This is a genomic window from Microbacterium tenebrionis, from assembly GCF_020682665.1.
Classification (GTDB): Bacteria; Actinomycetota; Actinomycetes; order Actinomycetales; family Microbacteriaceae; genus Microbacterium; species Microbacterium tenebrionis.
In genome coordinates this window covers 901,341-957,553 of sequence record NZ_JAGTTM010000001.1, presented here as the reverse complement: position 1 = coordinate 957,553, position 56,213 = coordinate 901,341, and the positions used below count along the sequence as shown (strand labels likewise).

The 56,213-nt window shown below is 67.1% G+C and carries 55 protein-coding genes and 2 tRNA genes (2 of these 57 cut by a window edge); 23 read left to right on the top strand and 34 right to left on the bottom strand.

Annotated elements, in window-relative coordinates:
- From KEC56_RS04800 to KEC56_RS04740, 13 genes are all read left to right on the top strand, one after another.
- Positions 1-361, top strand: the end of a protein-coding gene (locus KEC56_RS04800; RefSeq protein ID WP_227530039.1) for a hypothetical protein. The gene continues 374 nt to the left of window position 1, outside the view; 361 of the gene's 735 nt are visible here — the last part of the coding sequence; its start codon lies off the left edge, out of view; its stop codon occupies positions 359-361.
- A complete protein-coding gene (locus KEC56_RS04795) occupies positions 361-981 on the top strand; it encodes a M23 family metallopeptidase (RefSeq protein WP_227530038.1) in 621 nt (206 codons plus the stop codon). The genes KEC56_RS04800 and KEC56_RS04795 overlap by 1 nt, the downstream gene beginning before the upstream one ends.
- Positions 982-1,006: 25 nt before the next feature.
- Positions 1,007-1,288: a hypothetical protein gene (locus KEC56_RS04790; protein WP_227530037.1), complete on the top strand. Its 282-nt coding sequence runs from the start codon at positions 1,007-1,009 to the stop codon at positions 1,286-1,288.
- Between the two features lie 257 nt (positions 1,289-1,545).
- Positions 1,546-2,745 (top strand): hypothetical protein, encoded by a 1,200-nt coding sequence (locus KEC56_RS04785; RefSeq protein WP_227530036.1) that lies wholly within the window; start codon positions 1,546-1,548, stop codon positions 2,743-2,745.
- On the top strand, positions 2,742-4,235 hold the full coding sequence (locus KEC56_RS04780) for an SCO6880 family protein (protein WP_227530035.1): 1,494 nt from the start codon (positions 2,742-2,744) through the stop codon (positions 4,233-4,235). Before KEC56_RS04785 ends, KEC56_RS04780 begins: the two co-directional genes overlap by 4 nt.
- Positions 4,235-5,860: a putative type IV secretion/conjugal transfer ATPase gene (locus KEC56_RS04775; RefSeq protein WP_227530034.1), complete on the top strand. Its 1,626-nt coding sequence runs from the start codon at positions 4,235-4,237 to the stop codon at positions 5,858-5,860. The genes KEC56_RS04780 and KEC56_RS04775 overlap by 1 nt, the downstream gene beginning before the upstream one ends.
- A complete protein-coding gene (locus KEC56_RS04770) occupies positions 5,857-7,161 on the top strand; it encodes a MinD/ParA family ATP-binding protein (protein WP_227530033.1) in 1,305 nt (434 codons plus the stop codon). The genes KEC56_RS04775 and KEC56_RS04770 overlap by 4 nt, the downstream gene beginning before the upstream one ends.
- A 12-nt stretch (positions 7,162-7,173) precedes the next feature.
- On the top strand, positions 7,174-9,024 hold the full coding sequence (locus KEC56_RS04765) for a type IV secretory system conjugative DNA transfer family protein (RefSeq protein WP_227530032.1): 1,851 nt from the start codon (positions 7,174-7,176) through the stop codon (positions 9,022-9,024).
- Positions 9,021-9,410, top strand: a complete 390-nt coding sequence (locus KEC56_RS04760; protein ID WP_227530031.1) for an HNH endonuclease signature motif containing protein — start codon at positions 9,021-9,023, stop codon at positions 9,408-9,410. The genes KEC56_RS04765 and KEC56_RS04760 overlap by 4 nt, the downstream gene beginning before the upstream one ends.
- On the top strand, positions 9,407-9,886 hold the full coding sequence (locus KEC56_RS04755) for a hypothetical protein (RefSeq protein WP_227530030.1): 480 nt from the start codon (positions 9,407-9,409) through the stop codon (positions 9,884-9,886). The genes KEC56_RS04760 and KEC56_RS04755 overlap by 4 nt, the downstream gene beginning before the upstream one ends.
- A 38-nt stretch (positions 9,887-9,924) precedes the next feature.
- The gene (locus KEC56_RS04750; protein ID WP_227530029.1) at positions 9,925-10,371 is read left to right on the top strand and encodes a single-stranded DNA-binding protein; all 447 of its coding nucleotides are present in this window, start codon (positions 9,925-9,927) and stop codon (positions 10,369-10,371) included.
- 143 nt (positions 10,372-10,514) lie between these two features.
- Entirely contained in the window at positions 10,515-11,621 is a 1,107-nt protein-coding gene (locus tag KEC56_RS04745) for an ATP-binding protein (protein WP_227530028.1), read from the top strand.
- 19 nt (positions 11,622-11,640) lie between these two features.
- Complete coding sequence (locus KEC56_RS04740) at positions 11,641-11,901, top strand: hypothetical protein (RefSeq protein WP_227530027.1); 261 nt, start codon at positions 11,641-11,643, stop codon at positions 11,899-11,901.
- Between the two features lie 198 nt (positions 11,902-12,099).
- On the opposite strand, the gene KEC56_RS04735 is transcribed toward KEC56_RS04740, so the two are convergent.
- The 8 genes from KEC56_RS04735 to KEC56_RS04700 form a co-directional block, all read right to left on the bottom strand.
- Positions 12,100-13,305, bottom strand: coding sequence for a hypothetical protein (locus KEC56_RS04735; RefSeq protein WP_227530026.1), 1,206 nt, complete (start codon positions 13,303-13,305; stop codon positions 12,100-12,102).
- A gap of 6 nt (positions 13,306-13,311) precedes the next feature.
- Positions 13,312-13,572 carry a hypothetical protein gene (locus KEC56_RS04730; RefSeq protein ID WP_227530025.1) on the bottom strand — a complete coding sequence of 87 codons (261 nt, stop codon included), beginning with the start codon at positions 13,570-13,572 and terminating at the stop codon, positions 13,312-13,314.
- The gene (locus KEC56_RS04725; RefSeq protein ID WP_227530024.1) at positions 13,572-16,646 is read right to left on the bottom strand and encodes an AAA family ATPase; all 3,075 of its coding nucleotides are present in this window, start codon (positions 16,644-16,646) and stop codon (positions 13,572-13,574) included. Before KEC56_RS04725 ends, KEC56_RS04730 begins: the two co-directional genes overlap by 1 nt.
- 273 nt (positions 16,647-16,919) lie before the next feature.
- The gene (locus KEC56_RS14095; RefSeq protein ID WP_227530023.1) at positions 16,920-17,957 is read right to left on the bottom strand and encodes a ComEC/Rec2 family competence protein; all 1,038 of its coding nucleotides are present in this window, start codon (positions 17,955-17,957) and stop codon (positions 16,920-16,922) included.
- Positions 17,939-18,598 carry a hypothetical protein gene (locus KEC56_RS04715; protein ID WP_227530022.1) on the bottom strand — a complete coding sequence of 220 codons (660 nt, stop codon included), beginning with the start codon at positions 18,596-18,598 and terminating at the stop codon, positions 17,939-17,941. The genes KEC56_RS14095 and KEC56_RS04715 overlap by 19 nt, the downstream gene beginning before the upstream one ends.
- Positions 18,582-20,663, bottom strand: coding sequence for a sensor histidine kinase (locus KEC56_RS04710; RefSeq protein WP_227530021.1), 2,082 nt, complete (start codon positions 20,661-20,663; stop codon positions 18,582-18,584). Before KEC56_RS04710 ends, KEC56_RS04715 begins: the two co-directional genes overlap by 17 nt.
- Positions 20,651-21,808 (bottom strand): DNA methyltransferase family protein, encoded by a 1,158-nt coding sequence (locus KEC56_RS04705; protein ID WP_227530020.1) that lies wholly within the window; start codon positions 21,806-21,808, stop codon positions 20,651-20,653. The genes KEC56_RS04710 and KEC56_RS04705 overlap by 13 nt, the downstream gene beginning before the upstream one ends.
- Before the next feature lie 269 nt (positions 21,809-22,077).
- Positions 22,078-23,097, bottom strand: a complete 1,020-nt coding sequence (locus tag KEC56_RS04700; RefSeq protein WP_227530019.1) for a DUF5677 domain-containing protein — start codon at positions 23,095-23,097, stop codon at positions 22,078-22,080.
- A 64-nt stretch (positions 23,098-23,161) separates the two neighbouring features.
- On the opposite strand from KEC56_RS04700, the gene KEC56_RS04695 reads away from it, so the two are divergent.
- A complete protein-coding gene (locus tag KEC56_RS04695; RefSeq protein ID WP_227530018.1) occupies positions 23,162-23,494 on the top strand; it encodes a hypothetical protein in 333 nt (110 codons plus the stop codon).
- Positions 23,495-23,610: 116 nt separating this feature from the next.
- Here KEC56_RS04695 and KEC56_RS04690 read toward each other — a convergent pair whose 3' ends face one another.
- The 4 genes from KEC56_RS04690 to KEC56_RS04675 all read right to left on the bottom strand — a co-directional run bounded on the left by KEC56_RS04690 (position 23,611) and on the right by KEC56_RS04675 (position 28,734).
- Positions 23,611-25,128, bottom strand: a complete 1,518-nt coding sequence (locus KEC56_RS04690) for a hypothetical protein (protein ID WP_227530017.1) — start codon at positions 25,126-25,128, stop codon at positions 23,611-23,613.
- The gene (locus tag KEC56_RS04685; RefSeq protein ID WP_227530016.1) at positions 25,125-27,938 is read right to left on the bottom strand and encodes a DNA methyltransferase; all 2,814 of its coding nucleotides are present in this window, start codon (positions 27,936-27,938) and stop codon (positions 25,125-25,127) included. Before KEC56_RS04685 ends, KEC56_RS04690 begins: the two co-directional genes overlap by 4 nt.
- 205 nt (positions 27,939-28,143) lie before the next feature.
- Positions 28,144-28,401 (bottom strand): hypothetical protein, encoded by a 258-nt coding sequence (locus tag KEC56_RS04680; protein WP_227530015.1) that lies wholly within the window; start codon positions 28,399-28,401, stop codon positions 28,144-28,146.
- Positions 28,402-28,410: 9 nt separating this feature from the next.
- Entirely contained in the window at positions 28,411-28,734 is a 324-nt protein-coding gene (locus tag KEC56_RS04675; protein ID WP_227530014.1) for a hypothetical protein, read from the bottom strand.
- A 112-nt stretch (positions 28,735-28,846) separates the two neighbouring features.
- Between KEC56_RS04675 and KEC56_RS04670 the strand changes: the two genes are divergently transcribed.
- Both KEC56_RS04670 and KEC56_RS04665 read left to right on the top strand, forming a co-directional pair.
- On the top strand, positions 28,847-29,083 hold the full coding sequence (locus tag KEC56_RS04670) for a hypothetical protein (RefSeq protein WP_227530013.1): 237 nt from the start codon (positions 28,847-28,849) through the stop codon (positions 29,081-29,083).
- Entirely contained in the window at positions 29,076-30,074 is a 999-nt protein-coding gene (locus KEC56_RS04665; protein WP_308012998.1) for a zeta toxin family protein, read from the top strand. Before KEC56_RS04670 ends, KEC56_RS04665 begins: the two co-directional genes overlap by 8 nt.
- A gap of 195 nt (positions 30,075-30,269) precedes the next feature.
- Here the strand turns inward: KEC56_RS04665 and KEC56_RS04660 are convergent, their stop codons facing one another.
- Both KEC56_RS04660 and KEC56_RS04655 read right to left on the bottom strand, forming a co-directional pair.
- Positions 30,270-30,524, bottom strand: a complete 255-nt coding sequence (locus KEC56_RS04660; protein WP_227530011.1) for a glutaredoxin family protein — start codon at positions 30,522-30,524, stop codon at positions 30,270-30,272.
- 482 nt (positions 30,525-31,006) lie between these two features.
- Positions 31,007-31,753, bottom strand: a complete 747-nt coding sequence (locus KEC56_RS04655) for an AAA family ATPase (protein ID WP_227530010.1) — start codon at positions 31,751-31,753, stop codon at positions 31,007-31,009.
- 36 nt (positions 31,754-31,789) lie between these two features.
- On the opposite strand from KEC56_RS04655, the gene KEC56_RS04650 reads away from it, so the two are divergent.
- From KEC56_RS04650 to KEC56_RS04640, 3 genes are read left to right on the top strand one after another with little or no spacing between them, the layout of a single operon-like run.
- The gene (locus KEC56_RS04650) at positions 31,790-32,380 is read left to right on the top strand and encodes a hypothetical protein (RefSeq protein ID WP_227530009.1); all 591 of its coding nucleotides are present in this window, start codon (positions 31,790-31,792) and stop codon (positions 32,378-32,380) included.
- Positions 32,373-32,597: a helix-turn-helix transcriptional regulator gene (locus tag KEC56_RS04645; protein WP_227530008.1), complete on the top strand. Its 225-nt coding sequence runs from the start codon at positions 32,373-32,375 to the stop codon at positions 32,595-32,597. The genes KEC56_RS04650 and KEC56_RS04645 overlap by 8 nt, the downstream gene beginning before the upstream one ends.
- Positions 32,594-33,751, top strand: coding sequence for a tyrosine-type recombinase/integrase (locus KEC56_RS04640; RefSeq protein WP_227530007.1), 1,158 nt, complete (start codon positions 32,594-32,596; stop codon positions 33,749-33,751). Before KEC56_RS04645 ends, KEC56_RS04640 begins: the two co-directional genes overlap by 4 nt.
- 11 nt (positions 33,752-33,762) lie before the next feature.
- Here KEC56_RS04640 and KEC56_RS04635 read toward each other — a convergent pair.
- The 5 genes from KEC56_RS04635 to serS all read right to left on the bottom strand — a co-directional run bounded on the left by KEC56_RS04635 (position 33,763) and on the right by serS (position 37,433).
- Positions 33,763-33,854, bottom strand: a tRNA-Ser gene (locus KEC56_RS04635).
- A 71-nt stretch (positions 33,855-33,925) separates the two neighbouring features.
- A complete protein-coding gene (locus KEC56_RS04630) occupies positions 33,926-35,185 on the bottom strand; it encodes an LCP family protein (RefSeq protein ID WP_227530006.1) in 1,260 nt (419 codons plus the stop codon).
- 19 nt (positions 35,186-35,204) lie between these two features.
- Positions 35,205-35,289: transfer RNA gene (locus tag KEC56_RS04625), tRNA-Ser, on the bottom strand.
- A gap of 81 nt (positions 35,290-35,370) precedes the next feature.
- On the bottom strand, positions 35,371-36,165 hold the full coding sequence (locus KEC56_RS04620; RefSeq protein WP_227530005.1) for an HAD family hydrolase: 795 nt from the start codon (positions 36,163-36,165) through the stop codon (positions 35,371-35,373).
- On the bottom strand, positions 36,162-37,433 hold the full coding sequence (gene serS / locus KEC56_RS04615) for a serine--tRNA ligase (protein WP_227530004.1): 1,272 nt from the start codon (positions 37,431-37,433) through the stop codon (positions 36,162-36,164). Before serS ends, KEC56_RS04620 begins: the two co-directional genes overlap by 4 nt.
- Positions 37,434-37,481: 48 nt before the next feature.
- On the opposite strand from serS, the gene KEC56_RS04610 reads away from it, so the two are divergent.
- Positions 37,482-38,480 carry a diacylglycerol/lipid kinase family protein gene (locus KEC56_RS04610; protein WP_227530003.1) on the top strand — a complete coding sequence of 333 codons (999 nt, stop codon included), beginning with the start codon at positions 37,482-37,484 and terminating at the stop codon, positions 38,478-38,480.
- 3 nt (positions 38,481-38,483) lie between these two features.
- Here the strand turns inward: KEC56_RS04610 and KEC56_RS04605 are convergent, their stop codons facing one another.
- From KEC56_RS04605 to KEC56_RS04595, 3 genes are all read right to left on the bottom strand, one after another.
- Positions 38,484-39,227, bottom strand: a complete 744-nt coding sequence (locus tag KEC56_RS04605) for a hypothetical protein (RefSeq protein ID WP_227530002.1) — start codon at positions 39,225-39,227, stop codon at positions 38,484-38,486.
- Between the two features lie 225 nt (positions 39,228-39,452).
- The gene (gene cls / locus KEC56_RS04600) at positions 39,453-40,907 is read right to left on the bottom strand and encodes a cardiolipin synthase (RefSeq protein ID WP_227530001.1); all 1,455 of its coding nucleotides are present in this window, start codon (positions 40,905-40,907) and stop codon (positions 39,453-39,455) included.
- A gap of 75 nt (positions 40,908-40,982) precedes the next feature.
- Positions 40,983-41,156, bottom strand: a complete 174-nt coding sequence (locus KEC56_RS04595; protein WP_227530000.1) for a hypothetical protein — start codon at positions 41,154-41,156, stop codon at positions 40,983-40,985.
- Positions 41,157-41,287: 131 nt separating this feature from the next.
- Between KEC56_RS04595 and KEC56_RS04590 the strand changes: the two genes are divergently transcribed.
- On the top strand, positions 41,288-42,415 hold the full coding sequence (locus KEC56_RS04590; protein ID WP_227529999.1) for a DUF4192 family protein: 1,128 nt from the start codon (positions 41,288-41,290) through the stop codon (positions 42,413-42,415).
- On the opposite strand, the gene lysS is transcribed toward KEC56_RS04590, so the two are convergent.
- Entirely contained in the window at positions 42,408-43,931 is a 1,524-nt protein-coding gene (gene lysS, locus KEC56_RS04585) for a lysine--tRNA ligase (protein ID WP_227529998.1), read from the bottom strand. The genes KEC56_RS04590 and lysS overlap by 8 nt on opposite strands.
- Positions 43,932-44,018: 87 nt before the next feature.
- Between lysS and KEC56_RS04580 the strand changes: the two genes are divergently transcribed.
- Positions 44,019-45,812 (top strand): DUF2207 domain-containing protein, encoded by a 1,794-nt coding sequence (locus KEC56_RS04580; RefSeq protein ID WP_227529997.1) that lies wholly within the window; start codon positions 44,019-44,021, stop codon positions 45,810-45,812.
- A gap of 89 nt (positions 45,813-45,901) precedes the next feature.
- Here the strand turns inward: KEC56_RS04580 and KEC56_RS04575 are convergent, their stop codons facing one another.
- The 10 genes from KEC56_RS04575 to hpt form a co-directional block, all read right to left on the bottom strand.
- On the bottom strand, positions 45,902-46,591 hold the full coding sequence (locus KEC56_RS04575; protein WP_227529996.1) for a Rossmann-like and DUF2520 domain-containing protein: 690 nt from the start codon (positions 46,589-46,591) through the stop codon (positions 45,902-45,904).
- Positions 46,581-48,446, bottom strand: coding sequence for a PH domain-containing protein (locus tag KEC56_RS04570; RefSeq protein ID WP_227529995.1), 1,866 nt, complete (start codon positions 48,444-48,446; stop codon positions 46,581-46,583). The genes KEC56_RS04575 and KEC56_RS04570 overlap by 11 nt, the downstream gene beginning before the upstream one ends.
- Positions 48,443-49,030, bottom strand: a complete 588-nt coding sequence (locus KEC56_RS04565; protein ID WP_372456231.1) for a PH domain-containing protein — start codon at positions 49,028-49,030, stop codon at positions 48,443-48,445. The genes KEC56_RS04570 and KEC56_RS04565 overlap by 4 nt, the downstream gene beginning before the upstream one ends.
- A complete protein-coding gene (locus KEC56_RS04560) occupies positions 48,987-49,469 on the bottom strand; it encodes a DUF3180 family protein (RefSeq protein ID WP_227529994.1) in 483 nt (160 codons plus the stop codon). The genes KEC56_RS04565 and KEC56_RS04560 overlap by 44 nt, the downstream gene beginning before the upstream one ends.
- Positions 49,466-50,002 carry a 2-amino-4-hydroxy-6-hydroxymethyldihydropteridine diphosphokinase gene (gene folK, locus KEC56_RS04555; protein WP_227529993.1) on the bottom strand — a complete coding sequence of 179 codons (537 nt, stop codon included), beginning with the start codon at positions 50,000-50,002 and terminating at the stop codon, positions 49,466-49,468. Before folK ends, KEC56_RS04560 begins: the two co-directional genes overlap by 4 nt.
- A gap of 8 nt (positions 50,003-50,010) precedes the next feature.
- Positions 50,011-50,379: a dihydroneopterin aldolase gene (gene folB, locus KEC56_RS04550; RefSeq protein ID WP_227529992.1), complete on the bottom strand. Its 369-nt coding sequence runs from the start codon at positions 50,377-50,379 to the stop codon at positions 50,011-50,013.
- The gene (gene folP / locus KEC56_RS04545; RefSeq protein WP_227529991.1) at positions 50,380-51,213 is read right to left on the bottom strand and encodes a dihydropteroate synthase; all 834 of its coding nucleotides are present in this window, start codon (positions 51,211-51,213) and stop codon (positions 50,380-50,382) included. It abuts the gene before it with no gap.
- Positions 51,210-51,797 (bottom strand): GTP cyclohydrolase I, encoded by a 588-nt coding sequence (gene folE / locus KEC56_RS04540; RefSeq protein WP_227529990.1) that lies wholly within the window; start codon positions 51,795-51,797, stop codon positions 51,210-51,212. The genes folP and folE overlap by 4 nt, the downstream gene beginning before the upstream one ends.
- Before the next feature lie 2 nt (positions 51,798-51,799).
- The gene (ftsH, locus tag KEC56_RS04535) at positions 51,800-53,815 is read right to left on the bottom strand and encodes an ATP-dependent zinc metalloprotease FtsH (protein WP_227529989.1); all 2,016 of its coding nucleotides are present in this window, start codon (positions 53,813-53,815) and stop codon (positions 51,800-51,802) included.
- A gap of 64 nt (positions 53,816-53,879) precedes the next feature.
- On the bottom strand, positions 53,880-54,431 hold the full coding sequence (gene hpt, locus KEC56_RS04530; protein ID WP_175986853.1) for a hypoxanthine phosphoribosyltransferase: 552 nt from the start codon (positions 54,429-54,431) through the stop codon (positions 53,880-53,882).
- 103 nt (positions 54,432-54,534) lie between these two features.
- Between hpt and KEC56_RS04525 the strand changes: the two genes are divergently transcribed.
- The gene (locus tag KEC56_RS04525) at positions 54,535-55,110 is read left to right on the top strand and encodes a DUF937 domain-containing protein (protein WP_227529988.1); all 576 of its coding nucleotides are present in this window, start codon (positions 54,535-54,537) and stop codon (positions 55,108-55,110) included.
- 119 nt (positions 55,111-55,229) lie between these two features.
- Here KEC56_RS04525 and tilS read toward each other — a convergent pair whose 3' ends face one another.
- Positions 55,230-56,213, bottom strand: partial view of a tRNA lysidine(34) synthetase TilS gene (gene tilS, locus KEC56_RS04520; protein ID WP_227529987.1) — the 3' portion only. It continues 6 nt past the right edge of the window; the window shows 984 of its 990 coding nt (coding positions 7-990); the start codon falls outside the window, past its right edge; it ends in the stop codon at positions 55,230-55,232.

Genomic DNA, 56,213 nt, shown 5'->3' with positions numbered 1-56,213 from the left:
CGATCAACTCGAGGAAATGAAATCGGCGCAGCTTGAGCTGCGCCAGTCGCTCGTCCTTCCGGAGCCCGAGTGGGACTCGCTCGCTCAGGAGGATGGCCGGGTGACGGCGTCCGTCACCGGTGATATCGACTACGTCGATGTGCCCGAGGACCCGAGCGGCGACATGCGGATTGGCACGGCGGATGTGACGCTGGCCTTCACCCGAACATCGGGCGACGGCGCGGAGACCAGTTACGAGGAGACGGTCCGCGTCAGCGTGCAGGTGTTGTGCGGTGCAGGTTCCGTCCCCACCCCTGATTCGTCGCAGCAGCCTGGCGACTGCAAGATCGTCCGCTACTTCCCGGAGCCCATGGAGCCCTGATGGGTGTCCCCGCCTTCGTCGTCACGGCCCTCGCCCGCTCGAGGACCGCACGTCGGATAGTGACCATGCTCCTCGCCGGCGTGACGATCCTCATCCTCGTCGCTCTCGCCCCACTCGCGATCATCCCCATGGCCCTCGCCGGAACCTCCCTGACAGCTCCCGCGGCGGCCGTAGGCACCGGCCCGGTTCCCGCCGTGAGCGGCGACTGGGGGTACCCGGTCGCCGGCGACTACTTCAAGGGCCGCGGCTTCGGATACAACCCCGTAGGCGGATGCTCATACTGCTCCACCGACCACCAGGGATACGACATGTCCCAAGGCTGCGGAAGCAGCATCTACGCCGCCGGCACTGGAACGGTCATCACGGCCGGCGCATTCTCCGGCTGGGGAAACACTGTCCGCATCGACCACGGGGGCGGCCTCGTGACGCTCTACGGGCACATGCAGTGGGGGTCGCTGCGCGTCTCCGTCGGCGATGCCGTCATTGCTGGGACCGCGGTCGGCGCTGAGGGGAATACGGGCAGATCCTTCGGCTGCCACCTGCACTACGAAATCCAGCGCGCCGGGATCGCCATCGACCCGGAGCCGTTCATGGCCGCACTCGGCCTGCCTTTGAAGTGAGATCGAAAGAGAGATCATCGTGAACATGCCATTCGACGTCGACGTCCCCGATATCAACCCGGATTTCTCGGCCCCGTTCTTCCAGGGCCTCCAAGTCATCGCCTCCTATGTCCTCGCCGGCGCGATGATCGTGGTCTTCATCATGCTGGTCGTCGCCGGCGCCGCACTCAGCTTCCGTGGCCTGGCATCGGATCGAGTGCGCACGTGGGCGGGCGAGAACATCCTGTGGATATTCATCGCCGCCGCCGTCCTGGGAGCAGCCAACGGTCTGTTCGCCTGGTTCGTCAACTTCGACTTCGGATTCTGATGTTCGGATCGCGCACGGCCGTCACCGGAGCCCTCGTCGGACTCCTTGTTGCCCTGTGCGTGTCCATCCCCGCTCACGCATCCACCCCGGAACAGACGAGCGCGGCCGCGGCGGCCAACCCATTGATGCCTATCTCCGGACAGCCGTGGTCATCGCCCGCCTACCCCGTGCTCTGCAACCACACTTCGGGCCAAGTCTCATGCACCCCGACGAAGGGGAGCGACGTCAAGCCTCAGCAGTGTCTCCGAGGAGTGCTGATGGACGGTGCCCGGGTCACCGTGTGCACCACGTACGAAGCGCACGTTCCCGCAATCGAGGCAATGGGCGGCAAGGCACTCGTCGTCGAGTATGGCTGCAGCGTCGGCGACGTCGTGTGCGTGACGTTCGAGAACGCCGGACGCGGCATGGCGATCGCGACCACCGCGGCGATGCTGCTGGTGGCCGCGAACATGCGGTTCGATACCTCCACAGTGCTGTGGACGGCTGCGGTCGGCGAATGGTCGTTCTGGCAGTGGGCCGTCCTGGCCGTCCTGTTCGGTGCGATGGTGTGGGCGATCGCCGCCGCCATCGTGTCCGGCAACCGGGATGAGCTGGTCGGGGCGATCGTGCGCACGTTCATCGCCGTCCCCGCCGTCCCCCTCACCCTGTGGGGCACCGGTCACCTTCTCAACGCGATCGACGACCTCACCTGGTACGTGATGAATCGCGACGGCCCGGTCACGTTGTTCCAGGACCTGCAGAAGGTGATGTGGGCGGGCGGGCAGGCGAACTACTTCTTCGCGTTCCTCATCCACGGGCTCCTGCTGCTGTCGTTGCTGCTGCTCATGCTGGTCTTCGCATTCCGCAACATCGCCCTCGCCGCATTGATCGCCGTCGGCCCGGTGGCATGGATGCTGTTCCCGGTGCGCGGCGTCGGCCCGCAGTGGGTCGTCCGTTACATCTCCGCCGTCGTCGCGCTCCTGCTCGCCGGGCCATTGACGAACGGGTTCGTCGCGTTGATTGTCAACGGGCTCGCGGATGTCGACAGCATCTGGGATCCGCAGTCCTGGCCGCTGCTGGTGGGTCTGGTGCTCGCCGCGTTCGCCCCGCTGGCGGTGTTCAGCCTGTTCACCTTCGTCGGCTCGTCCGCCACGGACAGCATCGGATCCGGCATCGGCCACACCGCAGGCCGGATGGCCAGCAGCGCGGCACGATCCGTCGGGCGGATGCCCTCCCGCCTGGCCGGGATGCCGGCCGGCATCCCCGCCTCCGGAGCCTCCCGAGGCGTCGCGTCAGCTGCGGCGGCGAAGCCGGGCGGGCGCAGCACGCACGGCCCGGCCGGTGCCGCGGCTCCCGCCCGAGGCCGGAACACCAGCCCTGCCGCGAAGCCGACGTCGAGTGCGACCTCCCAGACGCCGTCGCGTCCGGCGTCGCCCGCACCGCCTGCACCTGTTGCTCCTGGAAGGAAGTCGTCATGACCGCCGCGTCGAGTGATGAGCGTCCGGTTCGGCTTCCGGGCCGGTCCCGGCAGGGGATCGTGCTCGGAATGGATGGGTGGCAGCTCGGTTGCATCGCCGCCGCCGCGATCATCGTGCTGATCTTCACCAACCGGTTCGGTCCCGTCGGACTCCTCTACGCAGCGCCCCTCTATCTCGCCCTCGGCGTCACCGCCGCGATCACCATCCACGGGCTGTCGGCGCCGAAGATGGCAGGTCTCTGGGCGATGAAGCAGACCCGGCATGCGGCCGGTGCGACGAAGCAAGTGTTCCGGCCCGAGCACGTCCAGGTCGTGGGCACCCTCAACCTTCCCGGGGTGCGGGCATCGGTGCAGCTGTGGGATGTCGACCGGATCGCGTGCGTGTACGACCCGCGGAACCGCACCGTGTCCGTCACCGCGGAACTCGAAGTCCAGGGGTTCCTGATGCACGACGCCCCCGAACGGCTCGATCTGGCCCAGCAGTGGTCCCGCGTGCTGGCGTCCTTCACGCAGCGTCCCGGGGTGAAGAGGATCACGTTGCAGGAGCGGACTTTGCCGACGACGATCCGCGCCGCCCGGGAGCACTACGACGCCATCACCGAGCATCGGGAGCTCGACCGCACGTCCCCGATCGCCGCGAACTACGAGCACGTCATGAACGGGTCCGAGCGGTTCGCGGTAGCGCACCGCAACTACCTCACCTTCACACTCGACCTCCTCGCCCTCGCCGCCCAGGTCAAAGCGCTCGGCGGCGGCCGGGTCGGGGCGCAGGCGCTGGCGCTGATCGAGACCCGCACCCTCGCCGACGCCCTCTCGAACGCGAAGATCCACGTCCGCGCCTGGCTGTCCCCGCGTGAGATCGCCGCTCTCGCCCGGGTCACGTTCGACCCGGAATTCGCCGCCAACATCCAGAACCGCACCGACGATCACACCGGGGTCGACCCCCTCGCGATCGGCCCAATGTATCTGGAGGAGCCGCGCGGGTCGAACCGGGTCGTCCGCACCGACTCCGGGGTGCATACGACGATGTGGATCCACGAATGGCCGCGCTCGGACGCGCACGTCGGGTTCATCGCACCCTTGGTGTTCGCCCGGCACCCGCACACCGGCGACGCCGTCACCCACATCTTCTCGCTGGTGCTGACGCCGGTGCCGTTGAAGCAGGCACTCAAGCGGGTGCGGGATGAGAAGAAGGTGTGGCGAGGCAACGAGAAGCTCCGAGCCAAGCGCGGCACGGACGGCAACGCCGCCGACGACGCAGACTGGCTCGCCCTCGAAAAGGAGGAGCAGGAGCTCGTCGCCGGACACGGCGAGTTCCGGTACGGCGGATATCTCACCGTCACCGCGCCCGATGAGGGCCAGCTCGACCAGGCCCTCGCCGGGATGCGGAACGCCCTCGCCCAGGCGGAGATGGAAGCGCAGATCCTCTACTGCCAGCAGGCCGAAGCGCTCATGGTCAACGCGATCCCGATCGGACTGGGGATGAAGTGATGACCCGACGCGCTCTGGTCTTCGAACCCGACGGACTCTCCCGACAGGAGCGGCGACGCCATCGTCGCGAGCAGCACCGGAACGACCGCGCCCAGGTCGCCCCGCCGGCTGCGCGACGCGAGCGCGGACTACCGGAGGCGGCCGCGCCCGGCCCGTTCGGCCCCGGGCTCACCGACGGCGGGTACTGGAACCTCGCGCCCGTGCATGTGCCGCCGCATCAGGCGACCTCGCAACACATCGCCGGGATCTACCCATTCGTCGCCGACGCCGGCCTCGGACACCGCGGCCCCATCGTCGGTGTCGATCTCAACGCCGACGCCCTATGGCACTTCTCCCCCTGGGAGACCTACGCGGACAGCACCGACCGCGGCTCGTTCTCCACCAACGTCCTCGTCCTCGGCGCATACCGAGCCGGCAAGAGTGCGGTCATCAAGACCCTCGTCACCCGCTCCATGGCGTTCGGGCATCAGGCCGTCGTCCCCTCCGACCCGAAAGGCGAATGGGTCGCGGTCGCCGAAGCCATCCCCGGCGGGAACGTCATCCGCCTCGGCGGCGCATACGACACCCGGTTGAATCCACTGGACCGGGGCCCCAGGCGCACCGGCGTAACGAATGAGCAGCACGAGCAGATGGTCAAGCAGCGCCGGATCACCGTCCTCACCTCTCTCGTCGGGGCTGCCCTCCCCGGCTCCCACCTCACCGCCGTCGAACACGCCGCGCTCCTCGAAGCCCTCGAGCGCTGCATCCGCACCACCGACGATCACCCCACCCTGCGCGGCGTCTACACCGAACTGACCGGCCTGACCCGCGAGGCCGACCGGGACCGGCACCTCGCCCAGGGCGCCATCCAGCCTAGCTTCGTCCTCCGCCGGTTCGTGAACGGCGACCTGTCCGACCTGTTCGAAGACGAATCGACCGTGCAGTTCGACGACGCCGCCCCCATCGTCGTCGTCGACACCTCCGAGCTGTTCGCACGTGGGGACCTGGTGGCGCAGCTGTCGCAGATCTGCACCACCGCATGGAATCAGGCCGTGATCTCCGACCGTGCCGCGCACCGCACCCGGTACGTGATCCGTGAAGAAGGCTGGCGCGACATGACCTCGCTCGCGTCGCTGCAGATGTATCAGCAATGGTTGAAACTGTCGCGCCACTACGGGATCAGCAACATCGTCATCCTGCACAAGATGGGTGACCTGGATGCCGTCGGCGAAGCCGACTCGCAGGAGCGAAACCTCGCCTACTCGATCGCCGGAGACATCGAGAACAAGTTCATCTTCCGCATCAACCAGCAAGAAGGTGCGAGCATCCATCAGCGTCTCGCGATCCCACCCGCCCACGTCGCCATGGCCCGGCAGCTGCGGAAAGGCGAGTTCCTCGCCTACGTCGGCCAGTTCTCCTACCTGGTCGACGCGTTCGCCACCTCCACCCCGTGGGAATACGACCTGTTCAAGACCGACGACGCCATGGAACTCGACAGCCGGTACGACGACGAGTTCCGCACCCTCGACGACCCCGTTCTCGAATCGCTCTGGCCGGGAGATTCACGATACGGCGACACACCCGCCGGTCCATCAGCCGGCGACGCATCCGTTGATGGATGGCTGACCCAGAAGGAACTGCAATGACCACCGACACGATCCCCCGCGCATACGCGACCGTCACCGGCCCCCATGCAACATTCGTCGGCCCGGACGGGCAGCCCGAGCCGATCAGCGCGACCGGCGACGAGGATATCCGCCGTGTTGTGGTGCGGCGAGCGACCGACCATGCCCGCCGCGCAGGAACCGCGCTCGAGCTCGTCACCTCCGGGGACCGCGGTGAACACCGGCTCCTGATCAGCGCGGCCGGCGAGATCACCGCCGCGCCGGCAGACGTGCCCGAGCCGCGCAATGCGCCCACGCCCGGCGTGAACGTGGCACCTCCCCCGGAACCAGACCCTCCCGATCACACCATCACCGGCGACAGCGATGCGGATGCCGATGCCGATCTCGACGCCGGGAGCGATGGGACTATCGCACGCCGGTCGTTCATCACCTCCGGCGAGACGCAGGCGACCGGGACCGGATGGCGTCACCTCGCCGCCCGGGCCGGCATTCGCATCCCCGAGACGAAGACGCAGCGCGCGCGTCGAGAGGCGATCGCGAGCGTGTCGCGACACTGGGCCGGCTACCGGAACATCGCCGTCGCGAACGGTAAAGGCGGGGTGGGGAAGACGATGACCTCGTCGATGCTCGCCGCCGTGTTCGCGCGCCACGGCGGAGGGAACGTCCTTGCCTGGGACAACAACGACACCCGCGGCACCCTGGGATGGCGGACCGAGCAGGGCCTGTACGACACCACCATCCGTGACCTCCTCCCCGCCGCCCCCGACCTGCTGTCGGCGACGGCATCGGTGTCGGACATCTCCCGGTTCGTGCACCACCAGTCCGCCGACCGGTACGACGTACTCCGCTCCAACCCCGAACTCCTCGCCGCCCATCAGCGCATCGAGCACGCCGACTTCGACCTGCTCATGCAGGTCGCGATGCACTACTACCGGCTCATCGTGTTCGACTCCGGCAACGACGAGTCCGCCGACCGGTGGCTGCGGATGATCGATTCCGCCCACCAGCTCGTCATCCCCACCCTCCCCTCCCCCGAATCCGCCGAATCCGCCTCCCTCCTCCTCGAGGCGCTCCGGCAACGCGACCGGCACTCCGCGAACCTTGCCGCGAACGCGGTCGTCATCGTCACTCAGCCCGAGGCCGGGTCCCGCCGTGACATCGATGCGATCGCCGCCGGGTTCACCGACCAGGTGCGGGTCGTGGAGACGGTGCCGTTCGATCCGGCGCTCAAGTCCGGCCCGTTGCGGTTCGATGCCCTCCGCCGCACTAGCCAGGATGCGTGGATCCGCGTCGCCGCAGCCATCGCCACCGGGCTCAGCTGAGGGGGCCGGGTCATGAACAACAGTTGGTTCGGTAAGGCTCTCGCCGTCCTCGTCGCGGCGGCGTTTCTGCTGAGCCTCGCATTCACGTTCATCGCCGAGTCGGTCACCGCGGCGCTGTGCGGCGCCAGACCGACAGCCTCCAGTCTGTTCTCCGGGCTCATCCTCGCCATCACCGGCGACCCCACCCAGTACCAGGTCGACGGGACATGCGCGCTGCCCGTGTGGCAGATCCGCATCGCCGACCTCGTCGCCGTGCTGCTCCTGGTCGCACTCGCTGTCGCGGTGTTTGCCCTCTACCGCCGGTATCGGGAATCGGATCGTGCGTTCATCACCGACCTGCGCACCCGGCCGGGGTTCGCGGCGGCGTCCGAGATCCGTCAGCATCTGTCCGCCAAGGCGGTGCTGCGTCGCGCCAAGCAGCTGCGCCCCGACCTGCAGCATCCAAAGCCCACCGACGTGGGGTGGCGGATCGGGCGTTCCCGCGGCCGAGATGTGTATGTGTCGATCGAGGACTCCGTGGCGCTGGAAGGCCCGCCCCGGTCCGGTAAGGGGTATCGGGTGCTGATCTCCGCGATCCTCGACTGGTCAGGTCCCCTGATCACGACGTCGACGACGAACGACAACCTCACCGCGACCATGCACATGCGCCAGCACCGCGGCCACACCCACGTCTTCGACCCGCAAGGACTCTCCGGCGTCCGCAACCCCCTCCGTGTCAGCCCCCTCGCCGGCTGCGAAGACCCTCTCATCGCAATGCAACGCGGCACCGCGATCATCACCGGCACCGCGCTGGGGGCGTCGACCGCGAACGGGGAGTGGGCGCAAGCATCTGGTGTCGTCCTCGGGCGGCTCCTCCACGCCGCGGCCGTGGGAGATCGCACCATCGAGGACATCTACGATTGGGGCTCCAGCCCGGCCCTGGCCCGTACCGCGGTCGATGTGCTCCGCTCCGACGGGGCACCCGGATGGGGCGACAACCTCGAGGCGACGATCAGCGGGGACGAGAAGATCGTCTCCTCGATCTGGTTCGGCGTCCAAGGCGCCGTCGCACCGCTCGCCGTCCCGCAGATCCGCTCCGCCCTCATGCCCGGCCGGGGCGACCCGCTGTTCGATCCGAACGAGTTCCTCGACGCCGCCAATACCCTGTACCTGATCGGCTCCTCGTCCGGGGCATCCGCGATGGGCGGGTTCCTCGGCGCTCTGCTCGACGACATCGTCGAGGTCGCCCGCAACCGCGCTCTCGCCTCCCCCGGCTCCCGCCTCGCGCACCCGCTCGGGCTGATCCTCGACGAGATCGCGAACATGTTCCGCTGGGGTGCCCTCCCCCGCGTCATGGCCGACGGCGGCGGGCGCGGCATCTGCACCTTCGTCGTCCTCCAAGCCCTCTCCCAAGCAGAAACCAACTGGTCCCGCGCTGAAGCCGACACCATCTGGGCCGCCGCGACCGCCAAAGTCCTCCTCGGCGGGGCATCCCATGTCGCGCACCTCCGCGACGTCGAAGCACTCCTCGGCACCCGCGACGCCCGGCGCACTGAGCGCTCCTGGAACAGCACCGAAGCCGGCCACCACACCAGCGAACGCCAAGACCGGCTGCCGCTGATGTCGGTCGACGAGATCCGGCGGATGCCGCAAACCCTGGGGCTGCTCGCCTACCGCAACCGGCGCGGCGTGCTCCTCGACCTCGCCGGGTGGGACGAACGTCGCGACGCCCGTCAGATCCAGCACGGCAAACGCAGCACCGAGCAAGAACAACGAGCCGTATTCGGCGCCGCCACGACCACGCCCCTCACACCGGAACCCGCCGCACCGGAGGCAGTCGATCCCGAGCCGGCCGAGTCCGCGGAGGCGGTGAGTGAGGAATGAGCAACCGGCGCCGCACCGGGCTGAAAAACCTGTACCGAGATGAGTTCCTCCGCTCTCGGGCCTGGTTCGCACGACGGGAACGCTGGTTCCGCGCCCACACCCGAACAGGCGATGTGCCCTGCGCCGCCTGCGGTGCCCCCGGCACCCGAGCGGATCTTGAGCTTCATCACCTGGACTACCGGGGTGTGCGGATCATCCGCGGGCAATGGCAGGCCTGGGAAGACGACGGTGACCTCATCGCCCTGCACCCTTACTGCCACGACCTACTGCACCGCCTCATCGACCGCGACATCATCCTCGCCACCCACCGCACCCGCCGGCAAGCATCCGCCCACGCCCTCCAGGTGCTGCAGGTGAAGCTGCGCCCCGTGAAGGACGCGTCATGAGCGAACTCGACCCGAACGATGTCGACGCGCTCCTTGCCCGGGAGCTCTCCGGATTCGACCCCGGCACCCGGTACGGCAACTCGTCCCCGATCGGCGGACTCGTCACCAACTGGCGCGAACTCTCCGGCACGGAAGCCACCGAACGGTGGAACGCTCTGCGGGACTGGGTGGAGTGGTGGACGACCCGCTACAACATCCCGGTCAGTGTCATGCCGAACTGCTGGTGGCAGCACGGGAACATCGTCGAAGAACTCTCCGCCCTCCACACCGCGCACGTCGCCGCGTTCGACGCCAGCGACGCCGGATTCGGGCCCATCGGCTGGCACGAACGTCTCGCCATCGCCGTACCCCGCCTCTCGCGAGCGTACGGCGGGGGATGCAACAACGGGCACAAACCTCCGAAACCACGCTCCTGGGCAGGAGTAACAGACGAGCAGGAATGGACGGCGTGGACCAGCCAGGCCCACGCACAGTGAAGGATGCACCGGCGTCCTCGAAGGAAAGGAAGAAGAGTATGACTACCAAGATCCCGGTCACGCTGGAGGGCAACCTCACAGCCGACCCGGAACACGGCACCGGCGAATCGGGCAACGAGTACGCCCGATTCTCGCTCGCGGTCAACGACCGCCGCCTCAACGAAGACACCGGACGCTGGGAGGACGCCGGCACGGTCTTTCACCGCGTCGTCGTGTTCAGTCAGCAGGCCCGCCACGTGACCGACTCGCTCCACAAGGGCGACGCCGCGATCGTCGTCGGAGACCTCCGCTTCGGCACCTACACCGACAAGGACACCGGCCAGACCCGCGAGACCCGCGACGTCATCGCCGACAACGTCGGCGCCTCCCTCAAGTTCACCGGCGCGGCCATCAACCGCGCCCCAAAAGCTAGCGGCCCCGCAGCAGACGCTTCGGGGCCGGTAGCGGAACCGGCCTCGTACGCCGGAACCGGAGTCACCCGCTGAACAATCACGCCGAGCGGACGGGAGTCATCGTACTCCCGTCCGCTCCCGACTGACATCCCCACTTGTCCCGGCAATCACGGACACCCGTTCACACCACGTACATCGAAGTACACTGAGTACACAAGAGTTCACAAGGAGCGTGGATGTCTCCACACCAGACGCAGAACCCATTCCGTCCCACAGCCGGTGCCGAGCCGCCCCAGCTGATCGGTCGGGCGGGCGTCCTGGACGAGTTCGTGTACGGGCTCCGCATCCGCTCCGGCGCACCCGGGTTGCTGACCATTTTCACGGGCGCGAGGGGCATCGGCAAGACTGTCATGCTCGGCGAGGCCGAGGACGCCGCACGCGCTCAAGGGTGGGTGGTCATCTCGGAGACCGCAACACGGGGGTTCATGGGACGGATCGGCGAATCGATGCGCACGACCGCCGAAGAGCTCGGCGAAGGTCCCGCAGGTAGACGAGTCACGGGGATCGCCGCTGCCGGTTTTTCGATCACCACCGAACTTCCCCCGCGTGAACAGGCCAGCTGGCGACACTTGGGAGACAACCTCCTTCGGCTCCTGGACGACCAGCAGACCGGGCTGGCCATAACGCTGGATGAGATTCACGGTGCCGACCGCGACGAACTGGCCCAGCTCGCTGCAGCTGTGCAGCACTTCATCCGCGACCGGCTCCCGATCGCGCTCGTCTTCGCCGGTCTGCCCGCTGCCGTATCGGACCTGCTCAACGAAGGCGTCGCCACGTTCTTGCGCCGTGCCGACCGCATCGACCTCCATGCCGCGGCGATCGAGGAGGTCGAGACGTCGTACCGGGAGACCTTCGCCGGCCTCGCCCACCCGTTGGACCCTTCGCTCATCCGGATCGCTGCGGCATCGACCGGCGGATACCCCTTTCTCATCCAACTGGTCGGCTATCACCTGTGGCAGCTGGCCGAGGTCACCGACGCCCCGCTGACAGTTGCCGACGTCGAGGTCGCTCTCGCCGCCGCGCATCGCCGCAATACTCGGGTCGTCATCGACGCCGCGTTGTCCACCGCTTCCCCGAAAGACCTCGACTTCCTGCGGGCGATGGCAGAAGATGACGGACCGGCGAGTACGGCGGACATCGGCCGCAGGCTCGGGGACCAGAAGAACACTGTCGGCAACTACCGGGCCCGGCTCATCGACGCAGGGCTCGTCCAGCCGGCGGGACGCGGCCGGCTGGAGTTCGCCATTCCCGGGCTCCGGGAACACCTGCGTCAAACCCAGTGACGAGCGATTGGTGAGGACCATGCCTGAACCTGAAGAATGGATCGCCGCGAACGGGCCGCGCCTCGTGAGCGATGACCCCGACGACACCGCCATCCCGGACACGGTCCTGGATGACCCCGGGCTGTCGCTCGCCGCCAAGGGACTCTACGCGTTGGTGATCCTCCGGCAGGGGCAACCGTTCAACCCGTACGAGGACGCCTTCGAGGATGTCGGCACGATCAGGGCGGCGGTCGAGGAGCTGGTGTCAGCGGGTCTGGTCTCGCGCGTCCCGAAGGCGTGAGGGACGCCCTTTCCCGGTGAGATGATCGCTGGGTGCGCGTCATCCAACTCTCCGTGAGGGGCGTGGCTCGTCCTTGATGAGCAGACGAAGCCGCGGTTCCTCATCTGCCGTTCCCCGATGATCCATAAGCGTACGGGCGAGACACACGTCGTGCATCGTGTGGAGCGCTGGAACCATATCCCGGAGCAGCGTGCCACCCTACGCAAGACCTGGGCCTGATGCGCCCGGCCCCGAGAGGCCCTGGTGCGGCGCGGCCGGATCGACGTTGGGCCGGTATCGGTCGAGGATCTCGTCGACCCGGTGAAGGGTCTGCTCCTTGGCGTCGGTCAGTCTTGCGTTGACGATGGGCTCGGCCTCCTCAGCCACGCGTTTGCGCATCTCGGCGTCAATGTCATATGGTTCCAAGCCCCGGAGGACGCGGGCGGCGGAGTCCATTCGTATCTCATCACGGAGCTGTGCGCGCCTGCGGAGGTAGTGCTGTTCGTAGATCTGCGGGCGTTGATCCCGGATGTTCTGTAGTTCCTGCTCATGTTGGATCTGGAGCGTGGTGAGCTCGCGCTTCTTCATGCGGTGCAGGGCGTCCAGGTAGCGCTTCGACCGAAACGCTCCGTCCTCCGCGCCGTGCTCGTCTCGGTCGACGGAACGCTGCAGGTACTCGGCTGCTGGCAGTGGCCCGTCAAGCAGCTCGCGCCGGAGCGAGCGCACCGCCTGCGGCAGCTCCAGTGCGCGGCTGTGAACGGACTCCGTCGCGATGACGGCCAGTTCCTCGACGGAGCGCGGTGTCGTGAAGTACTTGTCCGCGGCGGCGTCGTTCGCGCGTCGTTCTTCCGCGTAAATGCGCCGGATCGTGCGCGGCGGAAGGCCGGCTTTCTTCAACCGGCTGCGGAGCCGGGATGCTTCCCGTCCGCGTGCACGCTGCTCTTCAAGGTTGCGTTCGTACCATTCTCGATAGGCGTCGGGGTGCTTGCGTCGATGCGCGGCGGCGAGGGCGCGTTGCCGTTCCCGGACAACTTCCGCGTTCCTGTCGCGGTATCGCTGCGCTCCAGCCGCCTGGTTCGCCTTGGCACGCTCCGGATGCCGCTCCCGATAACGCCGCTGGTACTCACGAACCTTCTCCGGGTGCTCCTCCCGGAACCTTCTGCTCCGTTGCCGCGCCGCCTCGGGGTCACGGGAGCGAACGAGACGGCTGTGTTCATTGTGCTTGAGCCGTCGGATCTCGCGCGCCCGTCGACGCGCGAGTAGCCGGCGATCTTCTGCGCGCGCGGCCTCGGGGTCGGCATTCCGCTTCGCTCTCCGAGATTCAATGAACCTCTGTCGGTACTTGGCCACGAGTTCGGGATGCGCCTTGCGCCAGGCCGCGGCCTGCTCCCGTGCACGGGCCTTCGCGTCGTCGCTTGCGACCATGATCGGTCATTCCGCGTCGCCCGTATCGGGGACCAGCGCGTACACGTGGGCGGTCAGCGCTTCGCGGTGGGCGGTCGGGTCCACGATGGCGCGTCCGATGAGTCGGCGCAGTTCGTCCGTCGCTTCCGCCTTGGCGGTTTCGTTCAGGCACCAGTCGATGTCGTCGATGAGCTTGTACTCCGGTGCGTCGGCTGGGAGCCGTGGGTAGTACATGATCGCGATGGTTGCGACTCGCTGCAAAAGCACGTCCGCGTCTTCCAGATTCATCAGATACCTCTTCCTTCAGCGGGTGGATTGAGACCAAGGTTCGGGAGCTCACCGGGGTCACGGCGAGCGTCCGGTCGAGCGTCGGATACCGGCGCTTCGTGTCGCTGCTGGTCGGCGTCGGCCAGCATGCGCTCGTAGCAGGTGAGTCGAGTTTCCAGCTCGGCGCGGGAGGTCGCGCTGAGCTCGGCATGCGGTTCGACCGCCCCGAGGCGGGCATGGTGCTGTGCCTCGTCAGCGGCGGAGACGGCGTGAGCGTGCAGGAGGGCTGTCCGTGCGGCAAGGATCCACGCCGTCACCTGCGCGACCCATCGCCGATACCCACTCTCAAATGCACGGTCTCCATCGGACGGGCGCGTGGCTACGCTGCCAGCGCGAGATTCCGGATCCATGTCGTGGGCGGTGCGGGACAGGTCTCGGTATGCCGCGTGCGCGGCATCTTCGAGATCGGGTTCGGGGAGGCCGCGCATCATCTCGTCGGCGATGACCTTGCGGGCGCCGGAGTCGGTGGTCGAGATCACGATCGCCTCATTGTGGCGACGGCCACGGGTGAGCCCGACATACAGGCCGGATGCGTCGACGCCGGGGCCGACCAGGGACGTGTCTGTGGTCTCGCCCTGGATGCCGTGCACCGTCGTCGCATATGCCAGGTGCACATGCTCGGCCGCGTACTCACGGGTGATGGTGCGCACGTCTGCGGAGTCGTCCATGCGCTGCAACTCGAGGGCGGCCGGGCCGATCCGGGTGACGGTCCAGATCGCACGGTTCTCGATCCCGGCCGTACGGTCGTTGCGGCGGGTCTGTACGACGTCGCCCTCGAGGATGCGCTGCTCCTCACTTCCGATCGCCATCCGGCCCAGGCCGAGCTGCCCGCGTTCCACACGTTGCTGCTGGATCGCTTCATTCACCTGGGCTGCTTCATCGTTAGTGGCGGTCACGATAGCCACCGTTCGTGACAGCGCTTGCCGGTGGAAGTACCCGTCCACAAGGGCAGCACGGGCAGCATCCGAGTCGGGGACGTGGCGCACGTGCCCGGTCCGTTGCAGTTCCGCTGCAATGTTCGCCGCGTCCTCGGCAGAGCGCGGTGAGCGCAGGCACAGCGTCAGGGCGGCATAGAGCGGATCATCGAACCGGTGCACGCCGGACAGCTCGATCGCGCGTCCCGCCCGCCGTTGAGCGAGGGCCATCGCTCCGGCATGACCCACGGGCGTGGCCTGATGCGGGTCGCCGACCAAGGCGACTCCCGCGCCGGTCTCCAGCGCGAGTGCGGTCAGGGCGTCTGCGGCGTGGAGGTCGAGCATCCCTGCTTCGTCGACGACGATGCGCATCCCCGGGCCCAGGCGCATGTGTCGCGGACCGCGGAAGATCACCCCCGTCGCGGGGTCCCGTTGCCCGGGGCGGAGCCGCCACCAGACCTGTGCGCCGGCGTCATCGGTCCGCCACCGCCATCCGTGATCGGCGACCAGCGCATGCACACTGGTCCCGGTCGCCCCGATCTCCCGGCTGGCGACCGCGGCCGCCTTCCGAGTCGGCGCGACGATCAACATCCGCCGGCCTTTCGCCTCGAGCATCCATCGCGCCGCTCGAAGCAGGGTCGTCTTCCCTGTCCCGGCCGGCCCCGTCACCGTGACCAGCCGCTCCCCGCCGGCGACGGCGAGGGCGGCGGCTGCCTGGGTCGGATCCAGCCGGATCCCCAACTTCAGTGAGTTCTCAGTCGTCACGTGGTCCTGTTGTTGGTCGGCGGGGTCCCCGCCGCTGACGCTGAGGCAGGTCAGCCGTTCGCCGAGCCGGGTCTTCAGGTCGGCGAACTCGTGGGTGACCAGCGCCTTCACGTGGGCCGGCTTGCCCTGCGCGTCGGGCAGCAGATCACGGGTGTGTGCCAGGGCCCGCCAGGTGACGTCGTCGATCAGTCGTTGCAGCTCGTCGCGGGCTCCGCTGACATCGGATGCGGCGACCGCCCGGGTGGCGCCGGCACGCACATCGAGGACACTGAACCGACCGTTGTTTGATCGGGACCGTTCGTCGGCGTCGACCACAGCCCTCCGAGCGAGCAGGGCCCGATCGACAGCGTCGGGATGCCGCGGCCGCAGCTCTACCGGAGGGCGTGCATTCAACACATATACGTCGAGGTCGGTGATTTCGTCTCGGACGAGGCCGGCCCAGGCGGCCTCGTCCAGATCGTGCGGTTTGTCGGGGCGGCCGGTGGCCCAGGCGTACCGGTCGATGCGTTGCAGGACATCGTGGCTCGGTTCCTCACCAGGATGCTCTGTCCGCCAACGAGCGAGGTGTACGGCCCGGTTCGCTTCGATCTGATTGGAACGGCGTGACAGCGGCCGCACCACGTGCGCAAGCTCCGCGATCTCCCCGGTCTCATTCAGGGAGTATCCGTGGCGGGCGAGCGCGGCGAGCCACTCGGGGTCCGTGCGGGCGGCGAGGTCGCCCTCCGCGTTGATCAGATTCTGCACGCGCATCGCGACCCGCGAGTCCACGTTCGACCACCGGGCGTCGAGACCTTGAACCTTCACCCCGAGCCACAGGTGCCGGTGGATGTGCGGGTCCAGTGCGCGAGACCGGCGATGCTGCAACTCGACGACTTCGATCCGCGCCAAGTCCTCGCGGATCCGACCGCCCATCCCCCGGCGCGCATTCAGCTCAACGAGCCATGTGGAGATGATCCGATCCCGCAACCGGTCCTGCAACGCCTCGAACTCCGTGGCAAGCTCCGGGTGGATCAGCGCCGCGATGCTGAACGACTTCGGCGCGTTGACCGTGCTGTCCAGCACCAGGTCCGCATGTGGCGACTCCAGCCGGCGCCCCCGGTGCTCGCCCGACAGCGGATCGGCCCCATCAACCCAGCTCGCGAGCTGATCCGCATCCAGCTCGTCATGAGTTACGCCGTCCCGCGCAGCGACGAACCGTGTGACCGTCGCGGCGCCGACACCGCTGTACGCGTCCAACGCGACAGCGCCCGATGACCGCAGGTGGGAGTCGCATGTTCCCCGCAGCGCGTAGTCCATCGCCTGGCGGACTCCTCGCGAGCCAACGCCACGCTTCCAGCGCTCCAGACCTCCACGCATGACGTCAGAGTACGCCGTATTTGCCTATTGCGCCAGACTATTCACAAAAAGTGCCTGCGTGCATTGCCTTTGCTTCGTCTCGCCGATGGGCGCCTCGGGGTATCGTTCCAACGCGCTTCTCGGGGCTCGCAAACGTGTGCTCATCGGGCATGGGTGCGGGCGGCATACTCGTGCGGCGATGGCGCGGCTAACGAAATGTTCGATCTGAAGGAACTGAAGCCGTGCGTTCAGGAGGCCGACCTGCGGGCAGCGCGTTGCCGACTTGTACTGCGTCTAGAGGGCGTGCCTGTGCGCAACGATGCACCGCGGGGTGGGGAGGCTCGCGACGAACCTCGAGTGCTCCGACCTGTCAAGCGTGTGGCCTATGCCGCTCTGCGGCGTGAGTTTGATCGTACCGGCGCACGATGAGCCATTCCACCATCCCGCCGAATACGCCTCCGGAGCGATTGTGCGAGGTAGTGCTGCCGCCGAGCACGACTTCGACAGCTGACTGCACACGATTGGCAACTCAGGCTTCGCTCTGCGGACGGCCATCAGTACGTCATCGCGCGGGTTGTCCCAACGAGCAGTGCGTCCATTCGATATGAACACTACGTTCGGGTCAACTGCGCGCACGAGGTACTCGATCGCTGCGGGGGTTGCTGCAGGAGTGCCCATGAGACCGCCATGGTGGGGAAGCACCAAGTAAGGAGCTTGAAGGTCGAGCGTCGAGGTGTCAGAAAGATGGCTCAGGCCAACTGAGTCCAAGTCGCCCGGAATGACTATGAGGGGTTCGCTATCGACTGTCACACGGACCACGACGCTCATTGAGTTACTCGAGATATGTGATCCAGACCTGTCCCGGCCGCCAACACCCAGCCTCCGCAAGCGCAGTCGTGGCGCGTGGACCTCGATCGCGACTCGTGGGCCGAGCTCTGAGATGTCCATACCCTTTGCTGCTTCATCGTCTGCGATTGTCTGACCAGACTCCGCGAGGTCGTCGAGTTGGTACGCAAGACTCAGCCATGCGTCCGTACGTTTCATGCCGTCGGAGTTCCAGATGACACGACCGATCCCGATGCCATTCGAAAGCAGGGCTGATAATCCGCCGATGTGATCGTGGTCTGCGTGGGAGATCAGTACAACATCGATGTACGTCAGCCCTCGCTCACGAAGAAACTCGAGGATTGCACCATTCGGGCCTGTGTCCACGAGTGCTGTCGCTGTTGGAGTGGAGATGAAGATGCAACTGCCATGCCCGACATCAAGAACGACGACCTCTAGGCCTGGTGGAGCGTCAAGCGATGTGCTGGTCACTCTTCGAACTCCCATGACGAGAGATAAAGTTCGTCGCCGCTCACAGTGCCCAGATTCGCCTCGGCATGGCACAGGAAGTCAGGCTTGCTTGTGACGATCTTACGAAGAGCGGCAGGCAGATCGACTTCACGTAACGCCACCGCTTCGGAACTCCAGCCCGCCAGCTTCGCGTAGACCGTGCGGTTCTCAGGGGCGTAGTCAGTGAATCGCACGACTGCGCGCCACGGGCGGCGCTCCGCGACAAAGTTGCCCTGTAGTTCCTTGCGAACGAGTTCGAGCCCAACCCCAAGCGTGTCCGGAGTGAGCCCATCCGGTGGCATCACCACCGGAATCCACCGGCGCAGGGATCGGAACTCGTCCACCGCTGACTTGTTGTAGGTCGTGCAGAGGAGGGCGGGGAACATTCGCTTGTACCAGGCCGCGACCAATTGTGCTCCGGTGAACTGTGCGTAGCCCGCCGGGGCGAGCTTGTGGTCACTGACTGCACCAACAGCGCCAATGTTGCGGGCGAGGAAGTCTTCCATTGTTCCGAGAGGACCCGGCTGATCGACGGGTTCCCATTCGTCGCTTTCGATGGCGTAAGCGAGACCCTCGCGAACATTCTGATCGTCGTCGAGGATCGCAATCCGGCTTACCGAGTCAGAAGAGGCCGCCATCGTCTTCTCCTATTGTGGGGATGTCTATCGTGAATGTCGCTCCGCCTAGGGTGCCGTTCGCGATCGCCGCGACTCGTCCTCCTAGGTCGCTCACCGAGTCGCGCACGATGGTGAGCCCAAGCCCCGTTCCCTGGGCTCGCTGAGTATGTCCGGGGAGCCAGATCTCATCCAGCGTGATTCCAACGATGCCGGGACCATTGTCCGAGACCGCAAGGTGCCAAGTGTCGGCATCGTACGTCGTGACGATCTCGAGCAAACGCGCTTCGTTTGACGACTGCTCGAACGCTGACAGGGCGTTGTTGATGAGATTAGTGACGATGGACTCTAGAGCAGCAGCCGAGCCGCGGGTAAACGGTTCGCGGCCACCCTCGATCTTGAGGTCAAGCTGGACTGCGCGACCCACGAGGAAGGCCTCAAAATTCGAGCACACATCACGGACTGCTTGGTTCAGGTACACCTTGCCGGGGCGACGCTTGTCAGCCGCGATCAGATCGAGAGTAGCTGTCGACAGCACGGTCAAAGCGGACGTCGCCGCGCGCATTCTGGTGAGGGCGGCGGCATAGTCGGAGTCGTAGTCGACTTGGGGGTTGCGTTTGAGTCTGCTCTCGATTCCTGTGAGAGAGGTCCCAATGACTTTGAGCGGATTTCCGGTGGACTCGTGCGCGAACGTGGCTGCTGTGATGCCCGCTGTGCTGAGTGTCCGGTAGAGCTGCACTTCCCGCTTCAGGGTCTCCGCCTCACGATCACGGTCGCGTTGATACTGACCGAAGGCAAGTTGCAGCGCAGCCTTGGATTCGTCGTCTTGAACCTGCTCGATTGAGTCGGCGACGGCCTTCTCGCTACGTGTTTTTCTTGCCGCCACTTCGACCCGAGCAGCGCGGCGTTTGTGTTCAGCGGCTTCTAGCCGCTTGTGAGCCATCCAGTTGAGCGAATCTGTTGCGAACCGGCGCAGTTCTTCAAAAGCCGGCGTCTCTATGAAACCTGAACGATCGGTCTTCTGACTGAGCAGGTCTTGCGCATCGGTGACACGCACGCGCCCGATCGAGGTGTTCGTGCTCGGACGCTCCTCAGGACTTCTCGCTCGCGCAAGATTCATGTCGAGCCAGTCGTTCCCGGGGTTGCCATATGGAGCTACCCGCAAGCCGTTGACGTAGATATGCACGCCGCCGAAACTCTCGAGCCACTCTCGGACGGCCGCGAGCTGAATTGGTCGTGATTGGAATGACCGCGCGTTCAGGATGAAAGCCCAGAGTTCAACGTCGGAGTCGGGAATCTCGTAGGGTGAGTTACTCCTAGAGAGATTCTCATGGGTAGCGGTCCAGAGGGCTTCGCCGCGCCAGTCCTCGACCTGTGCTGACGCTATCCCCGCGCGCACGCTTGCCACCAGGTGGTATTCCGCTTGGTCGAAGTACCTTTGCTCGACTTGCGCCGCCAAGTCTGCAAACACGTCCGAATGCAAGTGCGGGCGGAAGGATCCCTTGACGTCGTTGAATGGGTCCGCGAGCAGAACGAGGGCACGGGCCAACCGCCGGGCGTCAACCCTGCCGATGGGCTGGCGGAGTTGTCGGAGCTCGATCGTCGTGCCCTGGGGGGCAGCCGAGGGAATACGTTCCACTTCCAGTTCGACATCATCGACGGTCTGAACAGATTCAAATCGCTGCCAGTCGATTACCACCGAGTACTCGTACCCGTCACCGGGCCGAGACCGGAGGTGAGCTACGCGCCCCAACCGCAGCGCCGCAAGCCGCCCCAGGCCCTTGTTTCCCGCGGGGCGGCGTCCGCGCGGGGTCAACTCGTGCGTGTTCTTGGTTGAGCCTCCCAGGACCAGCCATCCGCCCAAGATGTCATCAGCGGTCATCCCAGAGCCGTCGTCGTCAATCACGATCGTTCTGGGATTGCCATCGCGATCAAGCCACACGTTGCATTCAGTGGCGTCCGCGTCGTAAGCATTCTTGGCGAGTTCGATGATGCCCTGGTCGATGCTTGGATTCAGCTCTTCGCCCAGCCGTCGGAGAATGGCAGGCGAGAACCGAATGCGAGCAGACGATTCGACTACGTCCGCCATGGAATCTCCTTCAGCGCAGAAACTGTCAGGTGTCGGCATCGTATACGTTCGTCGAGGAATTCCCAGGTGGACTCCCGGCCCAGTAGTTCGACGATCGTCTCACAACCTTGAAGGGTGCCATCCAATGGCTTAACGACAAGCAAGTGGTTCTCAACGGCGGACGGCGTGGTGTCTGAGAGGATGCGGGCTCGTAGGCGTGGCCGATCACCCGGGCGCGACGTACGGTTGACGAGAACCAGCGGCCCGCGCTCCAACCGGCCCGCGAACCGGCGTCGTTCCGGCTTCCCCGTCGCGAGATTCTTCGCCGTCAGGTACGGCACGGTTGGCCCTTCGCCCGCATCACGGTGTGGGACGACGGGTCCGACTCGAACTTCGCAATGATCTTGCAGCCGCTCGCGCGCGCCGTCGTCCCTGACCCAAGGGACGTGCGGGCCGGTGCCGCCGACGTGGACCGTGAGGAGAAAAACGTGGATATCGGTGTGACTGTCGAATTGTCCCCAGGGCACTACGCGGCCGACTGTGCCAGTCGACTCTACGAAATCGCGCCACTTTCCGTAGCGTGAGCCGGACCGGAGCACGTCTGGCAACACGGCCAGCAGTGTCGACCCACGTTTCATATGGCGAAGTGCGTGTTCAACGAAGACCGCCGCCGCACTGACTCTTCCGCTGCCCCATGCGCGTTCAGACTCAAGCGAAAAGTACGGGGGATTTAGAGCCAGGTGTGTCACACCTTCAGCGAAGCTGGTATCCGCCAAGAAATCCGAACACGTCGTTTTCACCGTCACCGACTCTGCCGCGTGCAACAGCCGCGACCGCGCAATAGGCAAGAAGACATCCTCGACGTCATTCAGTCGGATGGATATCGCGGTATCGGTGTGGGCAGCCCACTCCACTACCGGCATGACCAGGTCTCCGGCGCCACTCGCGGGGTCAAGTATGACGGCGCCCTCCGGCAGGTCGGCGAGCTCCGGTTCCCACAGCTCGGAGGCAAGCTGACTCGCGGTGAAGAACGTCCCCTTCTGACGGAGAGTGTCCACATCTGCGAGGCGGCGGAGCGCATCGTAGGGCGAAACATAGCCTCCGGGTCCATCGCCGTCAGTCGGCGCGAACGTCTCGGCGTAAGCGCGAAATGCCTCGGACGTCACAGGTATCCGCTCCAACCGGCCAGCGTCCTCGCGACGCGCCGCGCCCCGGGCCATGCTGACGTGGCGCGTCGCGTGCATTCTTGCCGCGGCTGTGTCGTGAAGCTCATCGAGAATCAGCCTACGGGGGCATGCACTGCCGGCGCTCCATTGACCGTCGCAACCGGGGGCGGACCTGGCGAGACCGCTGGGTACCACACGGAGTCGGAGTAGGACTCCGACGCCAAACCGACGGCGAACCAGGTCCGCACCCCGCGCTAGCCCCCGCCGAGTCAAAAGAGCATCTGTGAAGACCGGTGAACGCTTTCGAACGCCTGCACGCCTGTCGCCGCGAGGTCAGCGATCGCCGCGCCAGTCAAACTGATCAGGCGACCAAACTCATCCAATTGAGGCTCGAAGCCTAGATGCGTGGCGGCCGCGGCCACGACGATGGTTCGCAGTGCGGGTATAGCGACGGTCTGCACCTCATCAGAACGCGGACCCGCCAGAAGCAGGTTGCCGTCTTTCAGGACGGCCGTCCGCACGGCTCCAGCGTCGTTATGAACATGTCCGTGAGCGCCGTGCTGAACTAACAGGCGCATGTCGATCTGCCCAGCGGCGGCCTCCAGTCGAGTGAAGTTCGGCTCCAGGTGCTTGCCATCCTTGGCCCGAGCTGGCATGACCGGCGTTGCCCACGCATACGGACGTCGGAAACTGACCGTCTCGCCGGGGATCGTGTGCTTCGCAATGAGGTCTGCAACCAATTGCATCCGCTCAGCGCGCTCAGCGGCAGGTGGCGCGTCCGGGTGAGGTTGCTGGTAGAAAGCTTCTAAGCGGAGAAGCTGCGTGGCGACGCCATGGTCGATGTAACGCCGCGCAATAGAAGGTCCTCCCTCAGCGACGACGACAGCCGTCACAGCGGTCTCGTGCAGTGCCCTCCACCGTGCCGCAGCACCCGACAAGTAGCCAGCTCGCAATAGCTCCGAGATTTCGCGCAGGGTAAGGGTCGTGGCGCTCTGCAGCAGAAGTAGCGCTTCTCGGACGTCCGCGTGGTCGTCGAAGACCTCCGACCTGGTGAACATGAGCGCGCAGCTCTGTTCCATCGCGTTGATCACTGCGTCAAGAACCGTCCAACCGCGCGCCCAGACGTGCGCGATGTCCTCTGCGACGCTTGCATCCTTCGACGCCCGACTCATACGCGTTTCGCGCCCCGCTCTGAGGAAATCGCCGGCGAGCTTCGGAGCGCTGCCGAAGATGAATGCCTTCTCTCGCCTCAACTCAGGGGCGTCGTCAGGATCGAAGAGTTGCTGCACCCACTCATCGTGTCCCATAGGAGGGCATCTCTCGCGGTGCGGCACGGCATGAGCCGGGGGGAGCATGGCGCTTCTGGGGAGGCTGACGCCGGTCCTCGTCACGGTCGTGTCGCTAATCGGCGTCGTCTCGGGTTACTCGGGCCCGACTCGCCGTTTCGAGTTCGAGGAACGCCCTCAGCCGGGCTATGAGGAGTTCATACGTGAAGAGCTCGGGCTGGGCTCCTGGTCGTGCACGTACTCCCCGACGTATGACAATGAGTGGTACGACGACGTGCTTTGTAGCAACGGCAGCGATTCCCATCGCCCGTTTCCACAGGCGATGGACAACTTCGTCGAGGAGGGGGAGCTCGTGGACTCCGCCGCGGAGTACGAGGCCGAACTGAACGCTGGTGGGTAGCGAGGTACCGCACCCCGCCTCTCGGCGGTGCAGCTGACTAGCCTCGCTAGGCGGCCCCCTCAAGCGCACATCGACAGCTAAGGGATGGCTCCTGGGCGGGGCCGGTCGCCCGTCGTTCAGAACAACAGACCGTATTTTCTACCGCTACTCATCTCTAGGTCAACACTGTTGGCGGCGGACGCCCTCTTTGCGTCGACTCCTGCCGCGTCCGTGACGGTCAGGGTGTAACGGCGGCGACCGTCACTCCCTGGGGAGTCGCGAGCAAAGAGCAAGAACGTGCCTTGATAAGTCTCGACGCCGTTCTGTTCGGGGATCGGCAGATTGATGATGTCCATACCGTTGTTGCTGAAGCGAATGGTGCGGTCGTGGTAGGCGTGGCCGACGATGCGCAGATCGATAGACCCTAGAGTGGTGTCTCTTGGCACCTTCTCTGACGCGAAACCGAAGAAGACGCGAGTCCCTCGAGGGGTGTTGAGCTGACTTCCCGGCAGAGCGCCCCGATTACGGATCACTGACGAGGCATCGATCCACAGCGCCTTGGCCGCCGCGAGTTGGACGGAGAGATCTCCGGAGATTTCATGGTCTTCCAGGGGGGCCAGATAACGGCGCGTTGCCTTGGTCCTCTCCTCACGGATTCGCGGGGGCCTCGGTAGCGCGCGGCGCTTCTCTCGATACTCATCGAGCACGTCAGCGAGTGCGTCCGCATTCTCCCAAGTGTCCCGGAACCATTCGAGGACAGATCGTGCGCGTCTCAAGTCGTTCAAGGCAGCTGTTGAGTACGACTTCCAGGTCTGAGTTGTGACCACCTCGGCACCCGTCGAGAGCGCGCTTGCGGTTAAGTTGGCAGATCCGACAACCAACGCGCGCAGGTACGGATGCTGTTCCACGCCGAAGCTGTACACCTTGGCGTGGAAGGCCGTGTGTGGTCGCAGAGCAGCTGACCCCAGCACCTCTCGCCCATTGGGAATACGAACCTCCGCGTTGCTAATCTCGCTGAGACGCGCGAGCGCCTTCGGCTGCGTGAAGCCGAAGTCCAAACTGACGAGGAATCTCTTACGGGCTTCCGTCCAACTCGGGCCGGCTAGTGCGTTTTCGAGAACTCGAACCCCCTCCGCGGACGCGTAGGCGACAGCAATGTCGACGCACTCGTAGTCACCTGCTCTGTCTGCAGCGTGAGCGATCGCCTCGAGCACGACACCGACTCGACCGATGGCGGCGTCCTGGGCGTGCACCGCGACCTGATAACAGGAGTCCTCAAACTCGGCTCCCCGTCTTGTGGCACGCGCTGGGCGGCTTGGATCGGCGGTGTACGCCTCCCGGTCATACTGCACACGCGCTGCTTTGAAGACTCGGGTGTTCACGTCGTATCGAGCGACGGCCGCGACAATCCCGTCGTCGGATTGGAAGAGATCGGCGTTGCTGTATACCCGGCCGCACGAGGGGCACACCGCGAACTCGTCAGGGTCGGACGATCCGGACGCTTCGAAAGTCAGTTGGCCGGTCTGATCAGCGTAATTCCAATCCTGCGCGTACGAAGAGTTTCCACACGCGCACCGCTGATTCTCGTCGTCGCCGTCCACCGTGAGACTGCCGCGAACGGGCACCGTGGGGTACGGCCAGCTTCTTTCGGTCATTTCGTGGCACCCGGCTGGACATTCCTGCGGCGGGATGCTTTGCCGGGGATCGAGAGTTCGTCGGCTGTCGTGAGCCTGGCATAGCTGGCGAACAGCGCGCGCAGACGATTGTCGTCGGTGACGGTGCCTCGCAAACCCATGCATTTGTCGACGGCTGAGTCGAGTTCTCGGTGTGCTCGCACGAGTTCTGGGGACATCGCGAGGGGATTGTAATGGTCTGCCAACGAGCGTTCAGGGTGTAGCGCTCGCGCGTCCAGCACCGCCCGGCCGCCGGCGATGATGGCGGCCCGCTCTTTGTCCGTCATCGGTGGCAGCGGAAACGTGTTCCAGGTCAGTGTGTTCGAGAAGCGGAGATCTGACTTGATACGACCGCCCACCGCCTTCTGCCAGGCGATGAAGGCTGACGAGGAGACAACTGCGAACGCGATGCCATCCGGATCGTCGGCTTTGAAGTTCGCGTCACCGCAAATCACTTCTGGCCCGAAAACGGCGGTTGGATAGTAGCGTCGGGTCTCGCTAACGTGACGGGGCACGCACACATACGGAGTTTCGGGTTGCGACCGCTGACCGAATAGGTGAGGGGTCTCGGCCATCTGCCGAGTGGACTCCGCAGTGGAGGCAGTTCGGAACTGCCGGACGGCATCAAGGCGGTGTCGCAGCACGGGCGAGCGGGCGATGTCACTCGGGTCCAGATCGACAAGCCAGAGGCACCAGCGCGGCTCATTGTGGATGAGCTGACGCGCTCCGACAAACGGTCGGATGTACTTCGCCGCGACGGGGTCTGCGGCGACTTCGTCGTAGTCCTCCGGCTCGATGAGGAGGTTGCCGTCGTCGCGGGCCATGTTGCCGAACACCATCGGTGGGAGCTGCGGAGCCAGTGGCGTGCGACGCTGCTCGACGAGCGCGTTGGGCCCGTCCACCAGGTATCCGTTGAGTTGTCCGGTGACCGGCAGCTCGACGGGTTCGCCCTTCACGTTGCCCGAGTAGTCGAAGAGTCGAGCGGGCTTCTTCTGTGCTCGGTCGAATCCGATGACAGAGCAGTGCACTGCGGCGGCGCCGGGTGCTTCGCTCGTCCACGCGAACGTGCGGTGCGCGAACTTGATGCGCCACCCGGTGGCGAAGACAGGTCCGAACAGCGCCGGCACCGGCTCGCCCTGCGCGATCGAGTTCGTGGAGACGAAGGCGAACTCCCCCGCATACCCCTGTCGGTTGAACAGTTCGAGCGACTTGGCATACCAGCCGGTGACGTAGTCGAGTCGACCGATATCTTTGCGATGCCACACTTCACGCAACTCCTGGGCCTGCTCGAGCGAACGGGTCGCGTGGCCGAGGAAAGGAGGGTTGCCCATGATGTACAGGTGCTCGGTCGGCTCGACGACGTCGCCCCAGTCCAAGCGCAGGGCGTTGCCAACCTGGATGCTTCTGATCTTGTCCAGCGGAAGGGAGTCCGGTGCGTCGCCCAGGGCTAGCTCCATCGCTTGGTTCGCCTGGTGTTCAACCAGGTGCAAAGCAGTCGCGGCGATCTGTGCCGGCCACTCCTCGAGTTCAATCCCGTGGAAGCTCGACAGCCGCACGGAAAGGTGCTCCTCGGTGAAGAACATCGTGCGGGCAGTGTCACCTGAGAGCTCCTGGATACGCAGCAGGATCTCGAGATCGAGCGCTCGCATCTGTCGATAGCCGACCACGAGGAAGTTGCCGCAGCCGCACGCCGGGTCGAGGAACCGCATCTGCCCCATGTCCGCGCGCAGCTTCTTGAGCTTTCCGGTGTCGTAGTAGCCGTCAGAGAACCGCTGCCGCAACTCGTCAAGGAACATCGGGCCGATGACCTTCATGATGTTGGTCTCGGTGGTGTAGTGCTCGCCGAGTTCGCGGCGGGCGGCTTTATCTTTGACGGCTTGGAAGAGGCTGCCGAAGATGGCCGGCGAGATCGCGGACCAGTTGAACATCGCCGCGGCGATCAGCCGATCGCGCATGCCAGTGTCAAACGAGGGGATCGACACTGATTCCTCGAAGATACCGCCGTTGACGTATGGGAAGCGTGCGATCAGCTCGTCGAGGTTCGATTGCCGCCTGCTGGGCTCGCGACCCATCACCTGGTACAGCAGCGACAGTTGTGGGCCGAGATCGGAACCGTCGTGGGCGGTACGTGTCTCTAGGAATTCAAGGAACAGATCGCGATCCCACACGCCAGCGTCATCGGCATAGAGCGCGAAGAGAGTGCGCACCAAGAACACCGACGCCTCGTGATCGTCGTACCCCGAATCCTCGAGGGCCTCGTACAGCGATGCCATCAGCTTCGCGGCCTTGATCGACGCTTCTTCCTGAGCCTTCGATCCGAAAGTGCGCTCACCGTAGCCGGCGAGGAAGGCCAGTCGGTCGGCGTGATCCCGCAACTGGGGCAGCGTGAACTCCTGGACACCGTCGTCCTTGGCATGCAGGTCGAGCAGGCGGAGCCGATGAAAGTCGCTCGTTATCACCCAGCGGGGAACCTCGGGATCGGGGAGATCGTCGATGTAGTCGAGCGCCTGCTGCTCTGCCGCGACGAGATCCTTGCCGGCAGACTTCATCTCGATCAGCGCGAGGCCGGGGATCAGCGCGTCTATGTATCCGCGGGAACCGGTCGACGAGCGGTTGACGCGCTTTTCGTAGAAGGCAGCGCGCGTCTGTGTGATTCCGTACACCCCGAGCAGGTCCCGAACGTATGACTGCGCCTGCTGCCGCTCGTCACCGGGCTCGTCCTCCCAGTCGCGGATGAACTGCGCGGCTCGAGTTCGGATCTCATTCATCGACAACGACTTCGGCACGGTCACTACGGTAGCCGTCCAGCATCATCCTTCCGCGTAACGCAAGCGCGTCCTGCGCCAATCTCGCAGCGGGGCTCCCTACCGAAGGACCGACGATTGCTCACGAGGGTCCGGCTATCGTTCAGCGCGCGCTTGGGGATCGACGTGTGACGTGCGCCGCGGAATGATGCGCAGCCCGTTCGAGTCGACTGCGTTTCAACAGTCGCTGCGCTCATCTCACGACGCGGACAGCCAGTCCCGCCCTGAGAAGCTCGTCAATCGCTGCCGAGATGTCGGCTGGGTCTTCGAGCGCGTCGTCAAACGGGTCGATGGGTTGCCCTTGAGATGCGACGAGTAGCGCGAACAATCCCTTGGCTGCGAGTGAGAGTTCCACGTCGTTCAGCACGTGGTCGGGAATCACGAGTTCGCTTGGATCCGCGCTGACTGGCCAGAGTCCGCGCGCGGCGATCCACTCGGTTGGTGCGCCCATGAGTTGACCTTACGCCTCGTCGTCCGCTGCTTTCACGTCGACGGCCGATCCCCAGACCCAGCACCGTACTGTCCGTTCCTCGACGACGAACTCAATCCCGGCGGCACGCGGAGTCGACCGCACGATCCTGGCCGAAACACGGACCGCGTGTGGCCCGATCCGCACCCAGGCCTGACATCCTCGTGGACGCGGGTAGATCGTCACCGGCAGCCGGTCGAGTTCCAACTCTCGGGAGGTGAGCGACTGGAGGGGCGCTTCCTTCAGCAGCCTCGCGAGGTGCTTCTCAGCCGCGTACCTGTCGTACAGCTCCGCGAGACGCTTGCTCGATCCCACACCGGTCCCCTTTCCCGGCCCACGGCGATCGTACGGGGCGCCTCTGACACGGCCACTTCCCGGGCGGGTCCTGCGCCCAGCACCGTTGGTAAACTCGCGGCAAGGAGTCGACATGTCCCAGCGCCCTTCGCAGTGGCGAGTGAACGATGCGGTGCTTTATGACGCGCTACGCGAAGAGGCACGCGTAGCCTTAGCGGGGCTCCTCGTGTCTGGTGAAGCTCATGACGCGAGCGTCGCAGATCGGATCGCGCAGGCTCGCTTGGAGCTTTACGACGTGAACGGGTTCGATCGCGGCGAGGTCGTCACAAAACTCAACGCGATCCACAACGCCGGGCTCGCTCGTGGCTGACTCTCCAGAGTCTTCCGCCTCAGACCGCGAGGGGCTTGTCCTGCGATCGGTGTTCCACGGCGCACAGCCCGCTTCGCACCCTGCGTTGGTCCTGCTTGCCGGAGCATCGGGTGCGGGCGCCGGGCGAGCGATCGCGCTGGTTCGCCGAATGCATGGCGGCAATCTCGTTCCGGTTTCGAGCGAGGATCTTCAAGCGTTTCATCCGCGCTATCTCGAGCCGTCTTTCCGTGCTTCAACGGCCGGCCAGAATGAACTGTCTCGGGCCGCGGCCTCCTGGCTGCAAGCGAGCCTCGCTCATGCGCGTGAGAACCGCTACTCGTTGCTTCTCGAGGGTGCGTTCCGTTCACCGAGCACTGCGCTTGCTGTGGCACGCCGCTTCGCGGACTCCAACTATCAAGTGCACGTCGTCGTTGCCGCCACCCGCAGCGAGGAGAGCCCGTTGTCGGCGACGTCGCGAGGTCTGCGGGAGGTGCAGCAGCGTCTGCAGTCGCAATTCGTCACGCCTGCGGAGAATGAGGGGAGCTTTGCCTATGTTGATGCGCTGGTTTCGGCATCCGCGGCTGACTCGGCCGTTGATCGCGTGTCAGTGATCGGGCGGCGAGGGCTGACCGTGCTCGATGCTCACCGCACCGACCCCACGGCGATGGCGAACGTGTCTTCCGCGTTTCGCGCGTCATGCTCTGAGAAGATGTCCGCCCTCGAAGCAGCGCAGTGGCTGAGCGAGTTGCGACACATGACGGCGTACGCGCAATCGTTGCGCTCGATTCCCCCCGCTGCTCTCGAATCGCTCATCGAGCTTCACGAGATGGCGATCCGGAAGGTGGTGCCGGATCTGCCGGTTCCACCAGACTCCCAGGTCGTGCCGATCCAGCTGGTCGCCCTGCGATCGAGCCTCGCAGCACTCAAGCAGCGCGCTGACCGTCACGACTCGCCTGACATCGCAGCCCCGGTCGTCACCCCGTCTACGCCGGGGACATCGATCTCGCGCTGAGCTGACCGCACTCCTGCTCCGGCCGGATAGCTGCCGATCCCCAGTGGGCGGCGGTCCGGGTAGTGCCGCGTCGTGGAATACCGGACCGAGCGCGGCGAGGGAGGATATGCCGCGAAAGCGCGGCACGGAGCGGGGTGCCGTCCACTACACTCTCGCAGCCGGCGGGGCTGCCCACCTCTCGGTCTCGTCCCAGACCTACGAGATGCCCAGCCAGCGAGCGACGCCGTCGATGAGATCCGGCCGGAAGCCCGCCCATCGCGAGTCCCCCACCTGAACGATCGGAGCTTCACGATATCCGAGCTCGTCCACCAGGAACCTGCGGACAGCGGCGTTGTGCTCGTCGTGGATGTCCACGAGGTCGTACCGGATGCCGAGCGCGTCGAGCCGCTGGCACGTGAGCCGGCAACGCTGGCACGTGGGCCCGGTCGAGTACACGGTGACCTGCGTCATGACCGCCTCCCTCGTCGGGACTCTGCAAGTTCCGGACGCTCGTAGTTCCGAGATCCTAACGTCGGCGGGTCTGCAACACCCGAGCTTCGGGAGTTTGGGGCATCCGTCGTAACAAAGTCCGAAACGCCGGATCCTCCGGACTCCGCAACCGCCGAACTTCGGAACTCCGGAGCTTCGAGCATCATCGAACGGCGGAGCTCGCCCTCGTCGGAGCCCCGGAGCTGGTCCCGGTGCGCGAGGAGCAGATCGATGGCGATACGGATCAGCGTGTTCTCGGTGATCCGTTCCCGGCGCGAGACGCGGTCGCGCATGAGGGCACGTGCCAGGCGCGAGAGCTCGACGTATTGATCCTCACGAACGCGCGTCTCCTTCCGCGTGAGCCGCGCGAACTTCGCGGTCGGTTCGTCCCGTCCGCCCTCCTGACGTCGCAATCGCTCGCGCGTCTCGCTGAGCCTCTCGCCCAAGTCCACGTGCGCCATGGCTCACCATGCTCCTTGCAGTTGGGGACTGAGCTGCTCCGCAACTTCGTGCCCGAGACGCGTCACGTCCCAGATCGCACCCTGCGTGCTTCGGTTATCCCGAACCGTCGTCACGAGACTGCCGAGCACCGGCGCATCGGCCTGCGTCTTGTACTGACGCAGATACGCGTCGAAACGGGGCACGCCGAGCGTGACGTCCAACAGGTGGGTCCACGTATGCAACTGGCCGTGCACGCGAGGATCGATGCGATTGAGCAGCACTCCGAAGCGGGTAGCGCGGGGCTCGATCACGCGCTCGATCGTTCGCATCGTCGGCTCGACGGCGAGAGGTTCCGGGGCAAGTGGCACGATCACGAGGTGCGACGCATCGACGACGACATCGAGCGTGCGCGGATCCTCCAGGCTCCCGGGGGTGTCGACGATCACGAAGTCGTAGTCGCCAGAGAGATGCTCCAGACGTGCCAACACATTCGGATGCTGGCTGCCGGCGAAGTCGAACGGAAGGCGGCGGTCGGCGTTCTCAGCCCACCACACCGTCGACTGCTGCGGGTCGACGTCGACGACGAGCACGCGGTGCCGGCGCGACAGAGCAGCCGCAAGTTGCATCGTTACCGTGGTCTTTCCCATCCCGCCCTTTTGGTTCACCGCAGAGATGATCCTCAGTTCCGTCATGGCTACCGCCCATCTTGCGAATAAAAACTGGGTATTGACACAAGTAAACGTCTTAGACATACACTTAGCAAGAGGCATCTGCGAATCTCCGGCGCGGTAAGGCAAACTAAGGGGGTGAAGGTCGACGTGAACAATCTCGACGGCAAGGCCATGACGTGGCACTCTGCCACTCAGCCCGTTGGGTCCGCGCTGCGCATCGCCCCCGGCTTCGTCGCTTCCACGACGGACGACGACACGGGCGTGGAGACCACGATCGAAGCGCACTACAACGCCGACGAGGGTCGCTACATCGTGACTGCCATCATCAACCGAGCAGTCCGAGACAATTTCGATCAGCAGGCACTTCGTCGCACGGCATCCGTTGCCATCCTGCAGGCAGCGATTCCTCACTGCATCGCAGTGCGGCTCACCGACGAGCCAGGCGATGCCTGGACGTCCATTGCAGATCTCACCTCCGCCGACGGCAGAATCATCCCGCCATGGATGGCCGCCGCGGCGGTGAAGCGGGGGATGAAGGATGAGCGCATGGAGGTCATCGAGATCCTCTACGGTGCAGCGGCCCTCTCGGGCAACCCGCCCGTTCGCGCTGTACAGATCGAACTCGACATCCCCCACCGCACCGCTTCGGACTGGATCAAGAAAGCTCGCGATGAAGGGCGCCTGGAGGGCATGACATACAACGTCGGCCGCCAGGCAGATGGTTAACACTCAGGTCACCGATACAGAACTCGCGCAGACGGCAGCACTCACGCCGCTCTTCTATTCCGAAGAGGAAGCAGCCCTGCTCCTCGGCATCCACCGAACGACGTTGCGTCACCTCGCCATGGACGGCAGAGCGCCCGTGCCGCCGGTGCATATCACCGAGCACAAGCGCATCTATCGCCGCATCGACGTGGAACGCCTGGCGGGGGTAGCGACATGAGTGTCGAGACGCGCAAGACGAAGGCGGGGAAGAACCGCTACATTGCGCGCATCAAGGCCGGCGGGCAGCTGGTTGCATCGCGCAGCTTCGATCGCAAGAACGATGCCCTGGCCTGGGAGCGCGAGCAGCTCCGACTGATCACCACCGGGCGCCCACTCCCTCCGAAGAAGAGCTTCACGTTGGCCGAGCTCGTGAAGCGGTTCCAGCAGTCACGCAAGGACGGTAACCCGCACACGAACGACACCGACAACAACAACCTCGCCGCTCTACCGAAATCATTGCTACTGCGTCCGCTGTCGACCGTGCAAGCGAGCGACATCAGGGAGCACCTGATCGCCGAGCTCGCGTCGGGAAAGGCGCCCACAACCGTGGCGCGAGCCAAGACGACCTTGAGCGCCCTGTTCACCTACGCTGACGACCACGGCCTGCTCCATCAACCGCATCCCGTCCGGAGCATGCGGAAGATTCCGGAGCTCGGCGAAGTGGCGCTTCGGTCAATCAATCCCGGCGAGATACCCACAGCTGGACGAATCGATAAGGTGCTGCGTGAGCTCAGAGACCGACGCGCGGATATCGCCGACATCTTCGAGTTCATGTCGCTCACCGGCCTGCGGTGGGGCGAAGTACGCGCGATGCGGGTGAGCTGGCTCAGCGAGGTTCCCCTTCCGCAGCTCAACGTCGAGCGGTCCCATTCGGACAGATATGAGGAAAAGAGCACGAAGTCGTGGCGAGGCAGGCGACCAGTGCCACTGTCGCCCCGCGGGCTCGAGATCTTCCGCGCCCACGCAGCCGGCAAATATCCCGACGACTACCTGTTCACGAACAAGCTCGGCGGCCAATTCAAAGTCAGCGTGATCCGGAAGTTCCCCCTCGGGTTCCGGCGTCACGCGCTCCGTCACTATGCAGCCTCCACCTGGCTGCGACTGGGGACACCGATCCACGAAGTGGCCGAGTACCTTGGCGACGACGCGCGCACTGTATTGAAGGTCTACGCGCACGTGCTGGGCGAAGGGCAACGTCGCGATTTCGTCAACCGGCTCACGAATGCCGAGAAGCTCGCGAAGATTCCGGGACACTCACGGGACACTTGGAACGAAAAACCGAGCGAGATTCAGGCGATCCCGAAATCATCAAGCCAAGATTTAGGGATCTGACCAGGGATTTTTGGCGGAGACGGAGGGATTTGAACCCTCGGTCCCCGTGAGGGGACTCCACCTTAGCAGGGTGGTGCACTAGGCCTGACTATGCGACGTCTCCAGGCGCCCGACGCGTCGAACGCACTCAGCAAGCATAACGGGTCGCGGTGCAGACGCAGAATCCGGATCTGCCTACTGGCGGACGTTGCCGTTCGAGCAGGTCTGCTGTGCGGCCGAGTTGCCCTTGATGTTGTCCGGCAGCGCCTCCACGCCGTCGTCCGTCGGTGTGGCCGTGTCGGTCGGTGTCGGAGCCGTGGTCTCGCCGCCCGTCTCGGTCGACGGCTGGTCCTCGATCACGACGCCGTCGTTCGCCGTGTTCTGGTGCGTGACCTGCAGCTGCTTGTTCGCCTCGATCGCGTCCCACATGGTCGTCGCGCTCTCGTAGTCGGGCACGACCTTGTTCGCGTCGGCCGGGTCCTCGAAGGTCGGGTACTGCAGGAACACGATGTCCTCGAACGGCACGTCCTTGACAGCCAGACCGATCTGAACGAGCGTCGTGGGGTTCGTCAGCGACGTGCTGGCCTCGAGGTTGCTCAGCGCCGTGTGCGCCAGACGCAGCATGACCGGCACGTTGCCGAGCACCTCGCCGCTGATGAGCTTGCGGGCGAGGCTCGACATGTACTGCTGCTGGTTTCCGATGCGGCCGAGGTCGCTGCCGTCGCCGACACCGTGGCGCGTGCGGAGGAACTGCAGGGCCTCCAGGCCCTGCACCGTGTGGGTGCCGGCATCCAGATCGAGACCGGTGTACCGGTCCTTGATCGGGTTCGCGAGGCACACATCCACGCCGCCGATGGCGTCGGTGATCTCGATGACGCCGCCGAACGTGACGGATGCCGCGAACTGGATGTCCTGCCCGGTGAGTTCGGTGATCGTCTTCGCGACGCAGCTCAGCCCGGCATCCATGTACGCGCTGTTGAGCGGCTGCTTGCTCATCGCATACGTCGTGCTGCCGTCCTCGCGCGTGCACTCCGGGATCGGGAGCATCAGGTCGCGGGGGAAGCTGACCGCCGTGACACGGCGCGGCTCCTCGGAGACGTGCATGAGGATGTTGACGTCGTTGAGCGTGCCCTCGGAGTCCGCGCCCGTGCACCGTTCCCCGAACAGGTGCGCATACTCGCTCTCGCAGTTGTCCGTGCCGACGAGCAGCAGGTTGAAGCCGCCCTTCAGCTCGCCGAGGTCCGGCGGTACGGGCTTCTGCCCCTCGAGCTCCACGGCGTCGGCGGTGGCCGTGTTGAGCAGGTCGCTCGCCACGAAGGCGGCGACGCTCATGCCGCTGACGAGTACGACCGCCATGGCGATTCCGACGATCTTCAGGAGCTGACCGATCGGACCCGGGGTCCGCAGTTGACCGTGGCGCGCCACGGTCTTCCGGCGACGGATCTTCGCGCTCACTCGGTGCCTTTCACATCTGCGGAGGGCGTGGGATTCGAACCCACGAGACATTTCTGCCCACTGGTTTTCAAGACCAGCTCCATCGGCCGCTCGGACAGCCCTCCATCGACGGACGAAATCCGCCGATCAGTGGTCGAGTCTAGCCGCATTCATTATCTCGGCCTGACCTGGGGACGCCCTGGATGCTACAGCAGCGAGTCCAGGGCGTGCGCGAGCCCGCCGGCCTCGACGTCGCCGGTCACCTCGGTCGCAGCATCCTTGACCTCGTCCGGCGCCTGGCCCATCGCGACCGCACGGCCGCCGTGCTCGCGCGCCCACTCGAACATCCCGATGTCGTTGCGCCCGTCGCCGACGACGAGCACCCGGCCGTCGGCCATGCCGAGCTCGGCGTGCACCCGAGCCAAGGCGCTGCCCTTGTCGACGCCCTGCGGGGCGATGTCGAGCCACGCCGTCCAGCCGATCGCATACGAGACCTCATTGAGACCCGTCTCCGCGACGATGCGGTGGAAGTCGTCCTCGTCGTGGCCCGGCGACACCACGACGACGCGCGACACCGGCTCACCGGCCAGCTCGTCGATCGCCACCTTGCGGCCGCCGTCGAGAGTCCAATCGGCCAGCTCGCCGGTGAACAGGCGGGTGCCGTCATCGAGCTCGACCATGTAGTGGGCCTCCGGCAGTCGCTCGGTGAGCAGCGAGAGCACCGCGCTCGGGTCGAAGGTCTCCACGTGCCACCGCTCCCACGCTTCGCCTGCACGGCGCATCGTGACGGCGCCGTTCGAGCACACCACGTACTCGGCCGTGATGCCCAGCTCATCCACCCAGCGCTCGGTGGCCGCCCAGCTGCGTCCGGTCGCGATGGTCACGACGTGCCCGGCATCCCGCACGCGTGCGACCGCCTCGGGCACGCCGGGGCTCATCGTCTCGTCCTGCAGGATGATCGTGCCGTCGACGTCGAGCCCGACGAGCCAGGGGGAGGTCACGCCACGGGCTCCAGCACTTCGAGCCCGCCGAGGTACGGCCGCAGCACCTCCGGCACCCGCACCGAGCCGTCCTCCTGCTGGTGAGTCTCGAGCAGTGCGACGATCCAGCGGGTGGTGGCGAGCGTGCCGTTCAGCGTCGCGACGTGCTCGGTCCGCCCGCCGGCCTCGGCACGGTGACGGATGTCGAGCCGGCGCGCCTGGAACGTCGTGCAGTTGGAGGTCGATGTCAGCTCGCGGAACGCTCCCTGCGTGGGCACCCAGGCCTCGATGTCGTATTTGCGAGCGGCGCTGGAGCCCAGATCGCCCGCTGCGACGTCGATCACCCGGTACGACAGTCCGAGCGCGGTCAGCATCTCCTCCTGCAGCGCGACCAGGCGCAGGTGCTCCTGCTCGGCCGCCTCGGGTGTCGTGTAGACGAACATCTCGAGCTTGTTGAACTGGTGCACGCGGATGATGCCGCGGGTGTCCTTGCCGTACGAGCCGGCCTCGCGGCGGTAGCACGTCGACCACCCGGCGTAGCGGAGGGGGCCTGCAGAAAGGTCGACGATCTCATCCTTGTGGTAACCGGCGAGCGGGACCTCGCTCGTGCCGACGAGGTAGAGGTCGTCGTCCTTGTCGAGGTGGTAGACCTCATCGGCGTGCTCCCCGAGGAACCCGGTGCCCTGCATGATCTCGGGGCGCACGAGCGTCGGGACGATCATCGGCGTGAAGCCGTTCTGAAGCGCCTTGTCGAGCGCGAGGTTCATCAGCGCGATCTCGAGCCGGGCGCCGATCCCCTTGAGGAAGTAGAACCGCGCACCGGAGACCTTCGCCCCGCGCTCCATGTCGATCGCGCCGAGCTTCTCGCCGATCTCGAGGTGGTCGCGCGGCTCGAAGGAGAACACGGGCGTCTCACCGACGCGGCGCAGCTCGACGAAGTCGGCCTCACCACCGGCGGGAACACCGTCGATCACGACGTTCTCGATGAGCGCCAGCGCGGATGCCGCGGCATCCGCTGCCGCGTTCGACGCCTGCTGCGCCTGCTTGACGCGGTCGGCGAGCTCCTTCGCCTGCGCGACGAGCCCGGCCTTCTCCTCCTTGGGCGCCTTCGCGACCTGCTTGCCGAACGCGTTCTGCTCGGCGCGGAGATCCTCGAACGCCGTGAGCGCGGCGCGCCGCGATCGATCGGCCTCGATCGCGGCGTCGACGGTGGAGACGTCGTGGCCGCGCGCCGCCTGGGAACGGCGGACGATCTCGGGCTGGTCGCGGAGGAGTGCGAGGTCGATCATGCCTCAAGCTTAGGCGCTGGCATCCGCGACCGTCGTAGAGTGAACGCCATGACGAAGCCCACACCGTTGCAGCGCCAGGCGGCCCTCGTCTTCAACCCCATCAAAGTCGACGAGAAGAGGCTGCGCGCGTCCCTGCGCGGCCATTCGAAGGACGCCGAGTGGGCGCCGCCGTTGTTCTATCCGACGACGATCGAGGATGCCGGGCAGCAGGCCACGCGCGATGCGATCGCCGCGGGCGCCGATGTGGTGCTCGTCGCCGGTGGCGACGGCACAGTGCGCGCGGTGGCGGAGGCCATGGCCGGCACCGACGTGCCCCTCGCGATCGTCCCGAGCGGTACCGGGAATCTCCTCGCCCGCAACCTCGGTCTGCCGCTGCTGGACCCCGGCCGCATGATCCGCGCCGCACTCAGCGGCATCCGGCATCCGATCGACATCGGCTGGGCCGAGCTCACCCGCGAAGACGGCGAGACGGTCGAGCACGCGTTTGTGGTGCTGGCGGGCATGGGGCTCGACGCCGACATGATCGCCAACACCCGACCCGACCTCAAGAAGTCCGTCGGCTGGGTCGCGTACGTCGACGGCGCGGCGCGGTCGCTGCCGAACGCCAAGCCGTTCAGCATCGTCTACCAGATGGACGATTCGCGCCTGCACTCCACGAAGGTGCACAGCGTGCTCTTCGCGAACTGCGGCACGCTCCCGGCGGGCATAGCGCTGATCCCGGGCGCCTCGATCGCGGACGGCGTCATGGACGTCGCGATCATCCAGCCCACCGGACCCCTCGGCTGGCTGGGCGTGTGGCGCAAGATCTGGTGGGACAACTCGGTGCTGCGGCGGTTCCGCGCAGGGCGCCTCGTGCTCCAGCGCCGAGGCAAGGAAGCCTCGGTGCGGTATCTGCGCGGGCAGACCGCCGAAGTTGCTCCGATCGAGCCGACCGCGATCGAGCTCGACGGCGACGAGTTCGGGCTCGCGGTGCGCATCCGCTGCCGTGTCGCCCGCGACGCGCTGCTGCTCGCACTGCCGGAGGGGCACCCGGTCGACGGTCTCTGAAGGTCAGCCGGCGAGGACGTCGACCGTTGCGTCGAGACCGCCGCTGGTCAGCGTGAGCGCGAACGGAACGTCGTCGTCGATGTCACCGCTCAGGCCGATGACGGTGGCGCGCGGGGCCATGTCCGTCGTGCAGGCGCCGTCCTGTGTCGCGAACGAGATCGTGGCTCCGGTGACCTGCTGGTCGATGCTCTCGACGATCGGCGGGCACGTGGACGAGCCCCAGGTGAGCAGCACGATGCCCTGGTCGTCGAACCAGCCGGCGCTCGGCTCGAAGGCGGTTGCCTCGCCGGGGACGCCGGTGAGCCCCGGGTTTCCGTCGAGGTCGACGTCGTCGGTGATGTCGCCGAGCGTCACGATGAGCTCGACGTCCTGCGCGGGATCGACGCCCTCGGGCAGCGCGGCGACACTGGCCCGCGGCGCGAGATCTGCGTTGCAGGCCGATTCGGATCCCTCCGCGGCAGGCGCGTCGACGAGAGAGACTCGCACAGTCTGGCCTTCCCCGGCGATCTCGTCGACGATCGGGATGCACGTAGACGAGCCCAGGGTCACGATGCCGACCATGCGTCCGTCGTCGAGCCACGCTGCCTCGATGTCGTCCTCCACGACCGGGGCCGGTGACGCACCCGAGCCGTCTGGCGCCGCGCTGCTCGTCGGTTCGGGGGATGCAGGGCCGCTCGCGCATCCGGCGATGAGAAGCGTCATCGCTGCGAGCGCGAACCCGGAGGTGACGATCTGAAGAGGGCGCATACCTGATGGTGTCACCGGGAGGGTGATTGTCTCAATCCTTTTCGCGCCCTCGGACACCGCGGATGCGCCTCAGGCCGAGCCGCGCCAGACCACGGGGCACTCGAGGACCCGGCTGCGTGCGCTGGCGTCCTCGCCGCGCAGCTGTGCGAGCACTGATTCCGCGGCCGCCCTGCCGAGCTGCACGTCGCCGGCTGAGCCCGACGCTTGCAGCTGCAGCTGCTGCAGCTACTGCAGCGCCGAGGTGAGCCGGGCCAGGTTGTCGAGCACGGTGGAGCGCAGCGGCTGCTGCATCCACTCCTCCAGCGTCAGCTCGCGGCTGAGCGACCGGTACTCGTCCTCGACGGCGCGCATCTCGGCGACGAACTCCTCGCCGCGGACGAGCATCGACACCTCGAGGTTCAGACCGAACGAGCGCATGTCCATGTTGCTCGATCCGATCACCGCGATCTCGTCGTCGATCGTGAGGCTCTTGGTGTGCAGGATGAACGGCTTGCGGTACATCCAGATGCGCACGCCCGCCCGCAGCAGCGCCTCGTAGTAGCTGCGCTGCGCGTGGTAGACGACGGCCTGGTCGCCCTCCTCCGAGACGAACAGCTCGACCTGCACGCCGCGATCGCATGCCGAGCTGACCGCGAGCAGCAGCGCCTCGTCGGGCACGAAGTAGGGGCTGACGATCATGATCTTCTCCTGCGCGCCGTACAGCAGCGCGAGGAACAGCCGCAGGTTGTTCTCGACCTCGTAGCCGGGCCCGGACGGCACGATCTGGCAGTCCAGGTCGCCCGTTCCGACACCGGGCGTGGTGATGTCGATGTCGCTCAGGATCTCATCGGTCTCGCTGTACCAGTCGCTGAGGAAGATCGCGTTGAGGCTGAGCACGATCGGCCCGTCCACGCGGGCCATGAGGTCGACCCAGTGCAGACCCCGCTTGATGTTCTTCTTCAGGTTGTAGGACGAGTCGGTCACGTTCTGCGAGCCCAGGTAGCCGACCTTGTTGTCCACGACGAGGAGCTTGCGGTGGTTGCGCAGGTCGGGACGCTGCATCCGGCCCTTGAGCGGCTGCATCGGCAGTAGCAGATGCCAGTCGGCCCCCATCGCGTCCAGCCGCTTGATCGTGGCGCGATAGCGCGGCTTCCAGCGGTTCGCCCAGTGATCGAGCAGCACGCGCACGGGGACGCCGCGCGCGGCGGTCTCCTCGAGAGCACGGAAGAAGTTGTCGGTCGCGGCATCCGACTGCAGGATGTAGAACTCGACGTGCACGTGTTCCTCGGCCGCGCGGATCGCCTCGGCCATGGCATCGAGCGACTCCTGGTAGTCGCTGATCAGGTGCGCGCCGTTGTCGCCCGAGATCGGCAGCGCGCCGAGGTTCTGGTTCATCGCCACGACCGACCTCAGCCACTGCGGGGCGTGCGGGCGGAGCGTGCCGAAGTGCAACTGGTCGCTCGTCTCGGCGATGTACTCGTTGATCTGCTCCTGTTTGCGCCTGCGCGCCCGAGGCAGACGCGGGTTGCCGATCACGAGGAACAGCAGCACGCCGATGTACGGCATGAAGAACACGGCGAGGAGCCACGCCATGGCCGCGGTGGGGCGTCGGTTGCGCGGGATGACGATGATCGCAATGACGCGGACGGCGAGGTCGACGATGAAGGCGAAGATCAGCACCCACAGCGGCCACCGGTCCACGCTTCACCCCGTATCCAGCGCCCGGCGTCGGATCCGGCGCATCCACTCAGCGTAGTGGGTGGTGCGGACGCCCGGTCAGGCCCGGGGCGGGAGGCCGCGAGCTGCGCGCTCCTCGGCCTCGATCCGGGCGTGCACTTTGCGCTCTGTCCGGTCGAACCGGATGATGCCCCGCACCACGAAGAAGAACACGACGCTGACGGCGAGGGTCGGCAGGAGCGACCATGCGACGGCAGCCCAGAACGTGTCCATCCCTCCATGGTACGCGTTCCACTCGACGGTCCGGGCCCGTCACGTGACCCACTCTTCCTGCACAAGGTCTGATTCGGAGCCCGACCTGTGAGTCCCGGTCCGGCATCGGATGCAGCGGCCACACTCTCGGCATGACCACAGTCCTGAAAGCACATGGCTCCGCCGATTTCCTCGGCCTCGTGCCGGCCCTGGCCGGCTTCACGCCCCGGCAGAGCATCATCCTCGTGCCGTTCCAGTCCTCCCGAGCGCACGGCGCGATGCGCATCGACCTTCCGCGCGACGACGTCGAGATCGAGGAGTACGCCGACACCGCGGTCGGTCTGCTCGCCCGTGTGGGCGACGTGGATGCCGTGGCCGCCGTCGCGTACGTCGACGACGTGCCCCAGTACACGCCCGACGGCATGATCCTGCCGTTGTCCGTCGCGATGGACGAGCTCCTGGGAGTGGCCGCCGACTCGGGCCTGCGCATCGTCGACGCGCTGTGCGTCATGCCATGCGGATGGTCGAGCTACCTCCACGACGACCCGCAGCTCGAGCCGCTCGACGATCTGCCGCCCGTGCCCGATCTCGACGGCGTCGCCGACGTCTCCGTCGATCAGGATGCCGGCAGCGAACTGCCCGACGTCGACCTCGCCGAGAGGGAGCGGGTAGGGCGCGCGCTGCGCGACCTCACCGAGGTGCTCGCACATGAGGCCTCGCTCGATGCCGCTCAGCACGACGGGCGTGAGAACCCCCAGGCGCTGGCCGCGATGCTGCTCCTCGACGACATGCCGATGTTCTTCGAGAGCCTGCTCGAGCACCCGGGCGATCTGCCGCCGTTCATGACGGCTGCCCTGCTGTGGTGCCTGGAGCGTCCGCAGCTGCGCGATGCTGCACTGCTGCAATGGGCGACCGATCTGCCGACCGGCATCCGCGCCTTCGATGCGCAGCTGGCGTTCTCTGCGACCGGGCGCCCGGTTCCCGATGACCTCGGTCGGCTGTTCATCGGCCAGGGCGACGGTCCGGATCCGGCGCGTCTGCGTGCGGCGCTCGAGCTCGTGCGCGGCGCCGCAGCGCGGGCGCCACGCGCGTCTCGGCCGGCGCCGCTGACGCTCGCCGCCTGGCTGTCGTGGGCGCTGGGTCGCTCAACGCACGCCCAGCACCACCTCGACGAGGCTGCCGCGATCGATCCCGGCTACTCGCTCGCGCGACTGCTGTGCACACTCATCGACGCCGCGGTGCTCCCGGACTGGGCATTCCGGCGCCCGAGGGCTACTTGACCAGCGGGAACAGGATCGTCTCGCGGATGCCGAGCCCGGTGATGGCCATGAGCAGACGGTCGATGCCCATGCCCATGCCTCCCGACGGCGGCATGCCGTGCTCGAGCGCGCGCAGGAACTCCTCGTCCACGCGCATGGCTTCGACATCGCCCTTGGCTGCGAGCTTCGCCTGCTCGACGAAGCGCTCGCGCTGGATCACGGGGTCGACGAGCTCGGAGTATCCGGTGGCGAGCTCGAACCCGCGCACGTACAGATCCCACTTCTCGACGACGCCGGGGATCGACCGGTGCTCGCGCACGAGCGGCGAGGTGTCGACGGGGAAGTCCATGACGAACGTCGGGCGCACGAGGTCGCCCTTCACGAAGTGCTCCCAGAGCTCTTCGATGAGCTTGCCGTGGATGGCGTGCGGCGGGACGTCGACGCCGTGCTGCTCGGCGAACGGGATGAGCTCGTCCACCGAGTCCTGCGGCGTGAAGGTGCGGCCGGCGGCAGCCGACAGCGACTCGTACATCGAGATGCGGTCCCACTCGCCGCCGAGGTCGTATTCGGTGCCGTCGGCCCACGTCACCGTGGTCGAGCCGCTCACCGCGATGGCGGCCTGCTGCACGAGCTCCTGCGTGAGCTCGGCCATCTGGTCGTAGTCGCCGTATGCCTGGTATGCCTCGAGCATCGCGAACTCGGGGCTGTGCGTGGAGTCGGCGCCCTCGTTGCGGAAGTTGCGGTTGATCTCGAACACCCGCTCGATGCCGCCGACGACGGCCCGCTTCAGGTACAGCTCCGGCGCGATGCGCAGGTACAGCTCGGTGTCGAACGCGTTCGAGTGCGTGATGAACGGACGAGCGGATGCTCCGCCGTGCTGCACCTGCAGCATCGGGGTCTCCACCTCGAGGTAGTCGTGCGATCCGAACGTCGCCCGCAGGCTCGCGTTGACGGCGGCGCGAGCGCGGACCGTGGTGCGGGCCTGCTCGCGCACGATGAGGTCGAGGTACCGGCTGCGGACCCGGCCCTCCTCACTGAGCTCGGCGTAGGCGTTCGGCAGCGGCAGGATCGCCTTCGACGCGATCGCCCAGTCGTCGGCCATGATCGATAGCTCGCCGCGGCGGCTGGAGATGACCTCGCCGTGCACGAAGACGTGGTCGCCGAGGTCGACGAACTCCTTCCAGCGAGCCAGCGACTCCTCGCCGACCTCGGCGAGCGAGATCATGGCCTGGATGCGCGATCCGTCGCCGGCCTGCAACGTCGCGAAGCAGAGCTTGCCGGTGTTGCGGCTGAAGACGACGCGGCCGGCGATGCCGACGACGACACCGGTCTGCGCACCCGCTTCGAGCTCGCCGTACTCGGCGCGCAGCGCGGGGATCGCGTGCGTGACGGGCACGCCGACCGGGAACGCTCCGCCGCCGGCGTCCGCGCGCTGCTCGATCAGGCGCTCGCGCTTGGCGAGGCGGACGGCCTTCTGCTCGTGGACGTCCTCCTCGGTCTCGGGGGCGGGGGTGGTCGCGTCGGGCGCGGTGGTCATGGCGGCTCCTTGAAAGTCGCCTTCGAGTTTACCGGGCGGCGATCCGGTCCCTGAGCGTGTCGAAGGGTCGGCGCTACCCTCGTAGACATGCGCCTCCGCTCTCTGACGCTGATCATCGTTGCGACGAGCGCTCTGCTCACGGCATCCGCTGCTGCGGCATCCGCGGCGGAGACCGACGTCGACGACTTCGACTTCTCGTCATGGGAGTCGACCTTCGAGGTGGGGATGGATGCCGACGGGCGCGCCACCCTCCACGCGACCGAGACCCGCGTGGCCGAGTTCCCGGAGTCCGACCAGAACCGCGGCATCGTGGCCGGGTACCCGGAGCGCTACCAGGGCGCGTCGCTCGACACGCGCATCCTGTCGGTGCGCGACGAGAACGGCGACGACGTCCCGTACGAGACCGAGGAGGACGACGGCATGCTGTACGTCCTCACCGGCACCGACGACTACGTGCACGGCTCGACGACCTACGTCATCGAGTACGAGATGCGCGACGTGATCCTGGCGGCATCCCAGACGAAGGTCGACGAGTTCTACTGGGATCTCCTGCCGCTCGACAGCACGCAGGACATCGGCCGGTTCGACGCGACCGTCCGCTTCGACGAGAGCCTGGCGCCTCACCTCACCGGCGATGCCGCCTGCTATCAGGGACCGCAGGGATCGACCGATCGCTGCGACATCGACCGCTCGGGTGAGACCTTCACGGTCGCCGCCGACGCGCTGTCTGCCGGCGAGGGTGTCACGGTCGCCATCGCTCTCGAACCGGGAACCGTCACACAGCCGCCCGCACGCCTCCCCAATCCCGCGACCGACGTCCTCCCCTACGCCGTCGGCGGCGCCGCCGCGCTCCTCGGCATCGGCGGATGGGTCGCGACGGCCATGATGGTGCGGCGCCGCCGCCGGGGCACGGGCATCGTCGTCGCGCAGTACGACGTGCCCGACGCCATGCCGCCCCTGCTGGCGAGCACGATCATCCCGGGGGCGAAGAACCCGCTGACGGCGCAGATCATCCATCTGGCGGTGCGCGGGATGCTGCGCCTGGAGGACATCCCGGAGGAGGGCCAGAAGAAGCGGCGCCCGCGCCTGCGTCGACTGGACGCGCCGATCCCCGATCCGATCGACGGGCGGTCGCTGAAGGCGCTGTTCGGCAGCGATGAGACCGGCATCGTCATGAAGATGCCGAAGAACAGCAAGGCGTTCGCCGGCAGGATCCAGTCGCTCCTGAAGGCCTCGTCGAAGGAAGCGGGCAAGCGCGGGTGGACCGAGAAAGTCGGGAGCACGACGGCGCGCGTGATCGCGTCGATCGCTCTCATCGCCTTCGCCGGCATGCTCGGGCTGGCCGTGTGGAGCGCGATCCAGGGACGGGAGTCGGCCGCCCCGCTGCTGTTCGTGACCCTGCTCGTCGGCGTCTTCGTGATCATCTCGAGCGTCGTCGCGTTCCGACGGCACACGGTGCTCACCCGCGAGGGCGCGCTGCAGCTGGAGTACCTCGAGGGCGTGCGGGAGTTCATCCGCGTCGCAGAAGCCGATCGCCTGCGGATGCTGCAGTCGTACTCCGGCGCCGAGCGCCGCAGCGACGGCGGCGTGGACGTCATCCACGTGTACGAGCGGCTGCTCCCCTACGCGATCCTGTTCGGCGAGGAGAGCGAATGGGGCAGGGTGCTCGAGAACATGTACGCCCAGTACGAGCGGCATCCGGGCTGGATCGACGGCAACAGTTATTACATCGTCTCGCGCGTCGCGCTGCTCTCCAGTGCCACCCGCACCTCGTCGACGTACTCGTCGCCCTCGGGCGGCAGCTCATCGGGCTTCGGCGGATCCTCCGGCGGCGGGTTCTCCGGCGGCGGGGGCGGCGGAGGCTTCTCCGGCGGGCGCTGAGCGGCGGCATCCGGCGTCGACAACGCAGAACCCCCCTTCACGGGGTCCGGGAAGGGCTGTTCGCGCGTTCTCGCCGGTCGGCGCGCGACTCAGAGCGCGGGAGGGTCGGATGCGTCGCGCAGCGCCGTCTCGATCGTCGACTGCACGAGCGCGGACAGGTATCCGCCGGGGTTCTCGATCCCGATGCCGCGCAGCAGCGACGTGGACTGACCGATGATGGCCCGGGAGAACTCGGATGCCGTCGAGATCGCCTCGGCGTACGCCGCGCGGTCCTCCTCGTCGATGACGACCGGTTCGCAGCCGAGCTCGACGGCCAGCGCCTGCGCGATGGGCAGAACGGGGGCGGGCGCTGTGACCGCGGCGAAGCTGGCCTGCAGCTGCCGCAGGTCCATCGAGGTGCCGGTGAACGAGATCGCCGGATGCACTGCCAGGGGAATCGCGCCGGACCGCTGAGCCGGCTCGAGCACGCCGATGCCGAAGGCGGGGTCGGTGTGCAGCACGAGCTGGCCCGGCTGCCAGGCGCCGAGCTCGGAGAGCCCGCCGACGAGGCCCGGCAGCTCGTCATGCGGCACCGCGAGGATCACGAGCTCGCTGCGCCGCAGCACCTCCTCGGCGTCGAGGACGGGGACTCCGGGCAGGATGCCGGCGACGCGGTCGTCGTCGGATCCGCTCGTGATCCCGACCACCGCATGCCCGGCTCCGCCGAGAGCGGCACCGATCACCGGTCCGACGCGGCCCGCACCGATGATGCCGACGCCGAGGCGACCGTCACGCCTCACGCGACTCCTCAGTGCCTGCCCAGCCCGGCGGCGGGGGTGGAACGGGCGGCGCAGGGGGAAAGGAGGTCCCAGCGTCCTCACCGGCGGGCGCCGGCGAGCCCGCGGTCGGGGTCGAACCGGCGGGCGGCGTCGAACCGGCGGGCGGGGTCGAACCGGCGGCATCCTCGTCGTCCTCCACCGCCCAGCGATGGCCGTGATCGCGCTGCACCGCAGCCGACGCACGCCGGGCGATGTCGCTCAGCGACTCGTTGACGATCGCGCTGTCGATGCCGACGACCTCGCCGAGGACAGGGCCCGTGACGTTGTGCGCCTTCAGGTAGGCCACGCGCTGCAGGCGGTCGACCGGCCCCTGCTGCGACGAGATGCCCTGCATCCGCGCGAACGGGAACACCGCGAGTTTGCGCCACATGACGCCGCGGCGCAGCAGCAGGCCGAAGTCGGTGACCGCGAAGCCGTGCCGCCTCCATGAGAACGGCCGGCGCCACCAGGCGCGCCCGGCCATGACCCGGTAGGGGTCGCCCTGCTTCTGCGGGCCCTGGATGCCGTGCTCCCACACGAGCGGGAGATCCTCCGCGGGCAGGCCGGGCAGGATCAGCCCGAGCACCCGCTGCACGTCGGCGGCGACGCCCACCGGAAGCACGACGTTGAACTGCTGCGCTGTGCTCGACTGCTGCTGCGCCGCGCTCTTGCCGCTCATCCGGTTGATCTTGATCGCCCACCACCCGAACGGCCGCCACAGCAGCGACTGGGTGACCTCGGCCGCGAAGATGCGGCCGGGCGGGATCGTCTCGGTGATCGTGGTGAACAGGCCGTAGGTGATGCGCACGCCGTCCGGGGTCGCCGCGATCGAGTAGCGCAACGACTTCGAGATCTGCGCCCACGTGATCGCGACGGCGGCGATCACGAACGGGATGCCGATGCCGAGAGAGACGCCGAGCACCCCGAACCACGCATCCGGGCCTCCGTCGGAGAGGATCGCCGGAACGGTGAACGCCATCGTGATGCCGAACAGCACGAGGAAGAACAGCAGCCACAGCACGCCCGACAGGAGCTGGGATCCGACGAGCCTGCCCGTCGGGATCTTCACGACACTCTCGGGTGCCACATCGGCGAGGTCGACCCCCTCGATCAGACCGCTGACGCCGGTGTTCATCGATCCGACGAGCTGCGCCCTGCGGGTTGCGGCCGGTCCCGTGCCCGCCTGCCGGGCCGCACGCGCGGCGCGTGCTCCTGATGCCAGCCGCAGGATGTCGGCGCGCACGCCCTCGGCCTTGGCTGTCGAGAGGTACTCGAGCGGCACGTTCGCGTCGGTGCCCGCACCCACGACCTCGAGCTTGGCCATGCCGATGAGCCTGGCCGGGAACGGGCGGGTGAGGTTCACGCCCTGGACGCGATCCAGGGGCGCCCGCCGCTGCGAGCGGAAGACGATGCCCTTGCGCACCTCGACGTGCTCGTCCGAGATCCGGAACTGCTGGAATCGCCACACCAGCCAGAACGCCGCGATGATCACGACCAGCACTCCCAGCACGACGCCGAGCGCGATGAGGATGAGGTTGTTCGACAGCACCCAGTCGACGGGGTCGCCGGCCGAGTAGTCCTCGACGTGCGCCTCGGGGGTGAAGGCGTTCACAAGCCAGTAGATGATCCGGTCGCGGAAGCTGTTGAGAACGATGCCGGCGGCGATGATGAGCACCAGCCCGCCCTTGAACAGCGGCGTCAGCGGGTGCAGGCGGTGCCACTCCCCGTCGGCGAGGGACTCCTCGGCGGGCGGCGCCGCGGGGATCGGCGGCAGCGGCTGCAGCTGCTCGCCGTGCCCCTGATCGGCGGGTGCTCCCGGCTGCTCGGGGGTGCTCACAGGCCGGTCCGGCGGGTCTCGGCGACGTCGATCAGCGTGTCGCGCAGCGCCTCGGCGGCCGCCTGCGTGAGGCCGGGGATCTGCACGCCCGTGGTCGCCGCGGCGGTGACCATCTTCAACTGCGAGACCCCGAACGCGCGATCGAGCGGACCGTGCGTGATGTCGACGAGCTGCATGCGGCCGTACGGGACGGCGATGATGCGCTGCCACAGGATGCCCTTGCGGAAGACGATGTCGTCGTCGCGCAGCATGTAGCCGATCGCCCTCGCCTGTCGCGGGAGGATCGCGAGGGTGATGAGGGTGGCCGCGGCGAGGATGCCGCCGGGGATCCAGACCCAGGACTGGTCGAACACGAAGGCGACGACCAGCACGACCACCACGAGCACGGCGAGCACGATGCCGTTCTGCACGAACTGCGAGGTCACGTAGCGGGGGGAGATCTGGTGCCACGTGCCGTCGAGCGCGAGGCGTCCTGCGCCCCGCGGTTCGTGCAGCCGGTCGTAGGTGCCCTCGTCGAGCACGGAGGGCGCTTCGGGCCGATCAGCTCCCGTCGGCTCCGGCGGGGTCATCTGGCTGTCGGTCATCAGGATCCTTCGGCAGGGTGCAGAACTGTTCGGCGACGAGGGCCGCGACCACGAGCACGAGAGCGCTCACGATGAGTGCGGCCATCGCCACAGTCGACCCTACCTGGGGTGCCACCGGGCGCGACAGGAGGAAGACGAGCAGCCCGGCACCGAACCCGGCCACGAGCGCTCCGAGCAGGCTGGATGCTCGTGCCAGCGTCGCCGCGCGCATCGCGCTGAACGGATCCACGCGCGTGCGCGACCGCCCGCTGACGCTGCGGCGCACCGGCCACGCGAGCCCCAGGGCGGCCGCCGCGAGCAGCAGGAGCAGCACGGGCAGGAACCCCGACGGCGCGAAGGTCGCCCGTCCGCCCGCGGTGAGCAGGTGGTCCACGAGGTATCCGGCCCCGCCTCCGGCGAGCGCCAGGAGGACGAGGATCAGAGGCGATGTGCGCTTCATCCGTCCTCCGCGCTCCCCTCGCCGCGGCGCAGATCGTCGACGAGTTGGGCGACACGACCGCGACCGGGGACCACGGCCTCGGCGTCGAGTTCGAGCCACGGTTCGAGGACGAACAGCCGCTCGGCGGCCCGCGGATGCGGGATCAGCAGATGCGGATCGTCCGAGCGCAGATCGCCGTAGGCGATGAGGTCAAGGTCGAGGGTGCGGTCGCCCCACCGCTCCCGGCGCTCGCGGCCGTGCTCCTCCTCGATCGCGTGCAGGAGCCCCAGCAGCACCTGCGGTGCGAGCCGCGTGGTGACCAGCGCGACGGCGTTCACGTACCCGGGGGCTTCCGGATCGGGTCCGTCCAGCCGCACGGCGACGGTCTCGTGCAGGTCGGACAGCCGGACGTCGTCGACGAGCGGCAGGCGGGCGATGCGCTCGGCGGCGTTGCGGATCGTCCTGCTCCGCTCGCCGAGGTTGGCGCCCAGCGCGACGACGGCGGTGACGGCGTCCCGACCGGGTCGCGGGTCGCGGGCGGGGATCGGCGGCATCCGCACCATCAGAGCGCTCCGCCCCGGTCGCGGCGGATCGTCACGGCGACGTCGGAGAACGTCAGCGGGATCGGCGCGTGCGGCTTGTGCACCGTGACCTCGGCGATCTGCACGCGCTCGTCGGCGAGGGCGACGTCGGCGATGCGCTGCGCGAGGGTCTCGATGAGGTCGACGGGGTCGCCGGCGACGAGCGCGGCGACCTGCTCGGCGAGCTCGCCGTAGTGCACGGTGTCGCGGACGTCGTCGGATGCGGCGGCCGCCGACAGGTCGAGATGCAGGCGCAGGTCGATGACGAAGTCCTGCCCGTGCTCGCGTTCGTGTTCGAAGACGCCGTGGCGTCCGAACACGGTCAGGCCGGTGAGGGCGATCTCGTCCATTCAGCCCTCCCAGGCATGTGCGATGGCCAGCGCGTCGCGGGTCGCGGCGACGTCGTGCACTCGCACCGCCCAGACGTCGTGGCGGACGGCGAGCGCACTCGTGACGGCGGTCGCGAGATCCCGGCGCTCCACGGAGACGTCCTCCGCGCCGCTCCCTGAGGCCGTCGTAGGGTCGGCGCCAGCGGCGCGAAGGGTCTCGACGAGGAACCGCTTGCGAGACGTACCGATGAGCACCCGGTATCCGAGCGCCGTGATGTCGCCGAGGCCACGCAGCACATCCCAGTTCTGTGCGCCCGCCTTCGCGAAGCCGATGCCGGGGTCGAGGATGATGCGCGACGGCGCGATGCCGGCGGCCGCCGCCTCGCCGATGCGCTCGCGCAGCTCTCCGGCGACCTCGCGCGACGGGCGCAGATAGTCGGCGCGCGCGTACATGTCGTCGGACGGACCGCGCCAGTGGCCGATCGCGTAGTCGGCCCCGGATGCCGCGACCGCGGCGAGCATGTCCGGGTCGGCGAGTCCGCCCGAGACGTCGTTCACGATGCGGGCACCGGCGCCGACGGCGGCCGCTGCGGTGGAGGCGTTGAGCGTGTCCACGCTCACGGCGATCCCGCGAGCGGCGAGCTCGGTGATCACCGGGATCACGCGCTGCTCCTCGACCGCAGGGTCGACGCGCTCGGCGCCCGGGCGAGTGGACTCCCCGCCGACGTCGAGCACCGTGGCGCCGGCATCCCGCAGCTCCAGGCCGTGCGCGATCGCACGATCCGGATCGAGGTACCGCCCACCGTCGCTGAACGAGTCGGTGGTGACGTTGACGATGCCCCAGATGCTGGTCACGACGCTCCCCCGATCAGCGTGATGAGCTCCGCCCGGGCGGCGGGCTCGGTGTATTCGCCGCGTGCGGCGATCGTCAGGGTCGAGGCATCCGCCTGGCGTCCGCCGCGCATCGTGACGCAGCCGTGCACAGCATCCAGCACGACGAGCACGCCGCGGCTGTCGAGGTTCTCGGCGATCGTGTCTGCGATCTGCTCGCCGAGGCGCTCCTGCACCTGCGGGCGGGCCGCGACGGTCTCGACGACCTTCACAAGCGCACCGAGGCCGACGACCTGCTCCCCGGGCAGGTACGCGATGTGCGCATGACCTGCGAACGGCAGGAGATGATGCTCGCACACCGAGCGGAAGCGGATGTCGCGCAGCAGCACCGCCCCCGACGGCAGGGTCTCGGGCGCGGGGCCGCGCGAGACGCTGATCGTGTGCGCGAGGGGAGCTGCGGCATCCTGGCCGACGCCTGCGAAGAACTCGTCGTACAGTTCGGCGACACGGCCAGGGGTCTGGCGGAGACCCGGACGATCGGGATCTTCACCGATCGCCTCGAGCAGCTCCCGCGTCAGCCGCTCGATCCGTTCCCGGTCGACGGCCACGATCAGGCCGTCGCCGGTCGAGCCTGCCCCGAAGCGGGAGCGCCGCCTGCGGTTCCGCGTGCGGCCTGGGCGTCCGCCGGCGCCTCGACCGACGCTGCGGCATCGGCCGGGATGACGCGCTTGGGCACCTCGATCGGCGGGCGATCCGACACCGGGCGGTCGTCGCTGGAGAGCCACTGCGGGCGCTCGGGGAGCTTGCGCACGTCCTTGAAGATCTCGGCGATCTGGTTGTGGTCGAGGGTCTCCTCCTCGAGGAGGGCCAGGGCGAGGCGGTCGAGGATGTCGCGGTTGTCGCTGATGACCTTGTACGCCTCGTCGTGCGCCTGCTCGATGAGGCCGCGCACCTCGACGTCGACGCGCTCGGCGATCGACTCGGAGTACTCGCGTCCGCGGCCGTAGTCCCGCCCGGCGAAGGGCTCGCCGCCCTCGGAGCCGAGCTTGACCGGGCCGAGCTCGGTGGTCATGCCGTACTCGATGACCATCTTGCGGGCGATGCCGGTGGCCTTCTCGATGTCGTTCGAGGCGCCGGTGGTCGGGTCGTGGAAGACGAGCTCCTCCGCGACGCGGCCGCCCATGGCGTAGGTGAGCTGGTCCTGCAGCTCGTTGCGCGTCACGGAGTACTTGTCGTCGACGGGCATGACCATCGTGTAGCCGAGGGCCTTGCCGCGCGGCAGGATCGTGATCTTCGTCACGGGGTCGGTGTAGTTCATGGCCGCGGCGGCGAGCGCGTGACCGCCCTCGTGGTACGCGGTGATGAGCTTCTCGCGGTCCTTCATGACGCGGGTGCGGCGCTGGGGTCCGGCGATCACGCGATCGATGGCCTCGTCGAGCGCCCGGTTGTCGATGAGCTGCGCGTTCGAGCGCGCGGTCAGGAGCGCCGCCTCATTCAGGACGTTCGCGAGGTCGGCGCCGGTGAAGCCCGGCGTCTTGCGTGCGACGACCTCGAGGTCGACGCTCTTCGAGAGCGGCTTGCCCTTCGAGTGCACCTGCAGGATGTGCAGGCGGCCCTTGAGGTCAGGAGCATCCACGCCGATCTGACGGTCGAAGCGGCCGGGGCGCAGGAGAGCGGGGTCGAGAATGTCGGGACGGTTCGTCGCCGCGATCACGATGACGTTCGCGTTCGGGTCGAAGCCGTCCATCTCGACAAGCATCTGGTTCAGCGTCTGCTCGCGCTCGTCGTTGCCGCCGCCCATGCCGGCGCCGCGGTGGCGGCCGACGGCGTCGATCTCGTCGATGAAGATGATGGCCGGGGAGTTCTCCTTGGCCTGGTTGAACAGGTCGCGGACGCGGGATGCTCCGACGCCGACGAACATCTCGACGAAGTCCGAGCCCGAGATCGAGTAGAACGGGGCGCCGGCCTCGCCGGCGACGGCGCGGGCGAGGAGCGTCTTGCCGGTTCCGGGAGGGCCGTACAGCAGCACGCCCTTCGGGATGCGGGCGCCGATCGCCTGGAACTTGGCGGGGTCCTGGAGGAACTCCTTGATCTCCTCGAGCTCCTCGATGGCCTCGTCGGCGCCGGCGACGTCGGCGAAGGTGACCGTCGGGGTCTCCTTGTTGACGAGCTTCGCCTTGGACTTGCCGAACTGCATGACCTTGCCGCCGCCGCCCTGCATGGACGAGAGCAGCCACCAGAACAGCAGGCCGAGCAGGACGAGCGGGAGAAGCAGCGAGAGGAACCCGTCGAACCAGGTCGCGCGGGGCACGACGTCGTTGAACCCGTCCTTGGGCTCGGCGGCGTTCACGGCCTTCACGACCTCGTCCGCGCGGGCCTCGACGTAGTAGAACTGCACCTGCTCCGAGCCTTCGAAGGCCTTCGACAGGGTCATGTCTACGCGCTGGTCGCCATCGGTCGTGGTCACCTCGGTCACGGTCGATCCGCCGAGCAGGTCGAGGCCCTGCTGGGTCGTGATCTGCTTGGGAGCACCGAGGTTCGAGATCAGCAGGAACCCGCCGAACAGCAAAACACCGATCAGCACCACGTAGAGCAGTGGATTCCGGGTGATCTTCTTCACGTCCATGATGCGTTCAGCGTATCGCGCGCGCCCTAGGCCCCCGCTGTGATTCGCCCACGGCGTACCGGCGTCAGGAGTACACGTGCGGCGCGAGTACGGCGACGTCGCGCAGGTTGCGGTAGCGCTCGTCGTAGTCGAGACCGTAACCGACGACGAAGTCGGTGGGGATGTCGAAGCCGACGTACTTGCAGTCGATCTCGACCTTCGCCGCCTCGGGCTTGCGCAGCAGCGCGAGTACCTCGATCGACTCGGGGCCGCGGGACTCGAAGTTCTCGAGCAACCAGCTGAGCGTGAGGCCGGAGTCGATGATGTCTTCGACGATGAGCACGTGCTTGCCGTGCAGATCGGTGTCGAGATCCTTGCGGATCTGGACGACACCGCTCGACTTCGTGCTGGATCCGTAGCTGGAGACGGCCATCCAGTCCATCGGCGCGTGGAACGGCAGAGCGCGGGCGAAGTCGGCCATGACCATGACGGCGCCCTTGAGGACGCCGACCAGCAGCAGGTCCTTGCCCTCGTAGTCCTTCGCCACCCGGGCGGCGAGCTCATCGAGCTTCGCTCTGATCTGCTCCTCGGTGACGAGGATGTCTGCAAGGTCGTCCTGGATCTCAGCCGCGCGCATGCATCGATTTTAGGTGACCGATGCTGGTTCAGGTGACCGATGCTGGGCGTTCGGCATACTGTGATCATCGAGCGGGCGGACGCCCACGACGGAAGGATCTCCCATGGCTCTTGACGACATCCTCAAGCAGGTGCCCATCGACGACATCGCCGCCAAGCTCGGCGTCTCACCCGCCGAGGCTTCGAAGGCCGTCGAGCAGGGCGGCGCGGTGCTGCTGAGCGGACTGGCGAAGAACGCGCAGACCGAGGAGGGGTCCGCTGCGATCCAGAGCGCACTCCGCCGTCACGAAGGTGCGACGTCCGTGCAGAAGGTCGACGACGTCGACCAGACCGACGGCGGGAAGATCGTCAAGCACGTGCTCGGCGACGACGCCGAGCAGGTGGCTGCGAAACTGAACTCCTCCGACAAGACGCCCGGCATCGACTTCGGCAAGCTTCTGCCGATCCTCGCGCCGATCATCATGGGCCTGATCGCGAACAAGAACAAGTCGGCAGACGGCTCCTCCGGCGGCGGACTCGGCGACATCATCGGCGGGCTGCTCGGCGGCGGGAATGCGGGCGGGGCATCCTCGGGCGGTGGCCTCGGCGACATCCTGGGCGGCATCCTCGGCGGCGGCTCGTCCTCGGGCGGCGGCGGGATCGGCGACATCCTCGGCGGCCTGTTCGGCGGCAAGAAGTAGCCGCGTCGACTCCTCGTTGCGCTCGCTCAACGACCCGCAACGCCTCACCCGCGGGTCGTTGAGCGAGGGCACAGCCCGAAGACGAAACGGGCTGAGCGAGCGGAGCGAGTCGAAGCCGCCTACTTCGCCGTGAAGACGATCCGCACTCCGCGGCGCGCTGCCGAGCATCCCGGCAGGTCGATCGGGCCCTGACCCGACCAGTCCGTGACGAGCCGCGCGACCTCGAGCGTCTGCGATCGCGTCAGGCTCACGCCGAACTCGCTGTCGACGACGAGGCGGATGATTCGGTTGCGCAGCGCGGCCGGATTCGCGGCGAGCGCTGCGACGCTCACAGAGATGCCCGCTTCGGCGTGCTCGACGATGTCCTCGATCGTCTCGTGGATCATCTCCTCGAACGCCTCGGCATCCTCGCGCAGCTGCTCGGCGGTGCGTGCCAGGGCCTCGGCGATCCCGGGCCCGAGCTCCGTCTCGAGCACGGGCAGCACGTTCTCGCGCACCCGCACGCGGGTGAAGCGGTGGTCGCGGTTGTGCGGGTCGTTCCAGGGCTCGAGATCGGATGCCGCACAGAACGCCTCAGTCGTCGCACGGCGCACGGCGAGCATGGGGCGCATCCAGATCGTGCCGTCCTCGTCCTCGCGGCGCGGCGCCATGCCCTGCAGACTCGTGGCGCCCGACCCGCGGGACAGCCCGAGCAGTACCGTCTCGGCCTGGTCGTCGAGCGTGTGACCGAGCAGCACGGCGGCGGCACGCTCCCTGGCCGCGACAGCGCGGAGAGCCGCGTACCTCGCGTCGCGCGCCGCGGCCTCCGGTCCGTTCGCGTCAGCGGCGACGTCGACGCGCTCCACGATCGCGCGGTTGCCGAGCGCCTCGGCCTTCTCGGCGGAGGATGCCGCGGCATCCGCAGAGCCCTCCTGCAGCCCGTGGTCGATCGTGACGGTGACGACCTCGATCCCGCGCGAGCGCGCCTCGAACGCGGTAGCCGCCGCGAGCGCGAGCGAATCGGCACCGCCGGAGAGGGCGACGATCACCTTCGCCCTCTCGGGGAGGCTCCCCAGCGCGGTGCGCACGGCGAGGCGGATCTCGGCGATAGCGGGGCTCAGTGA

What these genes read in the sequence shown, in the direction of transcription:
- KEC56_RS04710 (WP_227530021.1), bottom strand. Translation starts at nt 20,663, where the DNA reads ATGGCGGACGTAGTCGAATCGTCTGCTCGCATTCGGTTCTCGCCTGCC.
- KEC56_RS14095 (WP_227530023.1), bottom strand. Translation starts at nt 17,957, where the DNA reads ATGGGAGTTCGAAGAGTGACCAGCACATCGCTTGACGCTCCACCAGGC.
- KEC56_RS04645 (WP_227530008.1), top strand. Translation starts at nt 32,373, where the DNA reads ATGGTTAACACTCAGGTCACCGATACAGAACTCGCGCAGACGGCAGCA.
- KEC56_RS04740 (WP_227530027.1), top strand. Translation starts at nt 11,641, where the DNA reads ATGCCTGAACCTGAAGAATGGATCGCCGCGAACGGGCCGCGCCTCGTG.
- KEC56_RS04590 (WP_227529999.1), top strand. Translation starts at nt 41,288, where the DNA reads ATGACCACAGTCCTGAAAGCACATGGCTCCGCCGATTTCCTCGGCCTC.
- folK (WP_227529993.1), bottom strand. Translation starts at nt 50,002, where the DNA reads ATGCCGCCGATCCCCGCCCGCGACCCGCGACCCGGTCGGGACGCCGTC.
- KEC56_RS04580 (WP_227529997.1), top strand. Translation starts at nt 44,019, where the DNA reads ATGCGCCTCCGCTCTCTGACGCTGATCATCGTTGCGACGAGCGCTCTG.
- KEC56_RS04780 (WP_227530035.1), top strand. Translation starts at nt 2,742, where the DNA reads ATGACCGCCGCGTCGAGTGATGAGCGTCCGGTTCGGCTTCCGGGCCGG.
- KEC56_RS04655 (WP_227530010.1), bottom strand. Translation starts at nt 31,753, where the DNA reads ATGCCTCTTGCTAAGTGTATGTCTAAGACGTTTACTTGTGTCAATACC.
- KEC56_RS04680 (WP_227530015.1), bottom strand. Translation starts at nt 28,401, where the DNA reads ATGGGCGCACCAACCGAGTGGATCGCCGCGCGCGGACTCTGGCCAGTC.
- KEC56_RS04790 (WP_227530037.1), top strand. Translation starts at nt 1,007, where the DNA reads ATGCCATTCGACGTCGACGTCCCCGATATCAACCCGGATTTCTCGGCC.
- serS (WP_227530004.1), bottom strand. Translation starts at nt 37,433, where the DNA reads ATGATCGACCTCGCACTCCTCCGCGACCAGCCCGAGATCGTCCGCCGT.
- KEC56_RS04565 (WP_372456231.1), bottom strand. Translation starts at nt 49,030, where the DNA reads ATGACCGACAGCCAGATGACCCCGCCGGAGCCGACGGGAGCTGATCGG.
- KEC56_RS04770 (WP_227530033.1), top strand. Translation starts at nt 5,857, where the DNA reads ATGACCACCGACACGATCCCCCGCGCATACGCGACCGTCACCGGCCCC.
- KEC56_RS04660 (WP_227530011.1), bottom strand. Translation starts at nt 30,524, where the DNA reads ATGACGCAGGTCACCGTGTACTCGACCGGGCCCACGTGCCAGCGTTGC.
- KEC56_RS04725 (WP_227530024.1), bottom strand. Translation starts at nt 16,646, where the DNA reads ATGCGTGGAGGTCTGGAGCGCTGGAAGCGTGGCGTTGGCTCGCGAGGA.
- hpt (WP_175986853.1), bottom strand. Translation starts at nt 54,431, where the DNA reads ATGCGCGCGGCTGAGATCCAGGACGACCTTGCAGACATCCTCGTCACC.
- KEC56_RS04730 (WP_227530025.1), bottom strand. Translation starts at nt 13,572, where the DNA reads ATGAATCTGGAAGACGCGGACGTGCTTTTGCAGCGAGTCGCAACCATC.
- KEC56_RS04775 (WP_227530034.1), top strand. Translation starts at nt 4,235, where the DNA reads ATGACCCGACGCGCTCTGGTCTTCGAACCCGACGGACTCTCCCGACAG.
- KEC56_RS04640 (WP_227530007.1), top strand. Translation starts at nt 32,594, where the DNA reads ATGAGTGTCGAGACGCGCAAGACGAAGGCGGGGAAGAACCGCTACATT.
- lysS (WP_227529998.1), bottom strand. Translation starts at nt 43,931, where the DNA reads ATGACCACCGCGCCCGACGCGACCACCCCCGCCCCCGAGACCGAGGAG.
- KEC56_RS04560 (WP_227529994.1), bottom strand. Translation starts at nt 49,469, where the DNA reads ATGAAGCGCACATCGCCTCTGATCCTCGTCCTCCTGGCGCTCGCCGGA.
- KEC56_RS04690 (WP_227530017.1), bottom strand. Translation starts at nt 25,128, where the DNA reads ATGACCGAAAGAAGCTGGCCGTACCCCACGGTGCCCGTTCGCGGCAGT.
- KEC56_RS04715 (WP_227530022.1), bottom strand. Translation starts at nt 18,598, where the DNA reads ATGGCGGCCTCTTCTGACTCGGTAAGCCGGATTGCGATCCTCGACGAC.
- KEC56_RS04760 (WP_227530031.1), top strand. Translation starts at nt 9,021, where the DNA reads ATGAGCAACCGGCGCCGCACCGGGCTGAAAAACCTGTACCGAGATGAG.
- KEC56_RS04695 (WP_227530018.1), top strand. Translation starts at nt 23,162, where the DNA reads ATGGCGCTTCTGGGGAGGCTGACGCCGGTCCTCGTCACGGTCGTGTCG.
- KEC56_RS04525 (WP_227529988.1), top strand. Translation starts at nt 54,535, where the DNA reads ATGGCTCTTGACGACATCCTCAAGCAGGTGCCCATCGACGACATCGCC.
- KEC56_RS04795 (WP_227530038.1), top strand. Translation starts at nt 361, where the DNA reads ATGGGTGTCCCCGCCTTCGTCGTCACGGCCCTCGCCCGCTCGAGGACC.
- KEC56_RS04605 (WP_227530002.1), bottom strand. Translation starts at nt 39,227, where the DNA reads ATGCGCCCTCTTCAGATCGTCACCTCCGGGTTCGCGCTCGCAGCGATG.
- folB (WP_227529992.1), bottom strand. Translation starts at nt 50,379, where the DNA reads ATGGACGAGATCGCCCTCACCGGCCTGACCGTGTTCGGACGCCACGGC.
- ftsH (WP_227529989.1), bottom strand. Translation starts at nt 53,815, where the DNA reads ATGGACGTGAAGAAGATCACCCGGAATCCACTGCTCTACGTGGTGCTG.
- KEC56_RS04785 (WP_227530036.1), top strand. Translation starts at nt 1,546, where the DNA reads ATGGACGGTGCCCGGGTCACCGTGTGCACCACGTACGAAGCGCACGTT.
- KEC56_RS04670 (WP_227530013.1), top strand. Translation starts at nt 28,847, where the DNA reads ATGTCCCAGCGCCCTTCGCAGTGGCGAGTGAACGATGCGGTGCTTTAT.
- KEC56_RS04755 (WP_227530030.1), top strand. Translation starts at nt 9,407, where the DNA reads ATGAGCGAACTCGACCCGAACGATGTCGACGCGCTCCTTGCCCGGGAG.
- KEC56_RS04745 (WP_227530028.1), top strand. Translation starts at nt 10,515, where the DNA reads ATGTCTCCACACCAGACGCAGAACCCATTCCGTCCCACAGCCGGTGCC.
- KEC56_RS04610 (WP_227530003.1), top strand. Translation starts at nt 37,482, where the DNA reads ATGACGAAGCCCACACCGTTGCAGCGCCAGGCGGCCCTCGTCTTCAAC.
- KEC56_RS04595 (WP_227530000.1), bottom strand. Translation starts at nt 41,156, where the DNA reads ATGGACACGTTCTGGGCTGCCGTCGCATGGTCGCTCCTGCCGACCCTC.
- KEC56_RS04735 (WP_227530026.1), bottom strand. Translation starts at nt 13,305, where the DNA reads ATGGTCGCAAGCGACGACGCGAAGGCCCGTGCACGGGAGCAGGCCGCG.
- KEC56_RS04765 (WP_227530032.1), top strand. Translation starts at nt 7,174, where the DNA reads ATGAACAACAGTTGGTTCGGTAAGGCTCTCGCCGTCCTCGTCGCGGCG.
- KEC56_RS04750 (WP_227530029.1), top strand. Translation starts at nt 9,925, where the DNA reads ATGACTACCAAGATCCCGGTCACGCTGGAGGGCAACCTCACAGCCGAC.